Genomic DNA, 57238 nt, shown 5'->3' on the forward strand with positions numbered 1-57238 from the left:
CAGCACGAGGTAGAGCAGCACCAGGACGGCCGCCGCGACGACCAGGTCCGTCCAGACCCGCCCGCCGAGGCGGCTCGCCGGCCGGGCGCGTCCCGAGCCCGGGTACAGGCCCGGCAGCGGGCTCCGGGACCGGCCCGGGGCGGGCTTCTGCAGGGTCATGTCGGTACCTCCGGGGCAAACCCGGGCAGTCTGCTCCCCCGGTGCGTCCGTACGCAAACCCGTCCCGCCCGGCGGGTCCGCCTCCGGAGGCCTCCGGTGGTCGTCGGGCGGGACGGCCGGCGCGGGAGCCGGCCGGCTCAGTGGTCCAGCGCGGTCTGGACGATCTTGACGACGACCATGGCCGTCGCGACCAGCAGGTAGGCGCGCAGCGCGCCCATGCCGACCTTGCGGGCGGTGGACAGCACCGGCTTGTCGAGGGTCTCCAGCGGGGGCATCCGCCAGTTCTCCCGGCCGGTGCGGTCGACGGGGTCCTCCTTGGTGCCGCGGCGCCCGGAGGTGAAGGAGTACCCGGCGACGAGCACCCCGGCGATGCCGCAGCCGGCCATGATCCGCAGGATCGCCTCCGAGCCGATGTCCGGCCAGACCACGGCGGCGGTGAGGATCAGCGAGAGCGTCACCAGCACCCCGACCACCGCCGAGGTGAAGGCGTTGGTCCGCGGCCCGTTCGTCCAGGGCCCCAGCACCGCGCGGTCGTTGCAGAGCAGCAGCAGGAAGACGGTCGCGGAGGGCAGCAGCACCCCGGCCAGCACCTGGACGAACTGGGTGATCAGGCCCTGGGTGTAGTCGGTGGAGAGCAGGGTGATCGCCGCCGCCGCGACCACCAGGCCCGCGTAGATCCCGTAGAAGCCCTTGGCGCCCTTGACCCCGCGGTGCAGCGAGTGCCTGATGCCGAAGACGTCGCCGATCGCGTACGCGGTGGACAGGGACACCGCGAAGGCGCCGATGATCGAGGCGTCCAGCAGCGCGACGGCGAACAGCACGCCGGCCAGGTGCCCGGCCCGGTCCTCGATGCCCCGGGCGACGGCGGCCGCGTCGGAGAACCGGCCGGCGCCGTCGGTGCCCGCGAAGGCGGCGGCGGTGAGGCCCATCACGGCGGCGGCGCCGACGATCACGATCACGATGCCGATCCAGAGGTCGGCCTTCTCGTACCTCATGAAGCGCGGGGTGATCCGCTTGTCGATGACGTACGACTGCTGGAAGAAGAGCTGCCAGGGCGCCACGGTGGTGCCGACGATGGAGATGATCACCAGCATCACGGCGGCGAGCTGCCCGGACCCGCCCGGCATGCTCGGGACGACGAAGTCGTGCGCCATCTGCGAGGTGCGGGGGTGGACCAGGAAGTAGACCGGCACCAGCAGCAGCGAGCCCAGGCAGAGCGTCACGGCGACCCGCTCGAAGCGCCGGAACGAGCCGGTGAAGGCCGAGGCGATGATGATCCCGGCCGCCGGCACCACCGCGGCCGCCTTCGGCAGGCCGAGGTACCCGGCGGCGAGCGTGACCCCGATGAACTCGGTGATCAGCGTCAGCGCGTTCAGCAGGAACAGGTCGATCACGCTGAACGCCCCCCAGAACCTCCCGAAGCGCTCCAGGATCAGCCGGGCGTGGCCGACGCCGGTGACGGCGCCCAGCCGCAGCACCATCTCCTGGTTGACGTAGAGCACCGGGACCAGCATCAGCAGGGTCCACAGCAGCCGGGTGCCGTAGTTCTGCCCGGCCTGGCCGTAGGTGGAGAAGGCGCCGGCGTCGTTGTCGCCGACCATCACGATCAGGCCGGGCCCGACGATCGCGAGCAGGGTCTTCAGCCGCGCCGACAGGCCGTGGCGGGGCGTGGTGTCGTCGAGCCGGATGGTGCCGAGCGCGCCCTTGATGTCGCCGAGGTGCGCGTCGTCCAGGACGGCCGAACGCGGCTCGGGCGGAGCGGAGTCGAGGGTGGGGTGGGTGGTGTGGATCGTCATGGGTTTCCTCCCGGGGCCCCGGAGGGGCGGGTCGGAGGCAGGCGGTGGCGCTCCCCGCGAGCGGGCACGGCGCACCGGCGCGCGGCGGCGCGGCCCGTACGGTGGCAGGCGTGCGGGCACGGCGGAGCCGCGTGCGGACGTGGCGTGTCGTCGTCGCCGACGGCGGACCGGGCAGCGCCGGCCAGCTGCCGACGGATGCTGAGGGGGCGTCAGGACGTGTTGCGGGGAAGGGTGTTACCGCGTGCCGGAGGTGTGCGAGGGCAGGCGGGGGCAGGGGCGACTGTGGCCCGGACTACTGCAATCCATGTCTCTCGCCTCCTCCCGGCCGGCGCACCCCGTGGTGCGAGTCATCGACGCGGCAAGGAGTTCACCGGCCCGCGCGACGCGACCGCCGGTTCACCCCAACTCGTCAGAGCTTAGTCCCGTCCGGAGGCGATACTTGCGTACTTGGTAAAACCTTTACCTCATGCCGGGGGGATGCCGGTGCTCCCGGACGGGCGGCGGCCGCCCGGGTGACGGGGGATCGGCCACCCGGGTGACGGGGGTTTGGCCACCCGGCCGCCACGGAACGACTTCCCGCCGTACCGGCAGCGGCACCAGGTCGTGCCCGAATCCGAGGGGTGGCATGGCGACCGCGGACACCCAGGGGTCCCCCCGGCAGGCGAGGGCGCTGACGCTCGCCCGGAAGCCGAAACTGTGGCTCTTCCCGGCCGTCCTGTGCGGCCTGCTGGCCGTACTCCTCTCGCTGCTCTACATGGGGGGCATCCTCAACCCGAGCGGCCATCTGCACCGGCTGCCGATCGCCCTGGTGAACGAGGACCAGGGCCCGCCGCCGCCCGGCCAGGCGGAGCCCCTCGGCGCCCGGCTGGCCGCCGCGGTGGTGGCCGGCACCCCCGGCAGCACCGTCGAGTGGCGGCAGGTGGACGCGGCCGGGCTGAGCGAGCAGCTCGCCTCCGGCAAGGTCTACGGCGCACTGGTCGTCCCGCAGGGCTTCAGCCGCGACGTCACCGCGCTGGTCGCCGGCGGCGCCACCGAGCGGCCGACCGTGACCGTGCTGACCAACCCCGGCCTGGGCAGCCTCGGCTCCTCGATCGCCGCGCAGATCAGTCAGAACGCCGTCCACCAGGCCTCGCAGGCGGTCGGCGGGCAGCTGCTGGCCGCCGTGCCCGCCTCCGGCGCCCCCGGCCCGGACACCGGCGCCACCGCCCGGCTGCTGCTCGCCGACCCGATCGCCGTCACCATGCGGGTCGGCCACCCGATCGGCAGCCACAGCGGGCTCGGCCTGAGCGCCTTCTACTTCACCCTGCTGGCCGTGCTGACCGGCTTCATCGGCGGCAACATCATCCACAACGGCGTCGACGGCGCGCTCGGCTACAGCGACAGCGAGATCGGCCCCTGGCACACCCGCCGCCCGACCGTCCCGATCGACCGCACCCAGACCCTGCTGCTCAAGATGGTCATGACGGCCGGGATCATGCTGCTCACCACCTCGCTGGTGCTGCTCTGCTCGGTCGGCGTCCTCGGCATGGACGCCCCGCACCCGGCACTGCTGTGGGTCTTCGCCTACTGCGCGAGCCTCGCCGTGGGCCTCGGGGTGCAGGCGATCAACGCCGCGTTCGGCGGGATCGGGCAGCTGGTGTCGATGTTCGTCTTCATCGCGCTGGCGCTGCCCTCCTCCGGCGCCACCGTCCCGCTCCAGGCGGTCCCCGGCTTCTACCGCTTCCTGAGCCTCTTCGAGCCGATGCGCCAGCTCAGCGACGGCATCCGGGCGATCCTCTTCTTCGACGCCCGGGCCGACGCCGGGCTGACCCGCGGCTGGGTCATGATCGGCGTCGGCGTGGCGCTGGCCCTGCTGTTCGGCTTCGGGATGACCCGCTACTACGACCGCAAGGGCCTGCACCGCTGGACGCCCCAGCCCTCCGACTAGGTCCGGGCCCCGTCTACGCCTCGGCCCCGGCCTTGGTGACGGTCACCTTCAGGTGCTTCATGATCGGCTGGTCGCTCTGGGTGCTGTAGTCGCCGATCGCGCACAGCACGTTCAGCTCCGGCATGTACCCGGCCGCGCAGCCGCGCGGGATGTCGTACGGGACGGCCAGGTAGCCGTGCACCGAACGGGTGGAGCCGTCCCGGGCGGTGCTGGTGACGTCCACCCGGTCGAACTCGGACAGGCCGCGCTCGCGCATGTCGTCCTTGTTCATGAAGACCAGGGTGCGCAGGTTCCTGATGCCCCGGTAGCGGTCGTTGTCCGAGTAGATGGTGGTGTTCCACTGGTCGTGCGAGCGCATCGTGCCCAGCGCCAGGGTGCCCGGTGCGGGGACGACGTCGGGCAGCGGGGCGGTGGAGAACTCGGCCTTGCCGGAGGGGGTGCCGAAGACCAGCTCGCGGGCCGGCTGCTTGATCCGGAAGCCCAGCGGCAGCCGCACCCGGCGGTTGAAGTCCTCGAAGCCGTCCAGGACCTGGGCCATGGTGTCGCGGATGCGGTCGTAGTCCTCGATGTACCACTCCCAGGGGGTGGAGCTGTCCGGCAGTGCCGCGCGGGCCATCCCGGCGACGATCGCGGGCTCGGAGAGCAGGTGCGGCGAGGCCGGGCGCTTCATGCCCACCGACAGGTGCACCATGCTCATCGAGTCCTCGACCGAGGTGGACTGCACCCCGGCCCGCTGGTGGTCCTTCTCGGTCCGTCCCAGACACGGCAGGATCAGCGCGGCCCGCCCGTGCACCAGGTGGCTGCGGTTCAGCTTGGTGCTCACCTGGACGGTCAACTCGCAGGATTCCAGCGCCTGGTAGGTGTACGGGCTGTCGGGCGCGGCGAGCGCGAAGTTGCCGCCCATGCCGACGAACACCGTGACGTCGCCGCGCCGCATCGCCTCGATCGTGCCGACGGTGTCCAGCCCGTGCGCGCGCGGCGGCTCGATCCCGCACACCTCGGCGAGCCGGTCCAGGAACGCGGTGGCGGGACGGTGGTCGATGCCGCAGGTGCGGTTGCCCTGGACGTTGCTGTGCCCGCGCACCGGGGAGGGGCCGGCCCCCTCGCGGCCCAGGTTCCCGCGCAGCAGAAGGAGGTTGACGATCTCGCGGACGGTGTCCACCCCGTGCTCGTGCTGGGTGACGCCCAGGCACCAGCTGAAGATCGAGCGGTCGGCTTCCCGGTAGACCCGCGCCGCCTTGAGGACGGCGGCCCGGTCCAGTCCGCTCTGCCGCTCGATCTCCTCCCAGGGCGTGGCCGCGCAGAGGTCGCGGTAGGCCTCGAAGCCGGCGGTGTGGCGGTCGATGAACAGCCGGTCCAGCGCCCGTTCGTCGGTCGCGGACTGCTCCAGGATCGCCTTCGCCATGCCGCGCAGCAGCGCCATGTCGCCGCCGATCCGCGGCTGGAGGTTCATCGTGCTGGTGCGGGTGGACCGGTTCAGCGCCATGTCGGTGAAGTCGTGCGGGATGATCGTGCGGGTCGCCGCCGCCTCGACCAGCGGGTTGACGTGCACGATCTGCGCGCCGCGCTTGTACGCCTCGGCGAGCGAGGTGAGCATCCGGGGCGCGTTGGAGGCCGCGTTGACGCCCAGGATGAACAGTGCGTCGGTGACCTCCCAGTCCTTGAGGTCGACCGTCCCCTTCCCGGTGCCGAGCGCGGCCTGCAGGGCCCGGCCGCTGGCCTCGTGGCACATGTTGGAGCAGTCGGGCAGGTTGTTGGTGCCCAGCTCGCGGGCCAGCAGCTGGTAGAGGAAGGTCGCCTCGTTGCCGAGCCGGCCGGAGGTGTAGAACGCGGCCCGGTTGGGGTCGTCCAGCCCGCGCAGGGTGCGGCCGACCAGCGCGAAGGCGTCCTTCCAGGTGATCGGGACGTAGCGGTCGGTGCCCGGGTCGTAGACCATCGGCTCGGTGAGCCGGCCCTGGTCCTCCAGCGCGAAGTCGCTCCACCCGGACAGCTCGGTCACCGTGTGGGCGGCGAAGAACTCCCGGCCGACCCGCTTGCGGGTCATCTCCCAGGTGACGTGCTTGATGCCGTTCTCGCAGATGTCCAGGTGCAGGCCCTTGGTGTCGTCGGGCCAGGCGCAGCCGGGGCAGTCGAAGCCGGTCCGCTCGTGGTTCATCCGCATCACCGCGCGCGGCCCGTCCAGGTACGCGCCCTCGCGGACCAGGAAGCGGGTGACGCTCTTGGCGGCGCCCCAGCCGGCGGCCGGGTGGTGGTACGCCGCGGCGTGGGGCGGGCCGGCGGGGGAGGGGCCGACCTCCTCCGATGGTTCTTCCGAGGGAGTGGTCTCGGTGTTGTCGGAGGTGGTCATGGTGCTCGCCTTCCGTCGCACGTCCGTCGTACTGGTCGGACAGTCGGGTTCGGGTCGAGGCTATGTCCGCGCGCCGGGCTCCGCGCGTCGAGCGGTCACGCCCCCGGCAGGCGGTCGAGCACGGAGGCCAGCTCCGTGCGCCGGGCGACCTCCAGCAGCGCGCGGGCCATCACCGAGCCGGGCTCCCGGGCGGCGATCACCAGGGCGACCGGCGCGCTGTGCACCGGCTCCGTCAGCGGGACGGCCCGCATCCCGTGCGGCACCCCGAACACGTGCAGCCACGCGTACGGCACGACGCTCGCCCAGTGCCCGGTGCGGACGTGGGCGAAGAGCGAGGCCACCGAGTCGGTCTCGACCCGCGGCGCCGGCTCCAGCCCGAGGCCCGCGAACACCTCGTCCAGCACCCGGCGGCCCTGCATGCCCGGGTGCAGCAGGCACAGCGGCAGCCGGGAGGCCTCCGCCCAGGTCGCCCGCGGGCGCCGGGCCGGCTCCTCGGCCGGACCGGTCAGACCGGTCAGCAGGACGTACCGCTCCTCGTACAGCGGGAGCGCGCGCAGGTCGTCGTGGCCCGGCCCGGGCAGGTAGGTGATGCCCGCGTCGATCTCGAAGTTCCGCACCTGGCGCAGGAGTTCCTCGGAGCGCAGGTCCGTGGAGAGCTCCACGGCGGCCAGCGGGTGGGCGGCGCAGAACGGCCCGGTGAGCAGCGACACGGCGCCCGAGGCGGTCGGCACCGAGCCGATCCGCAGCCGTCCGCTCAGACCGGTGCGCAGCGCGTCCACCTCGTCCCGCAGGGCGTCCCGGTCGGCCAGGATGCGCTGCGCCCACCGCACGATCCGCTCGCCCTCGGGGGTCAGGCCCTCGAAGGCGCGGCCGCGCCGCACCAGCAGCACCTTCAGCTCGTCCTCCAGCTTGCGCAGCGCCTCGGAGAGGGCGGGCTGGGAGACGTGGCAGGCCTGGGCGGCGCGGGCGAAGTGGCGCTCCCGGGCGAGCGCCACGAGGTACTCGAGCTGGCGGAACAGCATCTTCCTACTCGGCCCCGGTGGCGGCGGACGGGGAGGCGGCCGCGGGGGCGTCCGCGGTGGCGGCCGAGGTGGTGGTGTCGACGCGGTCGGTGCGGGTGTAGACGTTCATCGAGTCGCCGCGCAGGAAGCCGACCAGGGTCAGCCCGCTCTCCTCGGCGAGGTCCACGGCCAGCGAGGACGGCGCGGAGACCGCCGCCAGCACCGGGACGCCCGCCATCACGGCCTTCTGCACCAGCTCGAAGGAGGCCCGGCCGCTGACCATCAGCACGGTGCCGCGGGCCGGCAGCAGCCCCTCGCGCAGCGCGTGGCCGACCACCTTGTCCACGGCGTTGTGCCGGCCCACGTCCTCGCGCAGGCAGAGCAGCCGCCCCTCGGCGTCGAACAGCCCGGCCGCGTGCAGGCCGCCGGTGCTGTCGAAGACCTTCTGGGCGGCGCGCAACCGGTCGGGCAGCGCGGAGAGCAGGGCGGGGGTCACGCGCAGCCCGTCCTCGGCGACGCTCCACGAAGCGGTGGTGCGCACCGCGTCCAGGCTGGCCTTGCCGCACAGGCCGCAGGAGGAGGTGGTGTAGAAGTTGCGCTCCAGCGAGGCGTCGGGGGCGGGCACACCGGGGGCGAGCAGGACGTCCACCACGTTGTAGGTGTTGCCGCCGTCGGCGGTGGCACCGGCGCAGTAGCGGATGCCGGCCACCTGCCCGGCGGCGTGCACCACGCCCTCGCTGACCAGGAACCCGGCGGCCAGGTCGAAGTCGTTGCCCGGGGTGCGCATGGTCACCGTCAGCGGGCGCCCGCCGACCCGGATCTCCATCGGCTCCTCGGCCGCCAGGGTGTCGGGACGGTACGAGGGCGCGCCCTGGCGCAGGCGCAGCACTCTGCGGGGGACGGTCACTCGGCCCATGGTCGTCGGCTCCTCGGTGGTGTCGGTCAGGTCTGTACGGATGAATCCTCCCTCCTCGCGGCGGTGTGCGGGGCGGGCGGGCCGGACGGGGGGTCGGTCACCGGGCCGGTCAGCGGGCCGCGCGCTGGGCCGGGCAGGGGACTGGGCAGAGGGCTGGGCAGAGGGCCGCGCGCTGGGCCGGGCAGGTGGCGGCGGCTGTGCGCGGCGGTGACCGCCAGGCAGAGCAGGCCGACGGCCGCCATGCCCGCCAGCAGCGCCGGGTACGAGGCGTGGCCGGCGGTGCCGGCGAGCAGCAGCGGGGTGAGGAAACCGCTGGAGGTGGTGCTCTGGTAGAGCGACGCGGAGACCGGCCCGCCGGCGCGGGGGGTGAGCCGCTCCACCTCGTGCAGCCCCGCGCCGAGCGTCAGCCCGTACCCGGTGCCGAGGACGACGGCGGCCACCACCACCAGGCCCACCGAGTCGCGGGCGGCGGCGAGGGAGCCGAGCAGCAGCCCGGCGATCACGGTGGCCATCGCGGTGAGGGTGGCCCGGGCGCTGCCCGCGTCGTCCAGCCGGGCGGCGAAGGGCTGGGTGACCACGCCCGTGGCCAGGGTCAGCGCCGCGACCAGGCCGCTGAACAACGGGGCGTAGCCGGGCACCCGGTCGGCGACCAGCGGGGGCAGCACCACGTACGCCACGGTGGCGGCGCCGAGCACGGCCGGGCTGGCGGGCAGGACGACGTAGCGGAACCGGGGGTGGCGGACGGCCGCCGTGCCGGGCGCTGGCGTGTCCTGCCTCTGCTCCTGCCCTTGCTCCCGCCCTTGCTCCCGCCCGTGCTCCCGCTTCTGCGCGGTGTGCGCCGGTTCGACGGCGCGGCTCCGGGCGGTCTCCGGGAGCTCCCGGGTGGCCCGCAGCACCAGCAGACAGCCCAGGGCGTGGACCAGACCGGGCAGCACCATGGGGCCGGGCAGCCACTCGGCGATCACCCCGGAGGCCAGCGCGCCCGCCGCGAAGCCCGTACCGGTGGCGTACATCGCCCGGCGGGCTCCCCGCTCGGGCGGGACGGCGGGCCCGGAGAGCTCGCGCAGCCAGGCCGTCCCGGCCAGGAAGACCAGCCCGGCGGCGAAGCCGGTGGCCAGCCGGGCGGCGTACACCGACGGCTCGTGGGGCAGGGCCAGCAGCACGCTGGCGGCGGCGGACAGGCCCAGCGCGCCGCGCACCGTCCGCCGCCGGCCGTACCGCTCGGCGGCGGGCCCGCCCAGCAGCAGCCCGGGCACCAGGCCGACCAGGTAGACCGAGAACATCGCGGCCAGCGAGAGCGCCGACCAGTCGGTGCGCGCCCGGTACACGGTGGCCAGAGCGGTGAACTGGTTGGCGCCCCAGGCGGCGACGGCGACGGCGGCGGCCGCCGGAAGCCAGCGGGCGGTACCGGGCACGGGCATTTCCTCAGTGCTGCCCATGCGCTTTCCTGCCCCGTTTCCGGCTTTTCGGCCATTCCTGGATTTCCGCGTTCCAGTGTGCGGGCCGCCGTCGCGGGGCGTCAAAGAGGCCATTCCTGTGAGTCGATAAGCGGCGCCTATCGCAGCCTGTCATCGAATCGACGGGTGCGCCCGTCCCGAATATTCCGCAGAACGCCGGAAATCCCCGATATCGCGATCGGGGATTCCGCTCCGGCTATTTCGCTCCGGCCGTTTCGCGACGGCCATTCCGCTCCGGCTATTCCGTACCGCCCACCGACAGCACCGTCGCGCTGGCCGCGCCGGCCGGTGTCTCGTAGTCCACCGTCTCCCCGGCGTGGCGGCCCAGCAGCGCCTTCCCGAGCGGGCTGTCGTAGGTCACCAGGGTGAGGTCGCGCTCCTCCGCCACCTCGGAGATCTCGACGGTCTCCTCCGTGCCGTCGTCGAACCGCACGGTCACCGTCGATCCCACCCCGACCACGCGCGCGGACGGCTTCCCGGCCACCTCGGCCTCCCGCAGCCGCGCCTCCAGCTCGGTGATCCGCCGGTCCAGCCGGGTCACCTCCGAGGCCCGCTGCAATTCGTCCGCCGCATCCGCCCGGTCCCCCGTCGGCTCCACGCCGCGCAGCGTCGCGGCCACCTTCCCGCGATCCGCCCGCAGCTGTGCCAACTCCTCCTGCACCGCACGCAGGCCCTCGGCACTGATCGGTTCCGGCCCACCGCTCATCCCAAGCTCCCGGGGCTGCTCGTCACACGCTCGAACACCGGCCGCCTCCCATTACCCCACCGCCCGCGGCCCCGGGCAACTTCGCGGCGGAGGCCGCCCCGACGCGAACTCCGGCCGGGGCGTCCGGATCCGAGCCCGGCACCGCTCGCGGCCGGCCGACGTCGAGGAGGAACCGGCCCCGGGCCGGCTGCCCGCCGACCTACCCGGCGGTTCCGCCGGTCACGAGGTGAGGATCGGGACCGGCCGGGGCCGCGCCTGCCGCGCCGGGACGGCCGGTCCGAGGAAGGCGCTCGGCGTGCCGTGCCAGGACACGTGCAGGGCCTCCCGCGCCCGGGTGCAGGCCACGAAGAGCAGGCTCAACTCGCCGTCGAGGTCCTCCTGGTGCTGCTGCGGGTCGGTGTCCACGGGGGTGAGCGCGCTGCGCATGGGCACCAGGCCGTCGCTGACGCCGACCACGGCGACGCAGCGGAACTCCAGCCCCTTCATCCGGTGCATGGTGCCGATCCGTATGCCGGGGGACGGCGCGTCGCCGAGCTGGTAGGAGGGTGTCCCGGCCCGCTCCAGGGCCTCGGCGATGTCGCGGCCGAACCGGACGGTCCGTACGGCGACCCCGATGTCCTCGGGGCTCACGCCGGAGGCGGTCCACTCCTCGACGCGGGCGACGAGGGCGCGGATCTCCTCGGCCTGGTCGCGGTGGCCGCGGACGTCGGGGTGCGCGCCGTGCAGGGTCGAGTGGTAGCCGGCCAGCGACTCCTCGCCGCCGTCCATGTCGTCCGGGCGCTCGCCGGTCAGCAGGGACGCGGACCAGCTGAGGATCTCCTGCGTCGTCCGGTAGTTGACCCGGAGCCGGGAGGAACGGCCGACCACGTGGATGCCGAGCGAGCGCAGCGAGACCTTGTTCCCGTAGATCCGCTGGTGCGGATCGCCGGCGAGGAACAGGTCGTCCGGTCCGGCGGCCACGAGGGCGCGCAGGAAGCGCCACTGGACGGGGTGCAGGTCCTGCGCCTCGTCGATCACCACGTGGCGGAACGGGCGGTCCTCCCCGTCGTCGAGGGCCCGCGCGGCCCGCGCGCAGACCTGGAGGGGCGTCAGCTCCCCGGCCCGGCCCAGCTCCGCCTCGAACGCGGCCACCGCGCGCCACAGTTCGGCCCGCTCCGGTGTCCCGAGGGCCTTGCCCCGGCCGGTCCGCGGCGCCTTCAGGTACTGCTCCCGGCTCTCGATCGCCTGGGCCAGGACGACCTGTCGCCACTCCTGGTCGAGGAACAGGTCGGTGAACCCGACACCGAGTCGGCGGGCGACCCGGCCCCAGCGGGCGAGGACGGCGGCCTGCTGGAAGAGGACCTTCGCCGGGGCGCCGCCGCCGGAACGGCGGAGGACCTCGTCGGCCAGGGCGTCGACGGTGACCACCCGGACCTTCGCCCGGATCCGCCCGTCCGTGACGAGCAGTGCCAGGCAGCGTTCCAGCTCCGCGGCGAGGTCCCCGGAGAAGGTGGTCAGCAGAATCGATCCGTCAGGCGCGTCCGCGGGCAGCCGACGGGCCAGGTGGTAGGCCCGGTGCAGGGCCACCACCGTCTTCCCCGTGCCGGGACCACCGGTCACCCGGGCCGGACCGTTGTACGACTCCCGGTAGGCGACCCGGTACTGGGCCGGGTGCAGGAAGATCCGCCAGGCGTCGAAGGGGCGTTCCAGGATCTCCAGCAGCTCGTCGGGGCCGGACACCAGGGCGACCCGGCCGCGGGCCCGGGCCATCGCCGAGACCAGGCCGTCGGCGGGCTGCTCGACGCTCGCGGGGGCGGCCGCCCCCGCGTACGCCCGGACGATCTCACGGTCGATCTCGGCCGGCTCCATCCCGCTCGCCAGGCCGACCAGGACGTCGAACTGCTGCTCCGGCAGCACCCGGTGGAGCGCCTCCAGATGGGCCTCGTCCGGGAGCAGCCGGATGATCGGCAGGATCTCCTCGTCGACGCCCAGACTGCGCAGGACCTTGTCGGAGCGGTCGGCGAACAGCCGCCGGGGCTCGTCGGCGGCCAGGGCCTTCAGCGACCGGGAGACCCGCTCCAGCGCGACGTCGTTGCGGATCTCGACGCCCTGGGTGGCGGCGTTGACCGACGCGCGGTGCTTGCAGGCCCAGTCGTTGGCCTTGTCGTGCGGAAGGACCTTCAGCAGGAGGTAGCCGTCGCCCCGGTCGGCCTTGAGGACGACCCCGCGCCAGAAGTCGGTGATCCGGATGGTCCGGATCCGGGGGTCACGCTGGTTGGTGAGCTTCTCCAGGTGCACGCCGCTGTGCGTGGCCTCGGTGAACTTCTCGAAGGTCTCGAACACCCGCCGCTGCACCGGCTTCTCCAGCGCCGCGAACTCCATCAGGAAGTCCCGGTGCATGCCCAGCGTCGCCACCCCGGCCCCCTCGCGCCCGTGCCCGTCCGTCGGTCCGCCCGGGCAGTGCGTTTCACTGTACTGGCCCGGATGATCACTCCCGGCGGCCGCCCGGCGGACGGTCGGACCGAGGGTGGCGGTGATCACCTTCGGGGCCGGGGGCGGGGTGAACGCGCAGGTCGGGGGCCCGGGCGGGGAGGGCCGGGGAGGGACCGGCGGTCGGGGGCGCGGGCGGGCGAAGCTACCATGTGGGCAACACCCTCAGCTCGAAAGATGGACTTGTGACTGTCAACGACGACGTGTTCACGGACTGGAAGAACCGCGAGGAGATCGCGGAGTCGATGATCCCGATCATCGGGCGGCTGCACCGGGAGCGGGACGTCACCGTCCTGCTGCACAGCCGTTCCCTGGTGAACAAGTCGGTGGTCAGCATCCTCAAGACGCACCGCTTCGCCCGGCAGATAGCCGGCGAGGAGCTCTCGGTCACCGAGACGATGCCGTTCCTTGAGGCCCTGACCGCCCTGGACCTCGGCCCCTCGCAGATCGACCTCGGCATGCTCGCCGCGACGTACCGGGCGGACGACCGCGGCCTGTCGGTGGCGGAGTTCACCGCCCAGGCCGTCGCCGGCGCCACCGGTGAGAACAAGCTGGAGCGCCGGTCCGGGCAGGACGTCGTGCTGTACGGGTTCGGCCGCATCGGCCGGCTGGTCGCCCGTCTGCTGGTCGAGAAGGCCTCGGGCAACGGCCTGCGGCTGAAGGCCATCGTCGTGCGCAACAGCGGCGGCGACGACCTGGTCAAGCGCGCCTCGCTGCTGCGCCGTGACTCCATCCACGGCCAGTTCCAGGGCACGATCACCGTCGACGAGGCGAACAACAAGATCATCGCCAACGGCAACGAGATCACGGTGATCTACTCCGACGACCCGACCAAGGTCGACTACACGGAGTACGGGATCAAGGACGCGATCCTGATCGACAACACCGGCCGCTGGCGCGACCGCGAGGGCCTGTCGAAGCACCTGCGCCCCGGCATCGCCAAGGTCGTGCTGACCGCGCCGGGCAAGGGCGACGTCCCGAACATCGTGCACGGCGTGAACCACGACACGATCAAGCCGGACGAGCAGATCCTCTCCTGCGCCTCCTGCACCACCAACGCCATCGTCCCGCCGCTGAAGGCGATGGAGGACGAGTACGGCGTGGTCCGCGGCCACGTGGAGACCGTCCACTCGTTCACCAACGACCAGAACCTGCTGGACAACTACCACAAGGCCGACCGCCGCGGCCGCTCGGCGCCGCTGAACATGGTGATCACCGAGACCGGTGCCGCCTCGGCCGTCGCCAAGGCCCTGCCGGACCTCGAGGCGAAGATCACCGGCAGCTCGATCCGCGTCCCGGTGCCGGACGTCTCCATCGCGATCCTCAACCTCCAGCTGAAGCGGGAGACCAACCGCGAGGACGTCCTGGAGTACCTGCGGAACGTCTCGCTGACCTCGCCGCTGAAGCGCCAGATCGACTTCATCGACTCGCCCGACGCTGTCTCCAGCGACTTCATCGGCTCGCGCCACGCCTCGATCGTGGACGCCGGCGCGACCAAGGTCGACGGCGACAACGCGATCCTCTACCTGTGGTACGACAACGAGTTCGGCTACTCGTGCCAGGTGATCCGGGTCGTCCAGTACATCTCGGGCGTCGAGTACCCGACCTACCCGGTTCCGGCGGTCTGATCCACCGGTAGGGCAGGCCCCCGGGCCAGGACGACGGAGCAGTACGGCGGGGCGGTGACCGGTCGGTCGCCGCCCCGCCGGCGTACCCGGGTCGGGGCGGTCGCTATCTTGAGGGGTCACTGACAGGTGTCAGGTCCAGGGAGAGTGATGGGGATGGGTGGTCGGCGGGTGCTCGCCGCGGTGGCGGCGGCCGGGGTGCTGACGGGCGTGCTGGCCGGGTGCTCCTCCGGGGGATCGAAGAACGCCGGCGGAACGGCGGCGCCGGCTTCGGCCGCGTCCGCCCCGGGTCCGGCGGCGGCGTCGACGGGGACGACGGGTGCGCCCACGGCCGCTCCCGCGCCGACCACGGCGGCCGCCGGGGCGAACGGCGCGGCCTCGGCGCCCGCCTCCGCGCCGGCCCCCGCCGCGGTGGAGGCGCCGCACGGAGACCTGGAGGCGGCGCTGCTGGACGACAAGGTGGTCGGGCAGGTACTGCCGGACGCCAAGGCGATGGCCGGCTGGGTGGAGGAGAAGCGCAAGGTCGACACCGCCGACCACCAGGTCACCTGCACCGGTGCCGCGGCCGCATCCTGCGCGGGCAAGCCGCTGAGCGGGTCGGTCCGGTTCTCCTCCGGGGACGTGGTCGTCCGCTTCCTGGTGGACACCCTGCCCAGCCGGGACGCGGCGGCGCAGCGGCTGAAGGAGAGCTACGCCTCGTACGCCGCCGGGCCGTTCAAGAAGGTCGACACCCCGGCGCTGGGCAGCGAGAGCCAGGCCTTCCAGGGGCCGCTGGCCGAGGGCGAGGGCGTCGGCATCGTGGTGCGCTCGGGCACCGTGGTGGCCGGCGTGACCAGCGAGGGCGGGCCGGTGGACGTGGCCGCGACGCGCAGGCTCGCGGTGATGCTGGTCAAGCGGATCGAGCAGGCGCAGGCCGGGCAGACGCCGGACGCGGGCCTCGGCGTGGGCTGAGGCAGCCCTCCTCGCACGGGCAGGGCGCTGGACTGGGCAAACGGATGTCAGTCGACCGTGATATCTACCTATCGCGGGGCCACAGTGCGGCCATGTGAAAGATACTGACGACGTTCGAGGGGGCCAGACATGCCGCTGTTCCGACGCCGCTCCGGCGGGGAGGGCGCGGAGGACCGGGCCGGGCGGCGGGGGTTCGGGTTCGGCTTCGGCCGGCGCGGCGCCGGATCGCCCGCGCCGACCGGTGGCGGCGAGCCGCGGCTCGACCCGACGTACGGGGACCTGTCGGTGCGGCTGGCGCTCCGCCAGGCCGCCGCCGGGGACTGGGCCGCGCTGCGCCCCGCGCTGGCCGCCGCCGAGGGCGAGAACCTGACCTTCCTGGTCGGGGCGATAGCCGACGTGCCCCGGGTCGAGCAGTGGACGTCGCGTGCGCTGGCCGACACCCCGGACGACACGCTGCTGCTGTTGCTGTCCGGCGCCCGGCACATCGACTGGGGCTGGGAGGCCCGCACGGATGCCCGGGCCAAGGACGTCACCGAGGAGCGGTGGAAGGTGTTCCACCAGCGGCTGGACGTCGCCGAGGAGCAGCTGCTGGAGGTCGCCGAGCGCGAGCCGTCCTGGCACGCCCCCTGGCGGTTCCTGCAGACCAGCGCCCTCGGAGCCTCGCTCGGCCCGGACGTCGCCACCACCCGCTTCGAGGCCGCGGTGCGCCGGGCACCCGGGAACTCCGCCTCGCACTGGGTCCGGCTGCAGCAGCTGAGCGCCAAGTGGGGCGGTTCGCACGAGGAGATGCACGGGTTCGCCCGCTCCGTGATGCTCGCCGCCCCGGAGGGCAGCCGCCTCGGTGAGCTGGTCGCGGTCGCGCACCTGGAGCACTGGCTGGCCCTCCCGGACGGCGAGGACCGCGCCTACCTGACCAGTCCCGCCGTGGTGGCCGGGCTGCAGGAGGCGGCCTTCCGGTCCGTCCTGCACCCGGCCTTCGAGCCGGCGCGCGGCTGGCAGGGCGCCTTCAACACCTTCGCGATGGCCTTCTCCCTCGCCGACCAGCCCAAGACCGCGCGCCTGCTGTTCGACGCGCTGGACGGCTTCGTGACCGAGTCGCCCTGGCACTACCTGTCGGGCGATCCGGTCAAGGCCTTCCGGGCCCACCGCGACCGCTGCGCCTCGTACCGGCGCTGAGGCGCGACGGCGCCGAGGCGTAGCCGACTCGCAACGAGGCTGCCTCCAGCTGTGCCGAGCCGTACCCCACCACCGTCATCCACCCCGCGATCGAAAGAGCCTCCGGTGTCCCCTACCGACAACCCGACGAGTGCGCACACCTTCCAGGTGGACCTGCGCGGCCTGGTGGACCTGCTCTCCCACCACCTCTACTCCAGCCCGCGGGTCTACCTGCGCGAGCTGCTGCAGAACGCGGTGGACGCGATCTCCGCCCGCCGCGCCCTCGACCCCGAGGCGCCGGCCAGGATCACCGTCCGCGCCGACGACGAGCTGTCCGTCACCGACACCGGCATCGGCCTGACCGAGAAGGACGTCCACACCTTCCTCGCCACCATCGGCCGAAGCTCCAAGCGCGACGCGGACGGTCGGCTCGACGGCGCCGGACTGGCCAAGGCCCGCGGCGACTTCATCGGCCAGTTCGGCATCGGCCTGCTCGCCTGCTTCGTGGTCGCCGACGAGATCACCGTGGTCACCCGCTCCGCCGCCACCCCGGACGCCCCGGTGATCGAGTGGCGCGGCAGCTCCGACGGCAGCTACACCATCCGCACGCTGCCCGCCTCGGCCAAGCCCGAACCGGGCACCACCGTCACGCTGACCCCGCGCGCCGACGCCGCCGAGTGGACCCGCCCCGGCCGGGTCCTCACCCTCGCCCGGGACTTCGGCAGCCTGCTGCGCCACGACGTCACGGTGATCGACGCCGCCGGCACCGAGCACCGGGTCAACCGCACCCCGCCGTGGGCCGAGCGCCACGCCTCCCCGCTGGCCAGGCGCGACGCGCTCGCCGAGTACTGCCGCGCCGCCTTCGACTTCACCCCGCTCGACACCATCGAGCTGGACCTCCCGCTGGTCGGCCTGCGCGGCGTCGCGTACGTGCTGCCGGACGCCGCCCCGCCCTCGCGCCGCAACGGCCACCGGGTGCACCTCAAGGGCATGCTGCTCTCCGACCAGGCCGACGAACTGCTGCCGGACTGGGCCTTCTTCGTCCGCTGCGTCGTCGACACCGACGGGCTGCGCCCCACCGCCTCCCGCGAGGGCCTGTACGCCGACGAGACGCTCGCCGCCGTCCGGGACGCGCTCGGTGCCCGGATCCGCGACTGGCTGACCGGCCTGTCCGCGAGCGACCCGGCGCTGCTGCACCGCTTCCTGTCCGTCCACCACCTGGCCGTCAAGGAACTCGCCCGCTACGACGACGAGTTGCTGCGGATGATGCTGCCCTGGCTGCCCTTCGAGACGACCGACGGCAACGTCACCCTGGACGAGTTCGCCCGCAGCCACGCGACGGTGCTGGTGACCCGCACGGTCGAGGAGTTCCGCCAGGTCGCCCCGATCGCCGGCGCGGCCGGACTCGGCGTGGTCAACGGCGGCTACACCTACGACCATGACCTGGTCCACCGGCTGCCCGAGATCCGCCCCGGCGTCTCGGTCTCCGACCTCGACCCGGGCACCGTCACCGCGCACCTGGACACCGTGGACCCGGCCGTCGAGCTGGCCGCCAACGCCTTCCTGGCGACCGCCCGCGAGGTGGTCGGCCGGTTCGACTGCGACGTCGCGCTGCGCAGCTTCCACCCGACCAACGCGCCCGCCCTGCTGCTCGACAACCGGGAGGCCCGGCACGAGCGCACCAGGGCCCAACTCGCCGACGAGGCCGACGGGCTGTGGGCGGACATCCTCGGCTCGCTGCGCGCCGAGGTGCCCCGCGCCCAGCTGGTGCTCAACCACCTCAACCCGCTGGTGCGCAGGGCCGCCACCATCACCAGCCGCGAGCTGGCCGTCACCGCCGTCGAGGCGCTGTACGGGCAGGCCGTGCTGATGACCCGCCGCCCGCTCAAGGCCAGCGAGTCCGCCCTGCTCAACCGCTCGTTCCTCAGCCTGCTGGACCACGCCATGCTCGGGCACGAGGCGGCGGGCTCCCCCGACGGCGACCAGGAGGCGTGATGCTGGACACCCCCGACGCGGTGATGGCCGGGCTGCGCGAGAACGACGCCCGCCCGTACGGCCGGACCAGGACCGTAACGGCCGAGGAACTCGTCGACGCCGCCGAGCAGTTCGACGACACCGGGGTCCGCTCGATGGCCCTGCTGGAGCTGATGGAGGCCTACGAGTACGACGGCGAGCGCAGCAAGAGCCCGGTCGTCTTCGCCCGCATCCTCAGGCTCTGGGACACCGACCCGGACGGCTTCGGCGAATGGGCCCGGCACCAGGTGCTCTGGCGGTTCAAGTGGGTCGCCGACGCGCTCAAGGACACCCCGGACGTCCCGCTCGCGGCGATCCGGCGCTGGCACACCGAACTGCGCGACCGCTACCGCGCGGCCGGCCACGACCTCCAGCCCTACTACGCCCAGCGCTACCACCTGGCCGTGCAGACCGGCATCGACGTGCAGGACGCCTACGAGCTGTGGGCGGCCCGCCCGCGCTCCGAACTGAGCGACTGCCACGCCTGCGAGACCCGCGCCCGCGCCCGGCACTTCATCGCCGCCGGGGACGACGCCCGGGCGCTGGAGGTGCTCGCCCCGGTGCTGGACGGCCGCAGCGGCTGCGAGCAGGAGCCCCACCTCAGCCAGGCCACCGCCCTGCTCGCGCAGCTGCGCCAGGGCCGGCCGGACGACGCCCGCTCCGGCCACCTGTCCGGCTACCGCTACGCCCGCGGCAAGGCCGCGATGCTGAACGCCGTCGGTCTGCACATCGAGTTCTGCGCGCTGTCCGGCAACGAGCCGCGCGGCCTGGAGCTGCTCGCCGAGAACCGGGACCTGTTCGCGGTCACCGGCGAACCCGCCGGCCGGCTCGGCTTCCTGACCGGTGCCGAGGTGCTGCTGGCCCTGCTCGCCCGGGCCGGCCACGGCGAACTCGCGGTCAGCGGCCCGGCCGGCACCGCCTGGACGGTGGACTCCCTGCTCGGCCACGTCCGCGCCGAGGCCGACGCGCTGGCCGCCCGTTTCGACGCCCGCAACGGCACCGACGCGGTCGGCGCCGAGCGGCGCGCCCGGCTGGCCGTCGAGCCGCTGCTCGCCGAGCCGCTGGCGCTGGGTGTGCGGGCCGTCGCCGCGCCCGGGCTGTCCGCCGCCCCGGCCGTCGCGCCCGCGCCGCGCCGGGCGGCCGAGCCGGAGCCGGAGGACTTCACCGCCCTGGTGCTGCGGGCCCGCGAGCTGGAGGTGCTCGGCCACCCGGACGCCGACCGGCTGTGGAAGCGGGTCGCCGAGCGCGCCGGCGCCGCCGACTTCGTCCACCCGCGGAGCGCCGAGCTGGGCGGCCCGGAGCGGCTGCGCGCCGAACTCGCCGAGCAGCGCGCCCACGAGGCGCTCCAGCGGGACGCGTACGCCGAGGGCAAGGCCGGGCTGCTGGCCGCCGCCGAGCTGTTCGAGCAGGCGGGGCTGGCCGGGGCGGCGCTGATGTGCCGCACCCGGACCCTCATCGCGGACCTGGACGACGGCGCCGGCGACGAGGGTGCCGCCGACGAGCGTTCCGCCGACGAGGACGCCGCGGCCGGCGGGTCCGGTGGCCGGCGGCCCGACTGGGCGGCGCTCGACGCGGCGCTGGCCCGGGCCGAGGAGCTGCGCGCCGGCGGCGAACTGACCGACGACGACTACCTGATCGTGCTGCAGACCCGCGCCTACGCCGCCCACCACGACCTGGCCGAGGCGCTGCCCGAGCCCGCCGACGAGGTGGCCGAGCGCTTCGAGGCGGTCGTCGGGGCCTACCACCGGACGGCCGTGGAACTCGGCTCCGAGCGACGGGCCGCCACCTCCCGCCAGTACACCGCCGACGTCGCCGCCCGGAAGGGGCTGCTGGCCGAGGCGGAGGCCGAACTGCGCGAGGTGCTGGCCCGGTTGGACGCCGCCGAGCTGGCCTGGCACACCCCGCGGGTGCTCGGGCTGCTGGGCCAGGTGCTGCTGCAGGGCCGCGAGCCGGGCCAGGCGGTCGAGGTGTTCCACCGGGCGCTGGCCGAGGCCGTGCGCTGGGGCGACGACTCCTACCCTTACGCGCCGACGTACATGATGCTCGGCCACTCCTGCCTCCAGGTGGGGGACCTCGGCGGCGCCGTCCGCGCGTTGTCGGAGGCTGCCGCGCGCTACGACCGCAAGGGCGCCGAGGCGGTCGGGGAGGCCGCCCAGGTGCGCCTGCAGCTGGCCGACGTGCTGCGCGACACCGGGCGGGCGGCGGACGCGGTGGCCGTGCTGGAGTCGGTGCTGCTGGACGCGTCGGCGGCCCGGCTGGACGTCCGGATGCTCGCCCAGACCCGGCTGGACCTCGCCCGGGGCCTGTCCGAGCTGGAGGAGCACCGGGACGCCGCCGAGGAGTACCTGCGGCTGGCCGACCTGGTGGCCGGCTGGGAGGACCAGCAGACCCACACCATGGTCGCCTGCGAGGCCACCCTGGCGCTCGCCCGGGCGGACCGCTGGGACGCCGCCGAGGCGGCGCTGGCCCGCGCCCGCGAGGCGCACGGCAAGGCCCCGCAGGTGGACCAGCTGGCCGCCACCCTGCGGGAGCTGGCCCGGCTGACGATGCGGGAGCAGGGCGAGGAGGGGCTGGCGGCGGCGCTCGCCCTGCTGGCCGAGGCGGACGCGGTCGGCGACGCGGCCGAGCAGTGCGGCGACGAATACAACTCCTGGTACCTGCGCGGCGGTTCGCACTACGAGCGGGCGCGCTCGCTGGCCGTCGCCGGGCGGCACGAGGAGGCGCTGGCCGAGGCCGAGCGGGCCGTCCCGGAGTACGAGGCGGGCGGTGAGCGGGCCGAGTCGCCGCGGGCGGAGTCCGTCCGGCTGGCCGCGCTGATCGAGGGCAGCGACCTCGGCCGCCCCGAGGCGGCGGTGGCCCGGCTGACCGCCGCCATCGCGCGCTGCGAGGCGGCCGGGCTGCCGGAGGCGGCGGAGGTGCTGGTGGAGCTGCGGGAGCGGTTCGCCGGGGAGTGACCCGCGCCGTGCCCGCGCGCGGGGGCGCCACGAGTGCCCCCGCGCGCCTGGGCGCTGCCGCAGACCCGATGGGCCGCAGCCCCGGTGGGGGCAAGCTCCCGCGCAGCCGCACCGACACCCCCTAGAGTTGACGGGTGGCCAAGGAGAACACGAACCGTGTGGACGGGCAGGTGCGCGCCGGCGCCATCGTTCAGGCGCATACCATCGAGCAGTTGAACCTGACCCAGCAGGCGCCGCCCGCCGTCCCCTGGCAGCTGCCGCCCGAACTTCCCTACTTCGCCGACCGGACCGATGAGCAGCAACAGGTCCTCGTCGCCACCTCCGAGGAGCCGACGGCCGGCGGCCCGCTGGTGATCACCCTCATCGGCATGGGCGGCATCGGCAAGACCGCCCTCGGCTTCCAGCTCGCCCGCTCCCTGCGCCGGCTCGGCCGCTGCCCGGACGGCATCCTCCACCTCGACCTGGACGACCTGCGGCGCGAGGGCACCGCCGACCCCGCCGACGCCCTCGGCGAGCTGACCCTGGGCCTGGACCCCGACGCGGTGCTCCCGCCCGGCTACGCCGACCGGCAGCGCCGCTACTGGACCGCCAGCCAGGACAAGCGCCTGGTGCTCGTCCTGGACAACGCCCGCACCGGCGCCGAGGTGCTGCCGCTGCTGCCCTCCTCGGCCGGCGGCATCGTCATCGTCACCAGCCGCGGCCCCCTCCACGACCTCGACACCGCCCGCGCCGTCGAACTGCCGCTCGGCCCGCTCGACGGCGAGGACGCCACCGGTCTGCTGCGTGCCACCGTCTCCGGCCGCCTCGCCGCCGATCCCCGGCTCGCCGCCGACCCGGAGGCCGCCGCCGAACTCGCCCGCCGCTGCGCCGGGCTGCCCGCGGCGCTGCACGTCGCCGGGCGCTGGCTGCGCCGCTACCGTCACCGCGAACTGCGCAGGCTCATCGACGAGTTGACCGTCGAGCTGGATCGGGAGGGGGTGCCCGTGGTGGAGGCCGTCTGGGACGCCGCGTACGCGAGCCTGAGCCCCGGAGCGGCCCGACTGTACCGGCTGCTGCCGCACCTCCCCGGGCCGAGGGTCACAAGCGGGGCCGCCGCCGCGCTGCTGGGCGGCGGTGCGAGCGCCGCCGAGGACGCGCTGGAGGAGCTGGACGAGGCGGGGCTGCTGCTGCCGCGGCCGGACGGGCGGGGGCTGCACGACCTGATCCGCGGGCACGCGTCGCGGCGGGCGGAGGGCGCCGCCGAGGACGTCCCGGCCGCCCGGCGGCGGCTGGTCCGCTGGTACCGCCGGCAGGCCGCCCGCGCGGACCTGGTCGCGGCCGGGCCGCGCCTGGTGGTGGCCCGGCCGGCCGTCGAGGAGCCGGGGCTGGCGGAGGCGCCCGACCTGCTGTTCGCCTCCGCGCACGAGGCCCTGCACTGGCTGGAGCGCGAGCACCTCGCCCTCTACGGCTGCGTGCGGATCGCGTACGAGGACGGCCTGGACGCCGACGCCGTCGCCCTGTGCGAACCGCTCTGGACGCACTTCCTCGACCACCAGCACTACACCGACGTGATCGACGCCTTCGGCCTCGGCGTCGCCGGTGCCGGCCGCTCCGAGGACCCGCTCGCCGTCGTCCGGATGCGCTGCCAGCTCGCCCGCCCGCTCTGGGAGCAGCGCCGCTACGCGGAGGCCGCCGAGGAGCTGCGGGTCGCCGTGAACCGGGCCGAACTGCTCGGCAGCACCGAACTGGAGCGCAAACTGCGCGCCTCCGCCGTCGAGTTCCGCGGCAAGCTGGCCTCCATCCAGGGCGACTGGGCCGCCGCCGTGCCCGACTTCGAGGCGGCCCGGGCCGAGCACCTCGCGATCGGCAACACCTACGGCGCGATGCTCCAGACCTACCTGCTCGGCCGCGCCGCCCTCGCCCTCGGCGACCCGGGCCGCGCCATCGCGCTGCTCACCGAGGCGCATCGGGTCGCCGCCGACCTCGGCCGTGAGCGCATGATCTCCCGCACCGCCTTCGAACTCGCCTCCGCCCTGCGCGCCGCCGACCGGACGGACGAGGCCGCGCCGCTGTACCGGGCCGCCCTCGACGGCGCCCGGGCGCGGAAGTCGGCCGCCGACGAGCTGCGGGTCCTGGACGCCCTGGCGGACTTCCACCAGGAGCTCGGCGAGGACGACGCGGCGGCCGGCTACCGGGCGGAGGCGGACCGCCTGCGGGGGTAGGGCGGTAGGGCCCGTCCGGCGGAGCCGAGCCGGTCAGACCGGGACCTCCGCCTCGGCCTCGGTGGGACGGGCCAGCTGGATGCGGTGGGCGGTGCCGCCGAGCCGGGCGGTCAGCGTGGTGGGGAGCGCGCCCAGGGCGTCCGGGTGGGCGGCGAGCCAGGCGTGCACGGCGGACAGGGCGGCGGCCGGGTCGGTGCGCCGGACCCGCCCGCCGGAGCGGTCGGGGGCGACGCGCACGGCGACCGGGGCGCCGCCGTAGCGGCGCAGCAGGGCGGTGGTGGGGGAGAGGACCACCGCGGCCGTGCGGCAGTTCGGGTACTCCTCGAAGGCCTCGGCCGTCCAGTCGGCGGCGGTCCGGCACTCGTGGTGCCAGCCGGTCGCCGCCGCCGGGGTGCCGGCGCGGTGGTAGAGCAGGGCGGAGCTCCGGAGCGCGCGGGTGCCGGCCCGGCCGAACTCGGCGGCGAGGTGGTGGAAGGGCGGCTCCGTCCAGGGCGGGAGCCGCTCGACGGTGACCTCCCCGGCGGTCACCGACGCCCGGACGGCGAACGCGGCCGGGGCGTACGGGGCGCGTTCGGGCAGTGGCAGTGGCAGCGGGCGCGGCCGTACGGGGTACGGCGGTGGGACGAGGTCGAGCAGCTTGTACAGCTCCGGCCGCAGCGTCTCCAGGCTCCGCCCGGTGAGCGCGAAGGCCTGCTCGGCGAACCGGCGGGTGCCGCCCGGGCGCTCCGGCAGGACCGGCGCCGCCGGGTCCAGGCGCGGTACGGCGGCCAGCAGGCGGGCCATCGGGCTGCCGGGGATCAGTTCGTCCGCGCCGTCGCAGGCCGCGACCACCGGCAGGTCCAGGGCGGCGGCGTAGAGCGCCACCGAGCCGTGGTCGGTGACCAGCGCGTCCGCCGCGACCAGCAGCGCCGCCCACTCCTCGTAGGGCGCCGCGAGCAGCAGACCCGCGTCCAGTGCGGGGCGCAGCCGCCGGGCCAGGTCGAAGGCGCCGGTCCGGCTGTACTCGTTGGGGTGGACGATCAGCGCCAGCTGGTACCCGTCGTACGGCAGCCGGGCGGCGAGCTCGGCTGGCAGGTCGGGGCGGCGGGAGAGCAGCGACTGCGGACCCCAGGTGGAGGACAGCACCACCAGCCGTCGGCCGCCGGTGCCGAGCGCGGAGCGGACGGCGTCGCGCCGGTCCAGGGACTCCAGGATCCGGTCGAGCGTCGGATCCCCGGCGACGACGGCGTGCCGCCGGGCACCGGGCACCCGGGCGGCGAGCTGCTCGACCTGGTCGGGGTGGGCGAGGGCGTGCAGGGCGGCGGTGGGGCGGCCGTCGCTGAGCAGGAACGCCGGGTCGAGGCCGGACGGGAGCCCGGGCGAGCCCTCCCGGGCCAGCGCCTTGTTGAAGCCCGCGCCGTGCGGGAGCAGCACCTGGCGGCCGCGCAGGCCGTCCAGGGCGCCCTTGGGGCTGGCGGTGAGGATCAGGTCGTGCGCGGTGGCGAGGGCCTCGGTCCACGGGATGGTGCGGGCCCCGGCGGCGTCCACGGCCGCGAGCGCGTCGGCGGCGAAGTCGGAGCCGGGCACCAGGGTGAAGCGGCAGCGGACCCGGTCGTCACCCTCGAAGACGGGCAGCAGGTCGAGCAGCCGGTGCAGCGCGGCGGCCGAGCGCACGGCGAACAGCACCTCGGCGGGGGCGTCCGGCCCGCGCGCAGGCGTGGCTGGCTGGCTGGCTGGCTGGCTGGCTGGCTGGCTGGCTGGCTGGCTGGCTGGCTGGACCAAGGGTCCCGTAGCACACCTCAGCACCCCCCGTCGAGGGTGCGGCGGCACCGGCTCGGCGTGGTCGGGGTGGTCCTGCGGAGGCATAGGGGCGATGGTAACGGCCGGGGCGCGGAAACGGCGTGGATCAGCGAACTCCGCCCCACCGCTCTCCCCCTCGCCGGACGCCCCGTCAGCCGCATCCGAATCTACGTGATCGACTCCGGAGGCATCGCGGCAGGTCAGGCCCCGACGACGGTGCCCGCACCGGTCCCGGTCGCCCTGGCCACCACCCCCGTCCCGACTCCCGCCCCGGCCGCCACCCCCGCCAGCAGTCCGCTGACGGCGGGGGACCAGGGGCGGCCGGTCGGTCCGGTCAGTGACAGCGTCCGGTGGACGGCGGGCCGGATCGGGACCAGCACGCAGTCGGCCGGGAGCATGGTCAGCGCCAGCGCGGGCATCACCGAGACGCCGACGCCCGCGTGCACCATGCCGATCAGCGTGTTCAGGTCGCGGATGCGGTGCCGGGGCGTGAAGCGGGTGCCGGCCCGCCGGTATGCCTCACGGATCTGACGCTCGCAGCCGCCCTCCGAGAGCAGGAAGTCGTCGTCCTCCAACTCGGCCACGTGGATGGTCGGTTGACCGGCGAGCGGATGGTCGCGGCGGAGCAGTGCGTGCATCGAGTCGGCGCCGAGCGCGACCGCCCCGGGCGGCAGCGGACCGGCGTCCACCAGGACGGCGGCGTCCACCGTGCCCGCCTCCAGCCAGGCCGCCAGCTCCTCGTCCTCGCCCTCGAAGACCCGGACGGTCAGCTGCGGGTGGGCCGCCCGCCAGTCCTTCAGCAGCCCGGGCAGCAGTGCCTGGCAGACGGTGGTCGGCGCCGCCAGCCGCACGGTGCCGGTCAGGCCGCCCGAGTGCCGGGCGGCGATCGCGCGGACGGCGAGGGCCGAGGCGACGGCCGTCCGGGCGTGCGGGAGGACCTGCTCGCCGAGCGGGGTGGGGCGGCACGGACTGCCGCGCCGCAGCACGGGTGCGCCGAGGCTGCGCTCCAGTGCGGCGACGGCGTGCGAGACGGCGGACTGGCTGATGCCCAGCTCGTCGGCGGCCGCGCCGAAGCCGCCGGTGTCGGCGACCGCGACCAGCGCCCTGAGCTGGGCCAGGTTGACGTCCGAGGTCATGAGACTTCCTCATCGCGAGTGCACTGCCACTTGTTGGACTCATGCTGCGCCGCGGGGCGACCCTCTGTCCAGGAACCGCGACGGGAGCACAGGAGTACGGAGGTGGTCGGGGTGCGGCGCTGGTTGCCGGGCTTCGTGGCGCTGTCGGCGATCTGGGGCGCGAGCTTCGCCCTGATCAAGGTGGCGGTCGACGCGGGGACGCCGCCCGTGTGGGTGGCACTGTGGCGCTGCCTGCTCGGTGCCGTCACGCTCTGGGCGGTCCTGCTGCTGCGGGGCGAGCGGGCCCCGTGCGACCGGGCACTGTGGGGACATTCGGCGGTGGTCGCGGTGCTGCTCAACACCGTGCCGTTCACCCTGTTCTCCTTCGGCGAGACCAGGGTCAGCTCGGTGCTGGCCGGGGTGATGAACGCGACCACCCCGCTGTTCACCCTGCTGTTCGCGGTGCTGACCGTCCCCGAGGAGCGCCGTCCGGACGCCCGCCGGCTCTCCGGTCTCGCGCTCGGCTTCGTCGGCGTGCTCGTCGTGCTCGGGGTCTGGCGCGGCCTCGGCGCCGGGGCGACCACCGGCGCGCTGGCCTGCCTGGCCGCCACCTGCTGCTACGGCGCCGGCTTCGCCTACCTGCGCCGCTTCCTGTCCGGCCGCCCGGAGTCGGTGACCACCCTCTCGGCGCTCCAGATCGGCTGCGCCGCGGCCGAGCTGGCCCTGATCGCCCCGCTCGCCGCGGGCGCCCCGCACTGGCCCGGCCGGGCCGCGGCCGCCGCCCTGCTGGTGCTCGGCGCGCTCGGCACGGGCCTGGCCTACCTGCTCAACCTGGGCCTGGTCCGGGCGGCCGGCGCGACGGTCGCCTCCGCGGTCACCTATGTGACGCCGCTGTGGTCCACCGCGTTCGGCGCCGCCCTCCTCGCCGAGCCGGTCGGCTGGAACGCCCTGGCCGGCGGCGCGCTGGTGATCGCCGCCGTCGCGCTCACCAGGCCGCGCCGGGCCCCGGTGGCGGCCCCGGTCGAGGGACCGACGGAGGGGCCGACGGAGGGACCGACGCAGCCCCCGAAGGGCCGTCAGCCGGTCGGTTAGGGTGGACCGGGTGAGCGAGGGGAGCGGTGGCCAGGGGCCCAGCGACGGGCCCGGGGGCGGCGAGGGCGCCGTCGAGGGGAGCCGTCCGGGGGAACCGCAGCCGACGGCCGTCCGCGAGGCGCTGTGGGCGCACCCGCTGCGCTTCCCGTTCACCCGCTGGGTGCCGCGCTGCTGGGCGTACCTGCTGAGCGGCGCACTGCTCGGGCCGCTGCTGCTGGCAGTCCTCGCGGTGCTACTGGTGCTCGGTGCGGGCCTGTCGGTGGTCGGCGTCGGCCTGCCGGTGCTGCTCGCACTGGCGTTCGCGGGCATCCCGGCCGCCGCCGTCACCCGGTGGCGGCTGCGACTGGTCGAGCCGGTCCCGCTGCCCGACCCGCACCGCGGCCTGCCCGGGGCCGGCCGCCGCGCCCGGGTCCGCACCCGGCTGCGCGAGCGGGCCACCTGGCGCGAACTCGCCCACGCCGCACTCGCCGCCACGGTGCTGGCCGCCGCCTCACTCGGCTTCACCGCGCTGCTGGTGCTCTCCGGACTGTACGTGCTCTCCCCCCTGGTGGTCTGGGCGCTGGCGCCGGAGACCGTGATGCTGATCCCCGGGCACGCCGTCCCCGGGCCGCTCGCCGCCCTGCCGTTCAGCGCCGCCGGGCTGGCCGGCCTGCTGCTCTGCGCGTACGCCGGGGCGCTGCTGACCGCCGCCGAGGTCGCGCTGGCCCGCCTCCTGCTCGGCCCCCGGGACGACGACCTCGGGCGTCAGGTGCTCGAACTCACCCGCTCCCGGGCCAGGTTGGCCGACGCCTTCGAGGCCGAGCGGCGCCGGATCGAGCGCGACCTGCACGACGGGGCGCAGCAGCAGCTGGTCGTGCTCAGCATGACCCTCGGGCTCGCCGCGTACGAGCTGCGCGAGCAGGAGGGCCGGGCCGCCGAACTCGTCACCCGGGCGCGCGGCGAGGCCCGGGAGGCGCTGGAGCAGCTGCGCGCACTGGTGCGCGGCATCCACCCGCAGGTGCTCACCGACCACGGGCTCGCCGCCGCCGTCGCCGAGGTCGCGCTGCGGCACCCGATCCCGGTGGCCGCCGACATCGAACTCCCGGAGCGGCTGCACCCCGCCGTGGAGACCACCGCCTACTTCACCGTCACCGAGGCGCTCACCAACGCCGCCAAGCACAGCGGCGCCACCGCGATCACCGTCCACGGGCGGGTCGCGGGCGGCCGGCTGGTCGTCCAGGTGACCGACGACGGCCGCGGCGGGGCGGACCCGGCCGCCGGGGCCGGACTGGCGGGACTCGCCGACCGGGTGGCACTGCTGAGAGGACGGCTGATGGTGACGAGCCCGACGGGCGGCCCGACGACGCTGCGGCTGGAGGTCCCGTGCTCCGGGTCGTGATCGCCGAGGACGCGGTGCTGCTGCGCGCCGGACTGGTCGAACTCCTCGCCCTGGGCGGCCACCGGGTGACCGCCGCCGTCGGCGACGCCGAGGCGCTGGTCGCCGCCGTCGACGCCGACCGGCCGGACATCGTGGTCACCGACGTCCGGATGCCCCCCGACCACACCGACGAGGGCCTGCGCGCCGCCCTCGCCCTGCGCGAGCGCCACGCGGGCCTGCCCGTCCTGGTCCTGTCCCAGTACGTGGCCACCCCGTACGCGACCCGGCTGCTCGCCGCCGCCGGTGCCCAACCAGCCGGTCTGGGCTACCTGTTGAAGGACCGGGTCGGTGACGTCGCGGACTTCCTGGACGCGCTGCGGCGGGTCGCCGACGGGGAGACGGTGATCGACCCCGAGGTGGTCCGGGTACTGCTGCGCGCCCAGTCGGCCGACCGCCCGCTGGCCCGCCTCACCCCGCGCGAGCGCGAGGTGCTCGCGCTGATGGCCGAGGGCCTCAACAACCAGGCCGTGGCAGGCCGGTTGAGCATCACCGAGGCCTCGGTGGTGAAGCACTGCGGGAACATCTTCATGAAGCTGGACCTGGACCCGACCGAGGGCAACCGGCGGGTGCTCGCGGTGCTGGCACACCTGCGCGGGCAGTGACCGCAGGGCCGGGGCCCGCGGACGATCGACCCCCTTGTCACGGCGGTCGCGGTGCCGGAACGATGGCGTCATGGCAAGGACACGGGAACCGCAGAGCGCGCTCGTCAACCGACTGCTCAAGGGCGAGGCGACCAGGGACGACACCACGACCGCCCAGACCAACTTCCTGCTGTGGCTGCGACAGGAGTGGGCCGGGGACGGGGACTTGGCGCTGGCGGAGTGCCAGAGCGTGCTGACGGCGGCCGGGGGTGAGGAGTGGCGCGGAATGCCGGAGCGCGATCTGTCCGCCCACGTCTGGCTGTTCAGCTTCTCCTGCCCGAGCCGCGACGACCTGTCGGGGCAGGCGCGGAACTGGGTGGCGGCGGTGCGCGCCAACGGCGGGGCGGCCGCGATCGCCCGGCTGGTCAGGCACCTGCGGGGGCAGCCGGACTGACTCCGGCAACCGCGTCGGGCAGCGGCACGGCCGGGTCGAGCAACTCCGTGAGCCGGCGCGCCGAGGCCTCCCAGGTCCAGTGCTCCTCCACCCAGCGCCGCCCCGCCGCCCCCATCCGGGCCCGCTCGGCGGGCGGGGCCAGCAGGAGGCGGGTCAGGGCGGCGGCCACCTCGGCGGGGGCCCGGCCGTCGACGACCGTGCCGGTGACGCCGTCGAGAACGGTGTCCGGGGCGCCGCCGGAGCGGCCGGCCACCACCGGGAGGCCGGCCGCGGCCGCCTCCAGGAAGACGATGCCCAGGCCCTCGGCCTCCAGGCCCAGCCGACGGGTGCGGCACGGCATCGCGAAGACGTCCGCCCCGGCGTAGTGGACGGCCGTGGCGGAGTGGTCCAGGCCGCCGGTGAACACCACGCTGCCCGGCTCGGTCAGCCGGCGGGCCAGGCCCCGCAGCCGGTCCTCGTCCGGGCCCCGGCCGACCAGGACCAGGGTGGTCCCCGGCACGGCCCGGCGGACCGCGGGCAGCGCGCGGATCAGCACGTCCTGCCCCTTGCGCGGGACCAGCCGCGCCACGCAGAGCACCACCGGGGCGGCGAACGCGTCCGGGGCGGGGTCCTCGAAGGCCGGCCCGATGTCGGACGGTGACCGCCGGACGTCGGAGGCAGGCCGGACGTCGGAGGCCGGCCGGAAGACCGACGGGTCGACCCCCGGCACCAGGCGCACCAGCCGGGCGTCCGGCCCGAGCGCGGGGGCGATCCGGGCGCGGGTGTAGGCGCCGAGGTAGGTCACCACGTCCGTACCGCGGCCGATCCGGCGCAGCAGGCCGCGGGCGCCCGGGGTGCGGGCCCACCAGATCTCGTGGCCGTGCGTGGTGGCGACCGTCCGGCCGATGCCGGGCGCCAGCCGCCGCAGGCCGGGCGCCATCGCGGCGAGCGGAGCGGCGGCGCCGAACCAGACCCGGTCGCAGCCGTGCGCGCGGGCTATGTCGGCGGCCCGGCGGGTGACCCGCGGGGTCGGCAGCAAGGTGCGGGCGCGGTCGCGGATCACCGGGTACGGGAGAGCGGCGTCGTGGCGCTCCGCGCCCGGTTCGGCCGAGGTGTAGACCACGACGTCGTGGCCGGGGACGCGGTCGGCCAGGGCCCGGACGAAGGTCTCGATGCCGCCCTGGCGCGGCGGGAAGTCGTTGGTGACGACGAGGGTGGTGCCCATGGCAGGCCTTTCGGAGTGTTCGGAGCTTTCGGGGTGCATGGAGCGCTCGGAGCGTTCGCAGTGCTCGCAGTGCTCGCAGTGCTCGGAGCGTTCGAAGTCGAGGGCGAGAGGGAGAGCAGGACGAGGACGAGCGGCAGCGCGAGGTAGCCGAACCGCCCGGCGGGCGCCAGCAGGAAGGCCGCCGACAGCCCCAGGGCCAGCCGGTGCGCCGCCGCGGCCGCGGTGCGGGGCGGGCGGGCGACCAGCGAGGCGCCGACGGCGAGCCCGGCGAGCAGCAGCAGGCCGACGGCGGCGCACCAGCCGGGCGGGCCGAGGTCGGCGAGCAGCCGCCCGGGCAGCGGGCTGGCGGCCGGGGTCGGCAGCCGGCCGCGTCCGGTGGGGAAGGCGAACACCTGCTCCACCAGCGGACCGGGCGCGCGCAGCGCCACCGGCAGCACGGCCACCGCCGCCGCCCCCACCGCGACGGCCACCCCGCGCAGCGCCGCGCGACGTCCGGCCGTGACCGCCAGCAGGGCCGTCACCACGGCGAGCGCGGGCCAGGCCGTCCACTTCAGCGAGCAGGCGGCGGCCAGCGCCAACCCGGCCGCCACCGGCCGCCGTTCGGCGGCGCGGACCAGGGCGAGCCGGCAGAGGCCGATGAGCGGCAGGTCGACCCCGCTGACGCAGAGCGGCAGCGCGACCACCGGCGAGACGGTGAGCGCGGCGGCACCGAGCCGGCGCCCGGCCGGTACCGTCCGCAGCACGCAGAGCAGGAACACCGCCGCACACCACAGCCGGGCGTCGCCCAGCGGCGAGCCGCCCAGCAGCGCCCGGGGCAGGCCCAGCAGGGCCATCCCGGGGAGGTACGGGGTGTACTCCGTGACGGTCAGCGGGTCGGCCAGGTACGGCGTGCCGGTGCGCAGCAGCAGCTCCCCGGAGCGCTCGATCACTCCGACCTCGCTCTGCGCCCGTCCGTCCAGCAGCAGCACCAGCAGCGGCACCAGCACCGCCCCGACGGCCGCGACCGCCACCGACACCTCACTCCCGCGCCTCCGCACCAGCGCCACGGCCAGTGCCGCCGCCAGGTACCCGCAGGCCGCGACGGCCCCCCAACTCCGGTGCGGCCCGAGCCCGGACAGCACCGGAAACGCCCCCGCCCACCCGGCCGCGACCACCCACCCGCCGCACCACCACCACGCCCGTTTCGTCACCCCTTCATTGCATCGACGCAGCTCGGCGGGGTCATCACGGCCAAGTCGACTCCTGTGGTGGGGTTTCCCCCACCTCGGGCCGGAGGGCAGGGCAGCGGTGGTGCGGGGACGGCGCCGCCCGGCCGGCGGCGCGCGTGCGGCCGCCGGTGGTGTGGAGCCGCTTCCTCCTCCCGGCCCCGCGCTGACGTTCGGTGGCCGGTGGATTACTGATCGTCCCCGGCGCACCGCTATCCTCGCCCTGTGCGGAGGTCGTGGGGTGCGGCGGTGGAGCGGGCGCAGGACCGGCTGGCGGCGGGGCCGCGGCTGCGGGCGGTCGGGTCGGGGGAGGAACGCCGGTTCGCGCGCTGGGACTTGGCGTCCCTGGTGGAGGGCGAGCTGGGCGAGCCGGTGGACCCGGACGGGCTGTCGCCGCAGGCGGAGCGCGGGTGGCGGGAGCGGCTGGGGGAGAGCGGGCGGGAGTGGCCGGGCGGGGAGCTGTACCGGCGGCGCTACTGGATCCGGGACGACACGGGCACGGTGGTGGGCACCGTCGCGGTGGACAACTGGACCAAGGGCCCGAGCCAGCTCGCCGTCTCCTCCCTCTACGTGACGCCGGCCGCGCGCGGGCGGGGCCTGGCCGCCGCCGCGCTGGACGAGGTGTACGCGGCGGCCACCGCCGAGGGCCTGCCGGGGTTCCGGCTGGAGGCGCACTGGACCTGGCAGCCGGCGGTCCGCTACTACCTGCGCCGGGGCCTGTGGGTGGTGGGCTGGAAGCATTCGCTGTCCTTCGCCCGGATGCCCCAACTCCCCCTGCACCGGGTGCGGGAGGAGGACGGCCGGCTGCTCCTGCTGGTCGCCGACCGGCTGCGCGGCTGGGTGCCGATACTGGCCGCCGGGCAGGAGGGCCGCTGGTTGCGGCTGGACGAGACGGCGGACTACCGGGGCTGCGACGGCTGGGTGCACGAGTACGCCCGCTCCACGCTGGCCCTGTGCCTGGCGCTGGCCGGCCGTCCGCTGGTGCGCGGCCCGCAGTGGTGGGCGGAGGCGTGGCGCTGGTCGGACGCGGGGGAGCCGGAGGGCCTGGCGTACCGGATCGAGGAGTTCGAGCGGGCGGCCCGCACGGCGGGCCGGCAGCTGGTGAGCCCGTACCGCCCGGTGCCGCTGCCGGTGCCGGGGTCCGCGCGGTCGGAGTCCGGGCTGCCGGGGTCCGGGGCGTCGGAGCAGGCCGCGCCGGAGCCCGGGCGGTCGGAGCGGGCCCCGTCGGCGTCCCCGCAGCTGGCAGACTCGGGGGATGGCTGAGATCGAGATCGACGGCGCCCCCGCCGACCCGGCGCGGCTGGCCGCGCTGGGGCTGCTCAACTACGGGCACTTCACCACCCTGCGCGCCGAGGCGGGCCAGGTGCGCGGCCTGGCGCTGCACCTGGACCGGCTGGTCCGGGACTGCCGGGTGCTGTTCGGCGCCGAGCTGGACCGGGCGGCGGTGCGGGAGCGGATCGGCGCGGTGCTGCCCGCCGACGGCGTGCCGGTGATCGTCCGGGTCACCGTGTACGACCCGGCGCTCGGCCTGGAGCGCCCCGGGGCCCCGGCCGTACCCGCCGTGCTGGTGACCACCCGCCCGGCCGCGGCGGCCGGGCCCGCCCCGCTGCGGGTCCGCACCGCGGCGTACCGGCGGGAGCTGCCGGAGGTGAAGCACGTCGGCCTGTTCGGCCTGGTCCACCACCGCCGGCAGGCCCAACTGGCGGGCTTCGACGACGTGTTGCTGGTGGACGAGGACGGCCTGGTGGTCGAGGGCGCGACCTGGAACGTCGGATTCCTGGCCGAGGGGAAGCTGGTCTGGCCGCAGGGCCCGAGCCTGCCGGGCGTCACCGAGGCCCTGCTGTCGGGCGCGTACCGGGGCCCGCAGTCCCGCGAGCCGGTGCCCGCCGACGGGCTGGACCGCTTCACCGCCGCCTTCGCGGTGAACGCGGGCGTCGGGGTGCGTCCGCTGGCGGCCGTGGACGGCACCGCCTTCGACCCCGCCCACCCGGTGCTGGCCGAGCTGCGCGCCGTCTACCGGGGGGTTCCCGCCGAACCGGTGGGGGGATAACCCCACCTCCGGTCCGCCGGTGGCCCGCATGGTTCGCGGAGCGCGTCCTCCCTAGGTTGGAGAACGTTGACGACGAGCGCCGCGAGGACGCGGAACCGAAGGAAGGCCCACCCATGGCACGCCGCCAAGACCGCCGCAGGACCGACGAGTTCGGGACGGACCAGTACGGCACCGACGCCTACGGCCCCGACGGATACGGCGCCTCCCCGCACGCCCCGGCCCCGCACTCGGCCCCGCACGCGGCCCCCGCGATCGAGCTGCGCGGGGTGAGCCGCGGCTACGGGCGCGGCGAGGCGGCGGTGCAGGCGCTGCGCGGGATCGACCTGGCGCTGGCACGCGGCAGCTTCACCGCGGTGATGGGCCCGTCCGGCTCCGGCAAGTCCACCTTCCTCCAGTGCGCGGCGGGCCTGGACCGCCCGGACTCCGGGCAGGTCCGGCTCGGCGGCGAGGACATCACCGCGCTGAGCGAGAACCGGCTCACCGAGCTGCGCCGCAGCCGGATCGGCTTCGTCTTCCAGTCCTTCAACCTGCTGCCCTCGCTGACCGTCGAGCAGAACGTGCTGCTTCCGCTGCGTCTCGCCGGGGAGCGCCAGGACCGTGGTCGGGCACGGGAGTTGCTGGGCCGGGTGGGTCTCGGTGAGCACGGCAGGCGCCGGCCCGGCCAGCTGTCCGGCGGCCAGCAGCAGCGGGTGGCGATCGCCCGCGCGCTGATCACCCGCCCCGATGTGGTGTTCGCCGACGAGCCGACCGGCGCGCTGGACACCCGGACCGCGCACGAGGTGCTCGCCCTGCTGCGCCAGGCCGTGGACTCGCTCGGCGCGACCGTGGTGATGGTGACCCACGACCCGGTGGCCGCCTCCTTCGCCGACCGGGTGCTGTTCCTGGCCGGCGGCGCGATCGTGGACGACCTGCCGCACCCGAGCCCGCAGACCGTAGCGGACCGGATGGTCGCGCTGACCGCCCACCCGGTGGGGGCGGCGGCATGACGAACGGACTCGCGCGCTCCTCGGTGCGCTTCCGGCCCGCGTCCTTCGTGGGCACCCTGGTCGCCCTGGTGCTGGGCGCCGCGGTGGTGGTGGCCTGTGGCGTGCTGCTGCAGACCGGCCTGACCGCGAGCCTGAAGCCCGCCCGGTACGCGCACACCCCGGTGGTGGTCGCGGCCGATCAGGCGGTGAAGGTCCAGAAGAAGATCGCCGACGACGTCGAGACCGTCGAGCAGGACACCCCGGAGCGGGCCCGGACGGACGCCGCGCTGGTCGGCCGGCTGGCCGCGCTGCCCGGGGTCGCGGCCGCCCGCCCGGACACCGCCTTCCCGCTGCCCGCCACCGGCCGGGCGCCGGCCCTGACCGGCCGGGGCTTCGCGGCGCTCGGCATCGCCGGCCCCGGCGACACGCTGGTGGAGGGCCGCGCGCCCGGCGCGAACGAAGTCGTGCTGGACGCCGAGACGGCGCGTGCTGCCCACCTCGCGCCCGGCGCGAGCCTCGCACTCACCGCGCCCGGCGGCACCGCGAACTACCGGGTCTCCGGCCTGGCCGCCGCCCAGCAGGCGGGCCCCACCGCCTGGTTCGCCGACGCCACCGCCGACCGCCTCTCCGGCCACCCCGGCCGCGTCGACGCCATCGCCGTCCAGCCCCGCGAGGGCGTGACCGCCGCCGCGCTCGCCGCGCAGGTCCGCCAGGCGGTCGGCGGCGACGCCCGGACCTTCACCGGGGACGGCCGCGGCACCGTCGAGCACCCCGCCCTCGGCGGCGCCCGCACCATGCTGATGGCCCTCGGCGGCACCTTCGGCGGCTACGCCACCATGACCGCGGTCTTCGTGGTGATGAGCACCGTCGCGCTCGCCACCGGCCAGCGCGCCCGCGAGTTCGCCCTGCTGCGCGCCATCGGCGCCACCCCGCGCCAGATCCGCCGCACCATCGCCACCGAGGCGATGCTGGTCGCGCCGCTCGCCGCGGCGCTCGGCATCCTGCCCGGAATCGCCCTCGCCCGCTGGTGGTTCGGCCAGCTGGTCGAGCGCGGCGCCGTCCCCGCGGGCATCCGCCCGGACGTCGGCCCGCTGCCGATGCTCGCCGCCGTCCTCGCCTGCACCCTCGCCGCGCTGACCGCCGGCTTCCTGGCCGCCCGCAGGCCGTCCCGGATGCGGGCCGCCCAGGCGCTCGGCGAGGCCTCCGCCGAACCGCCCCGCCCCGGAAAGGTGCGCACCGTCCTCGGACTGGTCTTCGCCGCCGGCGGCACGGCCGCAGCCGCCGTCGCCAACTCCCTCGACGGCGACAAGGCCGCCCAGACCGCGCTCGGCGTGGTGATGTGCTTCATGACGGCCGTCGCCCTGCTCGGCCCCTGGCTGGCCCGGGCCGCCGCCGTGGTCCTCGGGGCCCCGCTGCGGGCCGGCGGCGCGCCCGGCTCGCTGGCCGCCGACAACACCCGCGCCAACGCCCGCCGGCTGGCCTCCGCGATCACCCCGATCGTCCTGGTCACCGCCTTCTGCGGCACCCTGCTGGTCCTGCAGAGCACCGTGCGCCACACCACCGGCGAGAACGTCCGGGCCGGCGTCACCGCCGACCACGTGATCGGCGCCACCGGCCCCGGCCTGCCCGCCGGAACGGCCGAGCGGGCGGCCCGGGTGCCCGGCGTGGACGCCGTCGTCGGCCTGCTGCGCACCGGAGTCGTCTACGAGAACGCCGGCCAGCTGGGCACCGCCCCCGCGCTCGGCGTCGACGGCGACCCGGCCCGGCTGCCGAAGGTGCTCGACCTGGGCGTGCGCAGCGGCACGCTCGCCGACCTCGGCCGCGCCCCCGACACCATCGCGCTGAGCGCCACCCTGGCCGACGCGTTCGGCGCCAAGGTCGGCGACCGGGTCCCGCTCTGGCTCGGCGACGGCACCGCCGCCCGGCCCGCCGTGGTCGCGGTGTACGACCGCGGACTCGGCGTCGGCCAGGCGCTGCTGCCCCGGGACGCGGTGGCCGCGCACGTCACCGCCGGGTACGACAGCCAGGTGCTGGTCGCCGACGCGCCGGGCGCCGACCCCGCGGCGGTGGCCGCCGGGCTGGGCGGACTGGCCGGGGCCGCCGTGACCGACCGGGCCGGGTTCGCCGCCCAGTCCGACAAGGACCTGGAGCTCAGCGGCTGGGCCAACACCGTGATGGCCGCCGTGCTCGGCGGGTTCGCCGCCGTCAGCGCGGCCAACACCCTGGTGATGACGGTGCTGGACCGGCGCCGCGAGGTCGCGCTGCTGCGACTGGCCGGCACCACCCGGCGCCAGGTGCGCGGCATGATGCGCTGGGAGGCGCTGCTGGTGGCCTCGACCGGACTGGCGGTCGGCACCGCCATCGCCGCGGTCACCCTGGTGCCGGTCGCCCGGGGCGTGGCCGGCTCCGCCCCGTACGTGCCGCCGATGCTCGCCCTGCCGCTGGCCGCCGGAGCCGTGCTGCTCTGCCTCGCCGCGACCGGGGTGCCGGTCCGGGCGCTGCTGCGGACCCGGCCGGCGGCCCTGGGCGCGGCGCGGCAGTAGCGGGCCGAGCGGGGGTGCTCGTGAGCACGGCGCGGACCCCAGGGGCGCGCCGAGCCGTCTGCTTCACCCGGACGGTGGAGTGCCGGAGGGCGTGCGCTGCGCCCTCCGGCACTCCTGCCCTAGCGTCGCCGGAAGAGGATCCCGCCGACGCCCGGAGCCGCCGCATGACCACCCCCGCCGAACGCCGCCGGCACGGCCGGGCCGCCCGGGAGCGGGTCTCCCGCTCCGCCCACGGCCGGTGGATCCCCTCCGCCGACCGGCCCGACCCGCTCGACGTGCTGGAGCGGCAGTGCGAGGGCCGGGTCGCCTCGCTGCTGCCGATCCGCCGCGGGCGGATGGCGGACAGCCCGTTCGCCTACCTGCGCGGCGCCGCCGCCGTCATGGCGGCCGACCTCGGTGCCCTTCCCGACACCGGCCTCACCGTCCAACTCTGCGGCGACGCCCACCTGTTGAACTTCGGCCTGTACGCCTCGCCGGAACGCGCACTGCTCTTCGACGTCAACGACTTCGACGAGACGTACCCCGGCCCCTTCGAATGGGACGTCAAGCGGCTCGCCGCCAGCGTCGCCGTCGCCGCCCGGGACAACGGCCAGGACGAGGAACGCGCGCGCCGTGCCGCCCGGGCCGCCGTCGAAGGGTACGCGAGCGCCATGCGACGGCTGGCGGGCCAGGGTGAACTCGACGTCTGGTACGCCCGGGTGGACACCGCGCAGCTGCTGCCGCTGCTGACCAAGCCCCGGCAGCGCCGGCGCGTCGAGGCCGAGCTCGCGCGCGCCCGGCGCCGCACCAGCCTGCAGGCCATGGGCAAGCTCACCGAGGAACGGGACGGGCAGCGCCGGATCATCAGTTCGCCGCCGCTGATCGAGCCGCTGAAGAAGGACGAACTGCGCAGCGTCGGCAAGGTGTTCAGCGACTACCGGGCCACCCTCGCGGAGGACCGCCGGGTGCTGCTGGACCGCTTCCGGCTCGTCGACGCGGCGACCAAGGTGGTCGGCGTCGGCAGCGTCGGCACCCGCTGCTTCATCGTGCTGCTGGAGGGCGGGAACGGCCGCGACCCGCTGTTCCTCCAGATCAAGGAGGCCGGCCGGTCGGTCCTGGAGGACCACCTGCCGCCGTCGCGGGTGGATGCCGAGGTCGCCGCCCACCACGGCGGCCGCCGGGTGGTCACCGGCCAGCACCTGATGCAGGCCGCCAGCGACATCTTCCTCGGCTGGACCACCGGCCCGGCCGGACGCCACTTCTACGGCCGCCAACTGCGCGACATGAAGGGCTCGGTCGAGATCGCCGACCTGAAGCCCCCCGGCCTGCGCGCCTACGCCGACCTCTGCGGCCGCACCCTCGCCCGCGCCCACGCCCGCACCGGCGACCGCCTCGCCATCGCCGGCTACCTCGGCAGCGCCGACACCTTCGCCGAGGCCATCGCCGAGTTCGCCGTCCGCTACGCGGAACAGACGGTGGCCGACCACGGCCGGCTGGTGGCGGCGATCGCGGCCGGCCGACTGGCGGCGACGCCGGGCGTGTGAACTGGGGTCGTGGGGTGCGGTGTTCGCGCCGCGATCGGCCGGACGACCCGACGCGGTGGCCGCCGCGTCGGGTGAGACCGGTGCGGACGCGGTGGGGCGCCACCCGCGCGGGTGCTCCGCAGGCCGTGCGGCGGTCCCGGAGACCGGCGCCGTGATCCGCCGCTCGCGGTCAGCCGACCCGCGGCCGCACCGCCGCGACCGCCAGGGCGGCGGCGAGCAGCAGGCCGCCCGCGTAGAACGGGCCGAGGGCGCCGGCCGCCGTGCCGAGGGCGGCGGCGGCGAGCAGCGGGCCGGTGGTGGCGCCGAGGTTGAGGGCGGCGGTGGCATAGGCGCCGGCCAGGGCGGGGGCGCCGGCCGCCTCGTACAGCACCCGGGTGATCAGCGTGCCGCCGACCGCGAACGACAGCGCGCCCAGCAGGAACACCAGCGGGAACAGCGCGCCCGGACGGCCCGCCAGGACGGCGAGCGCGGGCCAGCCCACCAGCAGCAGCGGGCCGCCGACGGCGAGGACCAGACCGGGGCGCCGGTCCGCGAGCCGTCCGGCGACGGTGACCCCGGCGAACGACCCGGCCCCGAACAGCACCAGCGCGACCGGCACCCACAGCTCGCCCAGCCCGGCACGGCCGGTCACCACGGGGGAGAGGAAGGTGAAGCCGCCGAAGGTCGCCGCGTTGACCAGCGCGGCGAGCAGCATCGCGCGGAGCAACCGGGGGCGGCCCAACTCCGCGAGCTCCGAGCGCAGGGCCGGAGCCAGGGCGTCGCACCGCTCGTCCGAAGTAACCAGGGGCGGAAGGTACTTGGCGATCCCTGCGGCGGCCGGCAGGCAGAGCAGGGCGACGGCCCAGAACGCGGCGCGCCACCCGAACAGCGCGCCCAGCACCGCCCCGCCCGGGACGCCGGCCACCGTGGCCACCGTCGTCCCCGACAGCAGCACGGCGAGCGCCCGCCCCTTGCGGTCCGCGGGGACCAGGGCGGCGGCGGTGCTCAGGGCCACCGCCAGGAACCCGGCATTGGCGAGCGCGGCCACCACCCGGGTGGCGAGCAGCACCGGGAAGCTCGCGGTGAGCGCCCCGACGGCGTGCGCCGCCGCGAACGCCAGCACGAACCCGAGCAGGCTGCCGCGCCCCGGCCGGTTGCGGGCGAGGGCCGCCATCAGCGGCGCGCCGACGGCCATCCCGACCGCGAAGGCCGAGGTCAGCCCGCCGGCCGTGCCGACGGTGACACCGAGGTCGGCGGCGAGGCCGGGCAGCAGCCCGGCGAGCATGAACTCCGAGGTGCCCATGGCGAACACGGCCAGGGCGAGCAGGTAGAGGGGGAGAGGCATCGAGAGGCTCCGAAGCGGGGCGGGGGGAACGAGAAGGACGGACGTCTCGTCACCGCACGTTCAGCCGCCGGGCGGCGCAGGTGCGGCGCTCGCTCGGACCTCGGTGGTGCAAGGGTTCCCGGGGTTCAGGGGGCTGACGGTGCGTGACCGAAAGCCCCCACCCTGGATGCCTCAGGGCTCGACATGCCCGCAGGCTACCCGACCGTCCGCCGTCGAAGCACCCGGTTTTCCGGTTGCCCCGGCGGGGGCGGATGACCTTGGGTGGAGCGCATGAACGAACTGCGCACCGAACGCCTGCTGATCCGCCGCTGGCGGGAGTCCGATCTCGCCCCGTGGGCCGCGATGAACGCCGACCCGGAGATCCGCGAGCACCTCGGCGGCCCCCTCACCCGTGAGCAGAGCGATGCCTCGGTGGCGCGCTTCGAGGCGGCGATCGACCGGCGCGGGTACGGCTGGCTGGCCGTCGAGGTGCGGGAGAACGGCGAGTTCGCCGGCTTCGTGGGCCTGGACGACATCGAGGAGAAGGATCCGGTCGACGGCGTCGAGACCGGCTGGCGCCTGGCCCGCTCCGCCTGGGGCCACGGATACGCCACCGAAGCGGCCCGCGCCGTCCTCGGTCACGGCTTCGACACCCTGGGCCTGCCCGAGGTCCTCGCCATCACCACCGTCGGCAACCTGCGCTCCCAGGCGGTGATGCGCCGCCTCGGGATGACCCACGACCCCGCCGAGGACTTCGACGACCCCACCGTCCCGGAGGGCCCGCTGAGCCGCAACGTGGTCTTCCGGCTGCGACGGGAGGATCACCTCTTCTAGGGTGTCCCGCAAGGGGGTTCGATGAATCGTGTGAGAATCGGCGGGGTCCTGGCCGCCGGCGCGCTGCTGCCGTTGGCCGTGTGCGCAGTGGGGCGGCTGGAGTCCCGCAGCGGCGGGCGGGCCGTGGTGGCCGACACCCTGAACCGGCCGGTGCTGCTGGTCGGCACCGCCGCCGTCCTGCTGCTGGCCGCGCGTCTGGTCCGCGGCCGCCGGGACACGCTCGGCGGGGTGGCGACGGCGGTCGGGGTGCTCGGGCTGCTGTTCGCGGCGGGTGCGTTCTTCCTCGCCTCGTTCCGGGAGCCCGTCCGCTGGGACGCCCGCACGAGCTCCCCCGACCGGGCGGATCACGTCCTGACCGTGGTCAACCGGGGCGACTCGGAGCAGGAGAGCAACACCTTCGACATCGGCCTGGAGACCGGCACCGGCCTCTCGGCCCGGCGCTGGCACGTCCTCACCGTCCAGCAGGAGTTCCCGGGGCAGGGCGAGTTCGTCTCGGCGCAGTGGTCCGACGCCGGCCGGGTCCGCGTCACCACCGACGCCGGCCACCGCGTCTTCGCCGTCGACCCGGGTTCCGGCGAACCGACGCTGATCGAGAGCGTCGGCGAGCTGAAGTCCGTCGTCCAGGGGGCCTGAGCATGAACGATGCCACGGACGACGGGACGTTCGCCGCCGAGGCCGCGGCGGCGTGGGCGGTGCTGCTGGGCTGGTGTCGGGGACCCGAGCCCGCCGAGGAGACCGAGCGGGCGCTGCGACGCCTGATCGAGGCGGCCGCCGACGAGCCGGTGCTGCGGGTGCTGTGCCCATGGCTGTCCATGACCGGCCTGAACGTGTCCACCTCGACGGACTTCCGGGTCTGGGGCATCGAGGGGTTCCCCTCCGTCGTGGCCTGGAAGGGTGAGTTCACGGTCGTGGAGGGGCTGGGGCGGGAGAACCGCGTGCTGCTGGAAACGGCGGACGTGGCGGAGGCCGTGGCCTTGCTGGCCGGCCGGGTGCGGGAGCGCCGGGCCTGAACCGCGGGACCGGCCGCGGGGACGCGCGGCCTGGGGCCGGGCGGTCAGGGCCGGCGGGTCCAGCGCCAGTGGTTGGTGAGGCCGAGGCCGGCGCCCAGGAGGGTGGCGGCGGCGATGACGAGGGGCAGCGAGCGGGTGGCGACGGCGACGACGAGTGTCAGGGCGCCGAGGGGCAGGAGCCAGCGGAACCACGGGGCCCGGGGGCGGCGGAGGGCGTCGAGGAGGGCCGCGGCCGGGAGGGTGAGGAGCATGAGGAAGGAGAGGACGGGCATGCCCTGCGGTGTCGCGTTCAGTGCCAGCTGCATGGTGGTCCGACCCCTCCCGTCGCCGTGGTCCGGCCGGTCGGGCCGGACCACGGCGTCAGCTTCTCACGGCACCAGGATGCGCAGGGCGTCCTTCGCCACCGTGACGTCCACCGGGAGCCGGTTGATGAACTCCCCGTCGGCGTAGGCGGTGATGCCGGGGGACTCGATCCGCAGGGACTCGGTGCGGAGGGTGGTGACCTCCGGGTAGCTGGTGTGGGTGCCCTTGAAGACGGTCGGGAAGAACCGGGCGATGCGCAGGCGGGGCATGGCGTCGACGAGGGTGACGTCGAGCAGGCCGTCGTCGGGCAGGGCGCCGGGGCACATCAGCATGCCGCCGCCGTAGCTGCGGGTGTTCCCGACGGCGGCCAGGGTGAGGTCGCGTTCGATGACGGTGCCGTCGGCGAGGGTGATGCGGAACGGCAGTGCCCGCAGGTTGGCGAACTCGGCGAGGATGGCCAGGTTGTAGCGCATCCGGCCGCGCGGCCAGCGCAGCCGGTTGGCGCGGTCGCTGACCAGGGAGTCGAAGCCGGTGGCGAGGACGGAGCCGTACCAGCGGACGGCGCCGTCGGGGCCGGTGATCCGGCCGAGGTCGATGCCGCGGGTGCGTCCGGCGGCGATGACGTCGGCGGCGGCTTCGGGGGCGCCGAGCGGCAGGCCGTACTCGCGGGCGTGGTCGTTGCCGGTGCCGGCGGGTATCACGCCGAGCGGGACGGGGGTCCCGGCCAGGGCCTGGAGGGCGAGGTTGATCATGCCGTCGCCGCCGACGACGGCCACCGCGTCCACCCCGCCGGCCACCGCCTCGCGGGCGAGGCGTACGGCGTCCTCGGGGGAGTCCCCGGCCTGCGGTTCGACCTGGATGCCGAGGGCCCGCAGCCGGGCGGTGGCCCGGTGGGCGGCGGGTTCGGCGTGGCCGACACCCGCCGCCGGGTTGGTGAGAACGGCGACCCTGCGGACGGTTCTCACCTCGTTCACCTTCGTGCTCCCCGGAGGCGAGGGCCCTGAGGTCGGGCAGGAGGCGGTCCCCCTGCCTGGGACGCGGTCTCCAGGGGGCTTCGGCTCAGAGTGGTGAAGCGGCGGGGCGACCGGTGTAGGTCCGGACGGAGGCCGTTGTCATTGGCCTTCGGTAGTTTGGTCGTGTGCACCTGAGGTACTCCTATCGCCTCTATCCGACAGTTGGTCAGCGCGCTGCGCTGACCCGAACTTTTGGGTGTGCGCGAGTGGTTCACAACGACGCTCTCGCAGTGCGGAAGGCGGCTCGCAAGGCTGGTCTTCCGTATCCCAGGGCCACTGAGGTGCAGAAGCACGTCATCACGGCGGCGAAGAAGACGGCTGAGCGCGGGTGGCTTGCCTCGGTCGCTGTGGACCCGCTGATCCAGTCGCTGCGGGATCTGGATACCGCTTACCGGAACTTCTTCGACTCTGTCTCCGGCAAGCGTGCCGGTCGCCCGGTGGGCCTTCCCCGGTTCAAGTCCCGCAAGGACGGCCGGCAGTCGTTGCGGTTCACTCGCAACGGGTTCCGGATCCAGGGGAACGGGAAGTTGAACTTGGCGAAGATCGGCGACGTACGGGTGAAGTGGTCTCGGGACCTTCCGGCGGATCCCTCGTCGGTGACGATCGTGCTCGATGCGGCCGGCCGGTACCACGCCTCGTTCGTGGTGGACGTGGAACCCGATCCTCTGCCCGAGGCGGGCGCTGAGGTCGGCATCGACCTCGGTCTGGTCACCTACGCCGTCCTGTCCGACGGCAGCGTGATCGACAACCCGCGTTTCCTGCGCAAGGCGGAGAGGAGGCTCAAGGCCGCGCAGCGGGAAGCGTCCCGCAAGGCCAAGGGGTCGAAGAACCGGGCCAAGGCCCGCCGGAAGGTCGCCAAGGCGCACGCCAAGGTGGCCGACACCCGCAGGGACTGGGCGCACAAGCAGACCACCAGGATCGTCCGCGAGAACCAAGCGGTGTACCTGGAGGACCTGAACGTTCGCGGCCTGGCGCGGGGTCGTCTGGCCAAGTCCGTCCACGATGCAGGATGGGCCGCCTTCCGGCGCCTGCTGGAAGAGAAGGCAGTCCGGTACGGGCGCACCGTCGGCATCGTGCACCGGGCGTTCCCCTCGTCCCAGGTCTGCTCGGAATGCGGGTACCGGGACGGACCCAAACCCCTCGCGGTGCGCGAGTGGACCTGTGGCGCGTGCGGTGTCCTGCATGACCGTGACCTCAACGCTGCTCGCAACATTCTGGCCGCCGGGCAGGCGGACAGGTTAAACGCCCCTGGAGGGCCGGTCAGTCCCGGCGTGGCGATCCCACGCCGGGCACGGCCCGATGAACGGGGAACCCGCCTCGGCGGCCGGCGGTCCACGGAAATCCGTGCCGCAGGCGCGCGAGGAATCCCTGCCCCTGAGGGCAGGGAGGATGTCAAGGGATCAACTTGCCGGGGTTGAGGATGCCCGCCGGGTCGAGCTCGGCCTTGACGGCGCGCAGGATGCGCACGCCGAGGTCGCCGATCTCCTCGGTCATCCAGGGCCGGTGGTCGGCGCCGACGGCGTGGTGGTGGCTGATGGTGCCGCCGGCGCCGAGGATGGCGTCCCCGGCGGCGCGCTTGGCGGTGCCCCAGCGGGCGAGCGGCTCGTCGCCGAGCGCGGCGACGACGGTGAAGTAGAGCGAGGCGCCGGTCGGGTAGACGTGCGAGATGTGGCAGAGCACGAGGGAGCCGGGCAGGGCGCCGGTGAGCGCCTCGGTGACGGCGGTGCGCAGGGCCGGCAGCCGGCTCCAGCTGGTCGCGGTCTCCAGGGTCTCGCACAGCGCGCCCGCGCTGAGCAGCGAGTCGCGCAGGTAGGGGGCGTTGAACCGGCCGTGCTCCCAGGCCCGGGCGGGGGCCTCGCCGAGCGAGGTGGCGCCGGCGGCGAGCAGGGTGTCGCGGGTGAGCTGCTGCCGGGCGGCGACCTGGGCGGCGCTGCCCTCGAAGACGGTGACGGCCAGGCAGCCGGTGACCGCCGGGGCGCCGCCGATCTGCTCGGTCATGGCCAGGTTGATCATGGTCTCGGCCTCGTCGGAGAGCCGGATCACGGTCGGGCCGGTGCCCTGCTGCTCGACGGCGCGCAGCGCGGCGGTGCCGGTGGCGAAGTCGGGGAAGCTCCACGCCTCGTACGCCTTGACGGCGGGCAGCGGGTGGACGCGCAGCCGCACGGCGGTGATCACGCCGAGGGTGCCTTCGGAGCCGAGGAAGAGCTGGCGCAGGTCGGGTCCGGCGGCGGAGGCGGGGGCGCGGCCGAGGTCGAGGATCCCGGCGGGGGTGACGACGCGCAGTCCGCGCACCATCTCGTCGAAGCGCCCGTACCCGGCGGAGTCCTGGCCGGAGGAGCGGGTGGCCGCGAAGCCGCCGATGGTGGCGTAGCGGAAGCTCTGCGGGTAGTGGCCGAGTTCCCAGCCGCGTTCGGCGAGCAGGGCTTCGGCGGCCGGGCCGGTGAGGCCCGCGCCGAGGACGGCTTCGCCGGAGGTCTCGTCGAGGTCGAGCAGCTGGTCGAGGCGGCGCAGGTCGAGGGAGACGACGACGTCGAAGGCTCCGCGCTCGGGGTCGAGGCCGCCGACCACGCTGGTGCCGCCGCCGAAGGGGACGACGGCGATGCGGCGTTCGGCGCACACCGCGAGGACGGCGGCGACCTCCTGCTCGCTGCCGGGCAGCACGACGGCGTCGGGGGCGTCCTGCGCCTCGCGGCTGCGGCGGCGCAGCAGGTCGGGGGTGGACTTGCCGCCGGCGCGCGGCAGCCGGTCGGCGTCGGCGGCGCTGACGTGCGCCTCGCCGACGGTGGCGGCCAGCGCCTTGAGGTCCTCGGCGGAGATCCGGGACGGGTGCAGCACGACCTCGTCGGCGCTCGGGCCGGGGGCGGCGTCGCCGGTGACGCCGAGGGCGGCGGCGAGCAGTCCCTTGATGTCGGCGGACAGTTCCTTCGCCAGGGCCGGGTCGCCCCAGGCGTCCCACTTCATCGGGGGGAGCGGAAGTGCGGCGCCGGCCGGTCCCGCTTGCGTCTCAGGTGCCATGCGTTACAGTTTCACACATCATGTCAAGTAGTAACGCCGAGCCCGAGACGCCGTCCCCGACCCCCGGGGAGCGCAGCACCGACGACGCGATCCTGGACGCCGCCGCCGACCTGATCGTCCACCTCGGCGTGCGCCGGACCCAGTTGTCCGAGATCGCCCGCCGCGCCGGGGTCAGCCGCCCCACCGTCTACCGCCGCTGGTCGGACGTCCGGGCGGTGATCGGCGCGCTGCTCACCCGGGAGATCCTGACCACGCTGGACGGCGCCGGGCTGGACGTCCACGACCGGGAGACCCTCGTCGAGCGGGTCGTGGAGATCGCCGTCCGGCTGCGCGACCACCCGGTGCTCGGCGCGCTGCTGCACTCCGACGACTCCGACCTGCTGCTCCAGTACGTCGTCGAGCGGCTCGGCACCAGCCAGCGCGGCCTGCTGGAGGCGCTGCGCGCCGGCATCGAGCAGGGGCAGGCGCACGGCTCGATCCGGGCCGGCGAGCCGCTCGAACTGGCCGCCATGGTCCTGCTGATCGCCCAGTCCACAGTCCAGTCGCACCGCATGGTCGCCTCCCTGCTGCCCGAGGCGGCCTGGCGGCGCGAACTGGCCAGAGCGCTGAACGGATACCTCGCGCCATGACCTCCACCGCAGGCCCGCACCAGGGATCGAACCACGGCCCGAACCACGGCCCGAACCAGGGCCCGTACGCGAGCCCGTACGCCGGCACCGGCCGGCTCGACGCCGCCCGCCGCACGCTGGAACTCGAAGCGCTCGGCGACGACCCCCGGATCGACCTCCTGGTCATCGGCGGCGGCGTCACCGGTGCCGGAGTGGCCCTGGACGCGGCCGCGCGCGGCCTGCGCACGGTGCTGGTCGAGTCCCGCGACCTCGCCTTCGGGACGAGCCGCTGGAGCTCCAAGCTGGTGCACGGCGGCCTGCGCTACCTCGCCTCCGGGCGGATCAAGGTGGCCCGGGAGAGCGCCGTCGAGCGCGGCGTGCTGATGACCCGCACCGCCCCGCACCTGATCCGGGCGCTGCCCCAACTGGTGCCGCTGCTCCCGGACCTGCTGCGCCCGGGCCAGGCCGCGCTGATCCGCACGGGCTTCCACGCCGGGGACGCGCTGCGCCTGACGGCCGGCACCCCGGGCGCGCTGCTGCCCCGGATGCGCCGGGTCGACGCCGACCGGACCCGCCGGCTGGTGCCGGGCGTGCGGACGGACGGGCTGCGCGGTTCGCTGGTCGCCCACGACGGCCAACTCGTCGACGACGCCCGGCTGGTGGTCGCGCTGGCCCGGACCGCCGCGCAGTACGGGGCGAGCGTGCTGACCAGGGTGCGCGCCGAGCAGGTCACCGGCACCTCGGCCCGGCTGGTCGACACCCTGACCGGGCAGGAGCTGGCCGTCCGGGCCGGCGCGGTGGTCAACGCCACCGGCGTCTGGGCGGGCGAGGTGGACACCTCGATCAGGCTCCGGCCCAGCCGGGGCACCCACCTGCTGGTGGACGCGGCGGCGCTCGGCAACCCGACCGCCGCCCTCACCGTGCCGGTGCCCGGCTCCACCAGCCGGTTCGTCTTCGCCCTGCCGCAGCAGCTCGGCCGGGTCGCGATCGGCCTGACCGACGAGGACGCCCCGGGCCCGATCCCGGACGAGCCGCAGCCCACCGAGGCCGAGCGCACCTTCCTCCTCGACACCGTCAACGCCGCCCTCGCCACCGCCCTGACCACGGCGGACGTGCGCGGCGCGTACGCCGGGCTGCGCCCGCTGATCGACACCGGGGACGGCAGCACCGCCGACATCTCCCGCGAGCACGCCGTGCTGGAGAGCCCGTCCGGGGTGATCACCGTGGTCGGCGGCAAGCTCACCACCTACCGCAGGATGGCCGAGGACGCGGTGGACACCGCCGTCCGGCTGCGCGGCCTGCCCGCCCGCGCCTGCTGGACGGTCCGGCTGCCGCTGATCGGTGCCCCCGGACACCGGGACAGCCGCCCGCTGCCGGCCGGGGAGGGGACGGCCGATCGGGCGGTCGGCGGGGAGGTGCCCGCCTCGCTGCTCGCCCGCCACGGCGGCGCGGCCCACGAGGTGTTGGCGGCGGGGGAGTTGACGCCGATCGCGGAGGGCCTGGACGTGACCCGCGCCGAGATCGCCTACGCCGTCAGCCACGAGGGCGCGCTGGACGCGGCCGACGTGCTCGACCGCCGCACCAGGATCGGGCTGGTCGCGGACGACGCGGAGCGGGCCCGGAAGGCGGTCGAGGAGATCGTGGCCGAGAGCCTCGGGGAGGTCCGGGAGGGCTGACGCGCCGGGCGGGCCGGCCCGTCAGGGGGCCCCGACCCGTCAGGCCGCGGCCCGGGGGAAGGGGGCGAGGTCCGGCTCCACCCAGGCGGTCCGGGCCTGCTCGCTCGCGAGCGTCTGCGGACGGTAGTGGCGGCTGAGCAGGTCCTTGTCGAGCAGGTCCGGGTGCCGGGCGGCGAACCGCTCGAAGTCCGTGTCCGTCGCGTCGTCGTGGGCGTGGAGGGCCACCAGCTCGACCCAGGCCCGGGTCATGGTGACGTGGAACTTCTGCGGCGCGCCGGCCTTGGTGGCGGTGCGCAGGATGCCCTCGCCGATCAGGTCGAGCGCGGCGGTGGCGCCGTGGCGGCGCACGGCGAGCCAGGTGAGCCGGACGTGCTGGCGGTGGCCGAAGCGCTCGGCGTCGGCCATCACCTCGCGCAGCAGTTCGTCGAAGGTGTCGGGGGTCGCGAGGGTGGTCATGCGCAGGCCTTCGTCGTGGGGGTCGGTTCGATGGAGTCCGACCCGCGATCGTACGGTTTCCTGCTATTTGCGGGCAAACCACCCGAACGGGGTGTTTCAGCGCGCGGTGCGCTCGGGCATCGGGTGCTCGGCGCCGGACAGCTCCAGGACGCAGGCGAGCGGGTGCTCGGCCCGCCCGGTGCGGTCCAGTCGGACCGCGAGCGGCTTCGGCGGCTCCTCGGCGACCTGCGCGGCGAGGGTCAGCGGGTACTCGCCGTGCCCATGGACGCGGTGGAAGGCGCACTCCTTGCCGTCGACCAGCAGCTCGGTCTCGGTGATCCAGCCGGACCGGACGTTGACGGTCACCGAGTGCCCGCCCTGGTCGAGGTGGAAGCTGTACCGCTGGCGCATCGGGACCTCCGGCGACAGGGCCTGCGACGAGGGGGGAACGGGGGAAGGGCGGAGGCGGGGAAAGCCACTGCCAGTCTAGGGCGGGTGGTCGTTAGGGTGCTCGACATGCGCAGCACAGCGGGTGGCCTGCGGCCGTACGGGCCGGACGACGAGGTGGCCGAGGACGAGTACGTCCTCGGGCTGTACCGGGTGCCGGTCAAGGCGAGGACGGGCCGCAAGGCCGGCCCGGCGCCGCGGCTCGGGCGGCTGGAGGCCTGGGCGGACGGCGGCGCGCTGCGGGCCGTCCTGCGCCGCCTGGGCGCGCGGACCCTGCCCACCCTCGCCCGCCACGAGCCCGACCTCGACTTCAGCAGCCGGATCCGGCAGCCGTCGACGGCCGCGCTGGTCCGGGAGATCGAGCAGGTGGACCTGGCCCGGCTCCCGGCCGCCGAGCGCGAGGTGCTGCGCCTGCTGCTGGACTGGGGCCGCAGGGCGGCGGCCGAGAACGGCGCGCTGCGGATCGAGATCGACGCCGTGCAGTGACGGCGGTGACCGGCCGGGTTCCCGGACGCGACCCGGAGAAATTCCCGGGGCGGCCCCACCTTCCGACGGATTCTCGTGATCTCTACAGTGTTGTAGATTCGTCCACAGGGAGAGATCCGAGGAGGGCATTGTGGGAGTTTCGCTGGCCAAGGGCGGCAACGTCTCGCTGAGCAAGGAGGCGCCCGGACTGAGCGCCGTGATCGTCGGTCTCGGCTGGGACGTGCGCACCACCACCGGGGCCGACTACGACCTGGACGCCAGCGCGCTGCTGTGCAACGCGCTGGGCAAGGTGGTCTCGGACCAGCACTTCGTCTTCTTCAACAACCTCCGCAGCCCCGAGGGTTCGGTCGAGCACAGCGGCGACAACCTGACCGGCGGCGGGGACGGGGACGACGAGCAGATCAAGGTCGACCTGGACCGCGTCCCGGTCGACGTGGCCAAGGTGGTCTTCCCGGTGTCGATCTACGACGCCGACGCCCGGCTGCAGAACTTCGGCCAGGTGCGCAACGCGTTCATCCGGATCGTCAACCAGGCCAACGGCCTGGAGATCGCGCGCTACGACCTGACCGAGGACGCCTCGACCGAGACCGCGATGGTCTTCGGCGAGCTGTACCGCAACGGCAACGAGTGGAAGTTCCGCGCCATCGGCCAGGGCTACGCCTCCGGCCTGCGCGGCATCGCGACCGACTACGGCGTCAACGTCTGACGTTCCGGCGTGAGTTGACGGGGTTTCGGCGGAATCGGGCGGCCCGGGCGCACCGGCCGTCCGGCCCGCTCAGCCGGTGCGGCCGAGCGCGTGGCCGCCGAAACCCCCGCCGGTGGTGAACTGGTGCTGCCACCAGGCGGTCATGGCCGGCTCGTCCATCCGTGACCAGTCCGGCGCCCCGGTGACCTGGGACCGGCCGAGGGTGCGGCCCAGCTCCACCAACTCCCGCCCCGACGCCGTCCGTTCGCGGTCGTAGGCGGCCAGCAGGGCCGCCCAGAAGTCGGCTTCCCGTCCCGCCAGTTCGAAGGCGTGGGCGTCCTGCACCGCCTTCACCACGCCGCTGGTGTTGTGCGGGCGCACCACGGTGGCCGCGTCCCCGCCGATCAGCAGTCGGCCGGCCGTGCGGCACGGGGCCGCCAGGTCGTAGATCGGCTGCAGGAAGGTCCGTTCGCGCGGGGTCAGGGTGACCAGCGCGGCCCAGTACGGCGGCAGGTGCCGCTCGGCGAGCTGCCGCAGTTCGTCCAGCTGTCCGTCGCCGAGGCTGCCCGCCGGGATGCTGGTCGGGCCGTCCAGTCGCAGCCAGGCGGGGGTGGGCGCGTAGAACACCCAGTTCACCTGGGTGCGGCCGGGCTCGACCCCGGGGATGCGGTAGATCACCACCTGGCCGCCGGGGTAGCAGGCGGTGATGGCCTGCTCCTCCGGCCAGGGCGCCGCACCGCCGGGCAGCTCGGCGAGCAGGGCGGCGTCGTAGCTGCCGCGCCAGCACACGTACCCGGCGTACCCGGGTTCGGCCTGGGGGCAGACGGCGGCGCGGACCACCGAGCGGTAGCCGTCGGCGCCGATCACCAGGTCGTACGTCTCGCGGACGCCGTCCGCTTCGGCCCAGGCGCCGTCCGGCCCGGTGCCGACGGCCGTCACGGTGGTGCCCAGCCGGAACTCGACCTGCGGGGGCGTCCGTTCGCGCAGCGCCTGCCAGAGCACGCCCCAGTGGTGGGAGTGGAAGGGGAAGGGCTGGGCCCAGAGCAGCCGTCCGCAGTCGTCCGGTCCGTCGCCCTCGCCGGCCGCGCCCCGGGTGACCCAGCGGCGGACGGTGAGGCGGTGCCGGCGGGTGTCCGCGTCGAGGTGCCCGGTTCGGACCAGTTCGTCGAAGCGGTCGTCGTGGGTGCACAGCCCCACGCCGCGGTCCTCCAGCCGGCCGGGGCTGCGTTCCAGCACCACCACGTGTTCCGCGCCGAGCCGGGCCGCGGCGCCGGCGAAGGCGCTCCCGGCGATGCTGCCCCCGACGACGGCCACCGAGCCACCCCGCACGGTCGCTCCTCTCCCGAGCTCGCGATGTCCCTTGAGATGTCCGGGACACGACGATACGCCGCCGGGCGGGCTCCGGCGGTGTGTTCGAAGCATCCGGGGGTCTTCCGGCGGGCCGGTGCGGCAGGGCCGGCCGGTGTGTCCGGCGGGTTCGGCGCGCCCGGCCGATGTGCCCGTCCGGCCGATGTGCCCGTCCGGCCTTATGCAACTAGTTGCATACCTCCTGCCCGTCCCCTACCCTGCGGTAACAACGACCCCCAGCCCGCGCCCCAGGAGACGTCGATGAGCGCCCACCCCGGCAGCAGCCGCTACCCGCACCTGCTCAGCCCGCTCGACCTCGGCTTCACCACCCTGCCCAACCGCGTGATCATGGGATCCATGCACGTCGGCCTGGAGGAGGCCCCCGGCGGCTACGAGCGGATGGCCGCCTTCTACGCCGAACGGGCCCGCGGCGGCGTCGGCCTGATCGTCACCGGCGGCATCGCCCCCAACGAGGCCGGGCGCCCCTGGGAGGGCGGCGCGATGCTGACCACCGAGGAGGAGGCCGACAAGCACCGGACGGTCACCGACGCGGTGCACGCCGCCGGCGGGAAGATCGCCCTCCAGATCCTGCACTTCGGCCGCTACGCCTACCACCCCGACCTCGTCGCCCCCAGCGCGATCCAGGCCCCGATCAGCCCCTTCACGCCCAACGCGCTCACCGCCGAGCAGGTCGAGCAGACCATCGAGGACTTCGCCCGCTGCGCCGAACTCGCCCGCCGCGCCGGGTACGACGGCGTCGAGATCATGGGCTCCGAGGGCTACCTGATCAACGAGTTCATCGTCGCCGCGACCAACCGCCGCGAGGACGAGTGGGGCGGCACGTACGAGCGGCGGATGCGCTTCCCGGTGGAGATCGTCCGCCGGGTCCGCGAGCGGGTCGGCGAGGACTTCATCATCGTCTACCGCCTCTCCATGCTCGACCTGGTGCCCGGCGGCTCCACCCTGGACGAGGTCGTCCGGCTCGCCCAGGCCGTCGAGGCCGCCGGGGCGACCATCATCAACAGCGGCATCGGCTGGCACGAGGCCCGCATCCCCACCATCGCCACCTCGGTGCCGCGCGGCGCCTTCGCCTGGGTGACGAAGAAGGTGATGGGCCGCGTCGGCATCCCGCTGGTCACCAGCAACCGCATCAACACCCCCGAGATCGCCGAGAGCCTGCTCGCCGAGGGCAGCGCCGACCTGGTCTCGATGGCCCGCCCGCTGCTCGCCGACGCCGACTTCGTCGCCAAGGCCCGGGACGACCGCGCCGAGGCCATCAACACCTGCATCGGCTGCAACCAGGCCTGCCTCGACCACACCTTCAGCCTCCAGATCACCTCCTGCCTGGTCAACCCGCGCGCCTGCCACGAGACCGAACTCGTCCTCGGGCCCACCCGGTCGCGCAAGCGGATCGGCGTCGTCGGGGCCGGCCCGGCCGGCCTGGCCTTCGCCGTCTCCGCCGCCGAACGCGGCCACGACGTCACCCTGTACGACGCCGCCGAGACGATCGGCGGGCAGCTGAACATCGCCCGGCGCATCCCCGGCAAGGAGGAGTTCGACGAGACGGTGCGCTACTTCCGCACCCGGCTGGCCGAGTTGGCCGTCACACTGCGGCTCGGCGCGACCGTCACCGCCGAGCAGCTGGCCGAGCAGGGCCACGACGAGATCGTCCTCGCCACCGGCGTCACCCCCCGAACTCCCCTCGACATCCCGGGAATCGACCACCCCAGCGTGCTCGGCTACCTCGACGTGCTGCGGGACGGCGCGCCGGTCGGAGAGCGGGTCGCCATCCTCGGCGCGGGCGGCATCGGCTTCGACGTGGCCGAGTTCCTCACCGACCCGGGCGACGCGGCCAGCCTCAACCCTCCCGTGTTCCAGGCCAAGTGGGGCATCGACCCGGACTACCGCGAGCGCGGCGGCCTGCGCGCCCCGGAGCGGCCGAAGCCCCCGCGCAGCGTCCACCTGCTCCAGCGCAAGACCAGCAAGGTCGGCGCCGGCCTCGGCAAGACCACCGGCTGGATCCACCGCACCGAGCTCAAGCACCGCGGCGTGGTGATGGTCCCCGGCGTCACCTACGACCTGATCGACGACGCCGGCCTGCACCTCACCGTGGACGGCGAGCGCCAGCTGCTTCCCGTCGACACCGTCGTGCTCTGCACCGGCCAGGAGCCGCGCCGCGACCTGTACGAGGCGCTGCGCGAGCGCGGCCTGCCGGTGCACCTGATCGGCGGCGCCGACGTGGCCGCCGAACTGGACGCCAAGCGGGCCATCAAGCAGGGCACCGAACTGGCCGCCGCGCTCTGACCCGTCCCGCGCCCGGGCCTGCGTCGTGGCCCGTACGATCGACCCCATGTCGCTGCCGCACGCCATCCTCACCGCCCTGCTGGAGAAACCGTCCTCGGGGCTGGAGCTGACCAGGCGGTTCGACAAGTCGATCGGCTTCTTCTGGCCCGCCACCCACCAGCAGATCTACCGCGAGCTGGGCCGGCTGGAGGCCTCCGGACAGATTCGGGCCCTCCAGCCGGAAGCGCCGGTGCGCGGACAGAAGAAGGAGTACGAGGTCCTGCCGGAGGGCCGCGCCGAACTCGCCCGCTGGACCGCCGAGGGCGCCGCGCCGCGCGCCGTCCGGGAGCCCCTGCTGCTGCGGCTGCGGGCGGCCGCGGTGGTCGGCACGGACGGGTTGGCCGCCGAGCTGGAGCGCCATCTCGTGCTGCACCGCGAGCAGTTGGCCGACTACCGGGAGATCGAGCGGCGCGACTTCCCGGCCGAGCGGACGGACGCCGGGGCCCGGCTCCAGCACGCGGTGCTGCGGGCCGGCATCGGACTGGAGACCTTCTGGGTGCAGTGGCTCGCCGAGACCCTCGAAGACCTTCCTCCCTCTCCGTCTCAGGCCCCCACGTCGTCCGCCGACCCCGCGAACGGCTCCTGACCTGCGGAGACACCAGCCCGCGCGCCCTGCCCGGCCCCCGGTGGGACACTGGTGGCTGTCCCTGCCCGAACTCTCGACCGGGGGCCCGCATGCCTCGTTCCAGGCCCATCCACGCCCTCGCCGCCGCGGCCGTCGCCGTGGCGGTCGTCCTGGGCCCGTCCGCCCTGTCGGCGTCGGCCGCACCCGACCAGGACGCCCAGCCACTGCCCTCCGCCGACCAACTGAAGTCGGCCCTGCTGACCGCGGCCGACCTCGGCCCCGGCTACACCGAGATCCCGGTGACGCAGAGCCCCAGCCCCGGTGAGAACCCGACCCCGGTGGCGGGCTGTGCGGCGCTCAGCGCCCTGATCAACATGCGCGCCACCCAGACCGGCACCGATGTCGCGCACGCCGCGGTCGAACTCGACGGCCCGGACGGCAACCCGATGACCACCCAGGTCCTCGCGACCGAGGCGCCCGACCGGCTCGCCGCCGACTTCAACACCGTCGCCGACGCGCTCAAGACCTGCCACAGCATCACCTTCAACGGCGGCACCGACGACGAGGTCACCTTCACCGTCACCCCGGTCACCCTCGGCGACCGTAAGGACGCCCCGGCCGTCCACCTCGACGGCAGCCTGGCCGGCGTCCAACTCAACGGCTACGTCGGCATCGAGCGCTTCGGCACGGTGGCCATGGCCTTCGGCTTCTTCGAACGCCAGGGCACCTCCGAGCAGACCGCCTCCATGCAGTACCGCACCGCCGTCGCCAAGGTCGAACGCACCCTCGGCACCCACGCCGGCAGCACCACACCCCCCACCGCCACCCCCACCGACGGCCGGCCCGTCTGACCCGGCCCGCACTCGGACAACCTGGACAAGGCCTACGCCGTGTAGTCGTGTGCGGTGCCCGTCTCCCGCGAGGGAAGCGGGCACCGCCTCATGGCCGACGGTCGCCGCTCGTCCGGCAACGATCCGGTCATCGTGACATCGTGGAGGGTTGAGCGGTGGCCCGGTCGGGGACGGCGGCCGCACCCCCGTGGCGGCCGCCCCCGGTGGGCTCAGGGGTGGTAGACGACCTCGGGGAAGGCCTTCGACGGGCCGTCGAGCAGGTTGCCGCAGTGGCGGCCCCGCAGGTGGAGGTCGAAGAAGGCGCGCGGGTAGGCCTGTTGGATGAGGACGCCGCGGGCGGGGTCGAGGGTGCCGACCTCGGACTGGATCTGCTGGTCGGTCATCCCGAGCAGCCGGCCCGCCTGGGGGATCAGCGTCATGTTGTCGCCGTACGAGCTGTGCACGGCGCCGATGGCCTGGATGTCGAGGCGCCAGCCGCGCAGGTGGCCCCAGAAGGTCTCGACGTACGGACTGGCGGCCCGGGTGTACTGGGCGGTCATCATCATGAACGGACGGTCGATGTCGGTGGTGATGGCGGGGTTCGACTCCATCCGGCCGTCGAAGGTGAGCCCGGCGCGGATGCGCTGGTCGGCGACCATGGCGAGGCCGACGGCGGTGCCTCCCTTGGACCAGCCGCAGGCGCCGATGTTCCGTGCGTCGAGGCCGCCGAGCA

Annotated in this window: 47 protein-coding genes (2 of these 47 only partly in view); 27 read left to right on the plus strand and 20 right to left on the minus strand. The window is 75.0% G+C overall.

Annotated elements, in window-relative coordinates:
- Together ACFWP2_RS25615 and ACFWP2_RS25620 are read right to left on the minus strand one after the other, a co-directional pair.
- On the minus strand, positions 1-159 hold the start of the coding sequence (locus ACFWP2_RS25615; protein ID WP_380455352.1) for an ABC transporter permease. Its footprint begins 1623 nt before the window's first position; only the first 159 of its 1782 coding nucleotides appear in the window; its start codon is at positions 157-159; the stop codon falls past the left edge of the window.
- A gap of 137 nt (positions 160-296) precedes the next feature.
- Positions 297-1955: an NRAMP family divalent metal transporter gene (locus tag ACFWP2_RS25620; RefSeq protein WP_380455355.1), complete on the minus strand. Its 1659-nt coding sequence runs from the start codon at positions 1953-1955 to the stop codon at positions 297-299.
- A 625-nt stretch (positions 1956-2580) separates the two neighbouring features.
- Between ACFWP2_RS25620 and ACFWP2_RS25625 the strand changes: the two genes are divergently transcribed.
- Positions 2581-3882: a YhgE/Pip domain-containing protein gene (locus ACFWP2_RS25625; protein WP_380455357.1), complete on the plus strand. Its 1302-nt coding sequence runs from the start codon at positions 2581-2583 to the stop codon at positions 3880-3882.
- Between the two features lie 13 nt (positions 3883-3895).
- On the opposite strand, the gene ACFWP2_RS25630 is transcribed toward ACFWP2_RS25625, so the two are convergent.
- The 6 genes from ACFWP2_RS25630 to ACFWP2_RS25655 all read right to left on the minus strand — a co-directional run bounded on the left by ACFWP2_RS25630 (position 3896) and on the right by ACFWP2_RS25655 (position 12703).
- A complete protein-coding gene (locus ACFWP2_RS25630; protein WP_380455359.1) occupies positions 3896-6229 on the minus strand; it encodes an FdhF/YdeP family oxidoreductase in 2334 nt (777 codons plus the stop codon).
- A 95-nt stretch (positions 6230-6324) separates the two neighbouring features.
- Positions 6325-7251: a LysR family transcriptional regulator gene (locus ACFWP2_RS25635; RefSeq protein WP_380455361.1), complete on the minus strand. Its 927-nt coding sequence runs from the start codon at positions 7249-7251 to the stop codon at positions 6325-6327.
- Between the two features lie 4 nt (positions 7252-7255).
- Positions 7256-8146: a formate dehydrogenase accessory sulfurtransferase FdhD gene (gene fdhD / locus ACFWP2_RS25640; RefSeq protein WP_380455363.1), complete on the minus strand. Its 891-nt coding sequence runs from the start codon at positions 8144-8146 to the stop codon at positions 7256-7258.
- Positions 8147-8172: 26 nt separating this feature from the next.
- Entirely contained in the window at positions 8173-9585 is a 1413-nt protein-coding gene (locus tag ACFWP2_RS25645; RefSeq protein WP_380455365.1) for an MFS transporter, read from the minus strand.
- A gap of 256 nt (positions 9586-9841) precedes the next feature.
- Positions 9842-10309, minus strand: a complete 468-nt coding sequence (locus ACFWP2_RS25650) for a GreA/GreB family elongation factor (protein WP_380455368.1) — start codon at positions 10307-10309, stop codon at positions 9842-9844.
- A 219-nt stretch (positions 10310-10528) separates the two neighbouring features.
- Positions 10529-12703: a UvrD-helicase domain-containing protein gene (locus ACFWP2_RS25655; RefSeq protein ID WP_380455370.1), complete on the minus strand. Its 2175-nt coding sequence runs from the start codon at positions 12701-12703 to the stop codon at positions 10529-10531.
- Between the two features lie 260 nt (positions 12704-12963).
- On the opposite strand from ACFWP2_RS25655, the gene ACFWP2_RS25660 reads away from it, so the two are divergent.
- The 6 genes from ACFWP2_RS25660 to ACFWP2_RS25685 all read left to right on the plus strand — a co-directional run bounded on the left by ACFWP2_RS25660 (position 12964) and on the right by ACFWP2_RS25685 (position 23677).
- Entirely contained in the window at positions 12964-14406 is a 1443-nt protein-coding gene (locus tag ACFWP2_RS25660; RefSeq protein WP_380455372.1) for a glyceraldehyde-3-phosphate dehydrogenase, read from the plus strand.
- A gap of 153 nt (positions 14407-14559) precedes the next feature.
- The gene (locus ACFWP2_RS25665) at positions 14560-15354 is read left to right on the plus strand and encodes a hypothetical protein (RefSeq protein WP_380455374.1); all 795 of its coding nucleotides are present in this window, start codon (positions 14560-14562) and stop codon (positions 15352-15354) included.
- Positions 15355-15483: 129 nt separating this feature from the next.
- The gene (locus tag ACFWP2_RS25670; protein ID WP_380455376.1) at positions 15484-16530 is read left to right on the plus strand and encodes a hypothetical protein; all 1047 of its coding nucleotides are present in this window, start codon (positions 15484-15486) and stop codon (positions 16528-16530) included.
- Positions 16531-16635: 105 nt separating this feature from the next.
- The gene (locus ACFWP2_RS25675) at positions 16636-18504 is read left to right on the plus strand and encodes an HSP90 family protein (protein WP_380455378.1); all 1869 of its coding nucleotides are present in this window, start codon (positions 16636-16638) and stop codon (positions 18502-18504) included.
- The gene (locus ACFWP2_RS25680) at positions 18504-21476 is read left to right on the plus strand and encodes a hypothetical protein (RefSeq protein ID WP_380455380.1); all 2973 of its coding nucleotides are present in this window, start codon (positions 18504-18506) and stop codon (positions 21474-21476) included. Before ACFWP2_RS25675 ends, ACFWP2_RS25680 begins: the two co-directional genes overlap by 1 nt.
- A 134-nt stretch (positions 21477-21610) precedes the next feature.
- A complete protein-coding gene (locus ACFWP2_RS25685) occupies positions 21611-23677 on the plus strand; it encodes an NB-ARC domain-containing protein (RefSeq protein WP_380455382.1) in 2067 nt (688 codons plus the stop codon).
- 33 nt (positions 23678-23710) lie between these two features.
- Here ACFWP2_RS25685 and ACFWP2_RS25690 read toward each other — a convergent pair whose 3' ends face one another.
- Both ACFWP2_RS25690 and ACFWP2_RS25695 read right to left on the minus strand, forming a co-directional pair.
- The gene (locus ACFWP2_RS25690) at positions 23711-25330 is read right to left on the minus strand and encodes a translation initiation factor 2 (RefSeq protein WP_380455384.1); all 1620 of its coding nucleotides are present in this window, start codon (positions 25328-25330) and stop codon (positions 23711-23713) included.
- A gap of 326 nt (positions 25331-25656) precedes the next feature.
- Positions 25657-26592, minus strand: coding sequence for a LysR family transcriptional regulator (locus ACFWP2_RS25695; protein ID WP_380455386.1), 936 nt, complete (start codon positions 26590-26592; stop codon positions 25657-25659).
- 111 nt (positions 26593-26703) lie between these two features.
- Between ACFWP2_RS25695 and ACFWP2_RS25700 the strand changes: the two genes are divergently transcribed.
- The 4 genes from ACFWP2_RS25700 to ACFWP2_RS25715 all read left to right on the plus strand — a co-directional run bounded on the left by ACFWP2_RS25700 (position 26704) and on the right by ACFWP2_RS25715 (position 30115).
- Positions 26704-27663: a DMT family transporter gene (locus tag ACFWP2_RS25700; RefSeq protein WP_380455388.1), complete on the plus strand. Its 960-nt coding sequence runs from the start codon at positions 26704-26706 to the stop codon at positions 27661-27663.
- A 121-nt stretch (positions 27664-27784) separates the two neighbouring features.
- Positions 27785-29041, plus strand: a complete 1257-nt coding sequence (locus tag ACFWP2_RS25705; RefSeq protein ID WP_380455454.1) for a sensor histidine kinase — start codon at positions 27785-27787, stop codon at positions 29039-29041.
- Positions 29026-29682, plus strand: a complete 657-nt coding sequence (locus ACFWP2_RS25710) for a response regulator (protein ID WP_380455390.1) — start codon at positions 29026-29028, stop codon at positions 29680-29682. Before ACFWP2_RS25705 ends, ACFWP2_RS25710 begins: the two co-directional genes overlap by 16 nt.
- 70 nt (positions 29683-29752) lie before the next feature.
- On the plus strand, positions 29753-30115 hold the full coding sequence (locus tag ACFWP2_RS25715; RefSeq protein WP_380455392.1) for a hypothetical protein: 363 nt from the start codon (positions 29753-29755) through the stop codon (positions 30113-30115).
- On the opposite strand, the gene ACFWP2_RS25720 is transcribed toward ACFWP2_RS25715, so the two are convergent.
- Positions 30087-31268, minus strand: a complete 1182-nt coding sequence (locus ACFWP2_RS25720) for a glycosyltransferase family 4 protein (RefSeq protein ID WP_380455456.1) — start codon at positions 31266-31268, stop codon at positions 30087-30089. The genes ACFWP2_RS25715 and ACFWP2_RS25720 overlap by 29 nt on opposite strands.
- A complete protein-coding gene (locus ACFWP2_RS25725; RefSeq protein WP_380455394.1) occupies positions 31154-32329 on the minus strand; it encodes a glycosyltransferase 87 family protein in 1176 nt (391 codons plus the stop codon). Before ACFWP2_RS25725 ends, ACFWP2_RS25720 begins: the two co-directional genes overlap by 115 nt.
- Positions 32330-32749: 420 nt before the next feature.
- Here ACFWP2_RS25725 and ACFWP2_RS25730 point away from each other — a divergent pair, with 420 nt between their 5' ends.
- The 5 genes from ACFWP2_RS25730 (at position 32750) to ACFWP2_RS25750 (ending at position 39605) form a co-directional block, all read left to right on the plus strand.
- Entirely contained in the window at positions 32750-33787 is a 1038-nt protein-coding gene (locus ACFWP2_RS25730) for a GNAT family N-acetyltransferase (protein ID WP_380455396.1), read from the plus strand.
- A complete protein-coding gene (locus ACFWP2_RS25735; protein ID WP_380455399.1) occupies positions 33780-34574 on the plus strand; it encodes an aminotransferase class IV in 795 nt (264 codons plus the stop codon). The genes ACFWP2_RS25730 and ACFWP2_RS25735 overlap by 8 nt, the downstream gene beginning before the upstream one ends.
- 113 nt (positions 34575-34687) lie before the next feature.
- On the plus strand, positions 34688-35560 hold the full coding sequence (locus ACFWP2_RS25740) for an ABC transporter ATP-binding protein (protein ID WP_380455401.1): 873 nt from the start codon (positions 34688-34690) through the stop codon (positions 35558-35560).
- Positions 35557-38082 carry an FtsX-like permease family protein gene (locus ACFWP2_RS25745; RefSeq protein ID WP_380455403.1) on the plus strand — a complete coding sequence of 842 codons (2526 nt, stop codon included), beginning with the start codon at positions 35557-35559 and terminating at the stop codon, positions 38080-38082. Before ACFWP2_RS25740 ends, ACFWP2_RS25745 begins: the two co-directional genes overlap by 4 nt.
- Positions 38083-38246: 164 nt before the next feature.
- Entirely contained in the window at positions 38247-39605 is a 1359-nt protein-coding gene (locus tag ACFWP2_RS25750; RefSeq protein WP_380455405.1) for a DUF2252 domain-containing protein, read from the plus strand.
- Positions 39606-39774: 169 nt separating this feature from the next.
- Here the strand turns inward: ACFWP2_RS25750 and ACFWP2_RS25755 are convergent, their stop codons facing one another.
- Entirely contained in the window at positions 39775-40929 is a 1155-nt protein-coding gene (locus ACFWP2_RS25755) for a Cmx/CmrA family chloramphenicol efflux MFS transporter (protein ID WP_380455407.1), read from the minus strand.
- 270 nt (positions 40930-41199) lie between these two features.
- On the opposite strand from ACFWP2_RS25755, the gene ACFWP2_RS25760 reads away from it, so the two are divergent.
- The 3 genes from ACFWP2_RS25760 to ACFWP2_RS25770 are packed head-to-tail and all read left to right on the plus strand — an operon-like array spanning position 41200 to position 42752.
- On the plus strand, positions 41200-41742 hold the full coding sequence (locus ACFWP2_RS25760) for a GNAT family N-acetyltransferase (RefSeq protein ID WP_380455458.1): 543 nt from the start codon (positions 41200-41202) through the stop codon (positions 41740-41742).
- 21 nt (positions 41743-41763) lie between these two features.
- Positions 41764-42375 (plus strand): hypothetical protein, encoded by a 612-nt coding sequence (locus tag ACFWP2_RS25765; protein ID WP_380455409.1) that lies wholly within the window; start codon positions 41764-41766, stop codon positions 42373-42375.
- A 2-nt stretch (positions 42376-42377) separates the two neighbouring features.
- The gene (locus tag ACFWP2_RS25770; RefSeq protein WP_380455411.1) at positions 42378-42752 is read left to right on the plus strand and encodes a DUF6193 family natural product biosynthesis protein; all 375 of its coding nucleotides are present in this window, start codon (positions 42378-42380) and stop codon (positions 42750-42752) included.
- Between the two features lie 44 nt (positions 42753-42796).
- Here the strand turns inward: ACFWP2_RS25770 and ACFWP2_RS25775 are convergent, their stop codons facing one another.
- Together ACFWP2_RS25775 and ACFWP2_RS25780 are read right to left on the minus strand one after the other, a co-directional pair.
- Positions 42797-43057, minus strand: coding sequence for a hypothetical protein (locus ACFWP2_RS25775; RefSeq protein WP_380455413.1), 261 nt, complete (start codon positions 43055-43057; stop codon positions 42797-42799).
- 63 nt (positions 43058-43120) lie between these two features.
- Complete coding sequence (locus tag ACFWP2_RS25780; RefSeq protein WP_380455416.1) at positions 43121-44029, minus strand: diacylglycerol kinase; 909 nt, start codon at positions 44027-44029, stop codon at positions 43121-43123.
- Positions 44030-44193: 164 nt separating this feature from the next.
- Here ACFWP2_RS25780 and ACFWP2_RS25785 point away from each other — a divergent pair, with 164 nt between their 5' ends.
- The gene (locus tag ACFWP2_RS25785; RefSeq protein WP_380455418.1) at positions 44194-45486 is read left to right on the plus strand and encodes an RNA-guided endonuclease InsQ/TnpB family protein; all 1293 of its coding nucleotides are present in this window, start codon (positions 44194-44196) and stop codon (positions 45484-45486) included.
- Here the strand turns inward: ACFWP2_RS25785 and ACFWP2_RS25790 are convergent.
- Positions 45461-47029 (minus strand): FAD-binding oxidoreductase, encoded by a 1569-nt coding sequence (locus tag ACFWP2_RS25790; protein WP_380455420.1) that lies wholly within the window; start codon positions 47027-47029, stop codon positions 45461-45463. The two genes, ACFWP2_RS25785 and ACFWP2_RS25790, sit on opposite strands and share 26 nt — an antisense overlap.
- A 74-nt stretch (positions 47030-47103) precedes the next feature.
- Here ACFWP2_RS25790 and ACFWP2_RS25795 point away from each other — a divergent pair, with 74 nt between their 5' ends.
- Together ACFWP2_RS25795 and ACFWP2_RS25800 are read left to right on the plus strand one after the other, a co-directional pair.
- Positions 47104-47712, plus strand: a complete 609-nt coding sequence (locus ACFWP2_RS25795) for a TetR/AcrR family transcriptional regulator (RefSeq protein ID WP_380455422.1) — start codon at positions 47104-47106, stop codon at positions 47710-47712.
- Positions 47709-49367: a glycerol-3-phosphate dehydrogenase/oxidase gene (locus ACFWP2_RS25800; RefSeq protein ID WP_380455424.1), complete on the plus strand. Its 1659-nt coding sequence runs from the start codon at positions 47709-47711 to the stop codon at positions 49365-49367. Before ACFWP2_RS25795 ends, ACFWP2_RS25800 begins: the two co-directional genes overlap by 4 nt.
- A gap of 39 nt (positions 49368-49406) precedes the next feature.
- Here ACFWP2_RS25800 and ACFWP2_RS25805 read toward each other — a convergent pair whose 3' ends face one another.
- A complete protein-coding gene (locus ACFWP2_RS25805; RefSeq protein WP_380455426.1) occupies positions 49407-49823 on the minus strand; it encodes a hypothetical protein in 417 nt (138 codons plus the stop codon).
- Positions 49824-49919: 96 nt separating this feature from the next.
- The gene (locus ACFWP2_RS25810; protein ID WP_380455428.1) at positions 49920-50213 is read right to left on the minus strand and encodes a hypothetical protein; all 294 of its coding nucleotides are present in this window, start codon (positions 50211-50213) and stop codon (positions 49920-49922) included.
- 105 nt (positions 50214-50318) lie between these two features.
- On the opposite strand from ACFWP2_RS25810, the gene ACFWP2_RS25815 reads away from it, so the two are divergent.
- Both ACFWP2_RS25815 and ACFWP2_RS25820 read left to right on the plus strand, forming a co-directional pair.
- On the plus strand, positions 50319-50735 hold the full coding sequence (locus ACFWP2_RS25815) for a hypothetical protein (protein ID WP_380455430.1): 417 nt from the start codon (positions 50319-50321) through the stop codon (positions 50733-50735).
- Positions 50736-50865: 130 nt separating this feature from the next.
- The gene (locus ACFWP2_RS25820) at positions 50866-51441 is read left to right on the plus strand and encodes a TerD family protein (protein WP_360337509.1); all 576 of its coding nucleotides are present in this window, start codon (positions 50866-50868) and stop codon (positions 51439-51441) included.
- A gap of 69 nt (positions 51442-51510) precedes the next feature.
- Here ACFWP2_RS25820 and ACFWP2_RS25825 read toward each other — a convergent pair whose 3' ends face one another.
- Positions 51511-52749, minus strand: a complete 1239-nt coding sequence (locus ACFWP2_RS25825; protein ID WP_380455433.1) for a monooxygenase — start codon at positions 52747-52749, stop codon at positions 51511-51513.
- Positions 52750-53028: 279 nt separating this feature from the next.
- Here ACFWP2_RS25825 and ACFWP2_RS25830 point away from each other — a divergent pair, with 279 nt between their 5' ends.
- The 3 genes from ACFWP2_RS25830 to ACFWP2_RS25840 all read left to right on the plus strand — a co-directional run bounded on the left by ACFWP2_RS25830 (position 53029) and on the right by ACFWP2_RS25840 (position 56526).
- A complete protein-coding gene (locus ACFWP2_RS25830; protein ID WP_380455435.1) occupies positions 53029-55071 on the plus strand; it encodes an FAD-dependent oxidoreductase in 2043 nt (680 codons plus the stop codon).
- 46 nt (positions 55072-55117) lie between these two features.
- The gene (locus ACFWP2_RS25835; RefSeq protein ID WP_380455437.1) at positions 55118-55696 is read left to right on the plus strand and encodes a PadR family transcriptional regulator; all 579 of its coding nucleotides are present in this window, start codon (positions 55118-55120) and stop codon (positions 55694-55696) included.
- A gap of 89 nt (positions 55697-55785) precedes the next feature.
- Positions 55786-56526: a hypothetical protein gene (locus ACFWP2_RS25840; protein ID WP_380455439.1), complete on the plus strand. Its 741-nt coding sequence runs from the start codon at positions 55786-55788 to the stop codon at positions 56524-56526.
- Positions 56527-56735: 209 nt separating this feature from the next.
- Here ACFWP2_RS25840 and ACFWP2_RS25845 read toward each other — a convergent pair whose 3' ends face one another.
- A protein-coding gene (locus tag ACFWP2_RS25845; RefSeq protein WP_380455441.1) for an alpha/beta hydrolase family protein crosses the window boundary here: on the minus strand, positions 56736-57238 show its 3' portion. The gene runs 766 nt beyond the window's last position; only the last 503 of its 1269 coding nucleotides appear in the window; the start codon falls outside the window, past its right edge; the stop codon is at positions 56736-56738.

This window comes from Kitasatospora sp. NPDC058444 (assembly GCF_042721415.1).
In the GTDB taxonomy this organism is placed as follows: domain Bacteria; phylum Actinomycetota; class Actinomycetes; order Streptomycetales; family Streptomycetaceae; genus Kitasatospora.

Coding starts and splice junctions, on each gene's coding strand:
- ACFWP2_RS25835 (WP_380455437.1), top strand. CDS start 55,118: ATGTCGCTGCCGCACGCCATCCTCACCGCCCTGCTGGAGAAACCGTCC.
- ACFWP2_RS25715 (WP_380455392.1), top strand. CDS start 29,753: ATGGCAAGGACACGGGAACCGCAGAGCGCGCTCGTCAACCGACTGCTC.
- ACFWP2_RS25630 (WP_380455359.1), bottom strand. CDS start 6,229: ATGACCACCTCCGACAACACCGAGACCACTCCCTCGGAAGAACCATCG.
- ACFWP2_RS25635 (WP_380455361.1), bottom strand. CDS start 7,251: ATGCTGTTCCGCCAGCTCGAGTACCTCGTGGCGCTCGCCCGGGAGCGC.
- fdhD (WP_380455363.1), bottom strand. CDS start 8,146: ATGGGCCGAGTGACCGTCCCCCGCAGAGTGCTGCGCCTGCGCCAGGGC.
- ACFWP2_RS25805 (WP_380455426.1), bottom strand. CDS start 49,823: ATGACCACCCTCGCGACCCCCGACACCTTCGACGAACTGCTGCGCGAG.
- ACFWP2_RS25740 (WP_380455401.1), top strand. CDS start 34,688: ATGGCACGCCGCCAAGACCGCCGCAGGACCGACGAGTTCGGGACGGAC.
- ACFWP2_RS25790 (WP_380455420.1), bottom strand. CDS start 47,029: ATGAAGTGGGACGCCTGGGGCGACCCGGCCCTGGCGAAGGAACTGTCC.
- ACFWP2_RS25800 (WP_380455424.1), top strand. CDS start 47,709: ATGACCTCCACCGCAGGCCCGCACCAGGGATCGAACCACGGCCCGAAC.
- ACFWP2_RS25760 (WP_380455458.1), top strand. CDS start 41,200: ATGAACGAACTGCGCACCGAACGCCTGCTGATCCGCCGCTGGCGGGAG.
- ACFWP2_RS25695 (WP_380455386.1), bottom strand. CDS start 26,592: ATGACCTCGGACGTCAACCTGGCCCAGCTCAGGGCGCTGGTCGCGGTC.
- ACFWP2_RS25765 (WP_380455409.1), top strand. CDS start 41,764: ATGAATCGTGTGAGAATCGGCGGGGTCCTGGCCGCCGGCGCGCTGCTG.
- ACFWP2_RS25745 (WP_380455403.1), top strand. CDS start 35,557: ATGACGAACGGACTCGCGCGCTCCTCGGTGCGCTTCCGGCCCGCGTCC.
- ACFWP2_RS25670 (WP_380455376.1), top strand. CDS start 15,484: ATGCCGCTGTTCCGACGCCGCTCCGGCGGGGAGGGCGCGGAGGACCGG.
- ACFWP2_RS25735 (WP_380455399.1), top strand. CDS start 33,780: ATGGCTGAGATCGAGATCGACGGCGCCCCCGCCGACCCGGCGCGGCTG.
- ACFWP2_RS25810 (WP_380455428.1), bottom strand. CDS start 50,213: ATGCGCCAGCGGTACAGCTTCCACCTCGACCAGGGCGGGCACTCGGTG.
- ACFWP2_RS25625 (WP_380455357.1), top strand. CDS start 2,581: ATGGCGACCGCGGACACCCAGGGGTCCCCCCGGCAGGCGAGGGCGCTG.
- ACFWP2_RS25840 (WP_380455439.1), top strand. CDS start 55,786: ATGCCTCGTTCCAGGCCCATCCACGCCCTCGCCGCCGCGGCCGTCGCC.
- ACFWP2_RS25665 (WP_380455374.1), top strand. CDS start 14,560: ATGGGTGGTCGGCGGGTGCTCGCCGCGGTGGCGGCGGCCGGGGTGCTG.
- ACFWP2_RS25795 (WP_380455422.1), top strand. CDS start 47,104: ATGTCAAGTAGTAACGCCGAGCCCGAGACGCCGTCCCCGACCCCCGGG.
- ACFWP2_RS25680 (WP_380455380.1), top strand. CDS start 18,504: ATGCTGGACACCCCCGACGCGGTGATGGCCGGGCTGCGCGAGAACGAC.
- ACFWP2_RS25830 (WP_380455435.1), top strand. CDS start 53,029: ATGAGCGCCCACCCCGGCAGCAGCCGCTACCCGCACCTGCTCAGCCCG.
- ACFWP2_RS25755 (WP_380455407.1), bottom strand. CDS start 40,929: ATGCCTCTCCCCCTCTACCTGCTCGCCCTGGCCGTGTTCGCCATGGGC.
- ACFWP2_RS25645 (WP_380455365.1), bottom strand. CDS start 9,585: ATGGGCAGCACTGAGGAAATGCCCGTGCCCGGTACCGCCCGCTGGCTT.
- ACFWP2_RS25770 (WP_380455411.1), top strand. CDS start 42,378: ATGAACGATGCCACGGACGACGGGACGTTCGCCGCCGAGGCCGCGGCG.
- ACFWP2_RS25750 (WP_380455405.1), top strand. CDS start 38,247: ATGACCACCCCCGCCGAACGCCGCCGGCACGGCCGGGCCGCCCGGGAG.
- ACFWP2_RS25620 (WP_380455355.1), bottom strand. CDS start 1,955: ATGACGATCCACACCACCCACCCCACCCTCGACTCCGCTCCGCCCGAG.
- ACFWP2_RS25650 (WP_380455368.1), bottom strand. CDS start 10,309: ATGAGCGGTGGGCCGGAACCGATCAGTGCCGAGGGCCTGCGTGCGGTG.
- ACFWP2_RS25775 (WP_380455413.1), bottom strand. CDS start 43,057: ATGCAGCTGGCACTGAACGCGACACCGCAGGGCATGCCCGTCCTCTCC.
- ACFWP2_RS25815 (WP_380455430.1), top strand. CDS start 50,319: ATGCGCAGCACAGCGGGTGGCCTGCGGCCGTACGGGCCGGACGACGAG.